Annotated in this window: 52 protein-coding genes and 2 tRNA genes (1 of these 54 running past the window's edge); 19 read left to right on the top strand and 35 right to left on the bottom strand. The window is 64.6% G+C overall.

All coding sequences use genetic code 11. From position 1 onward, the window contains the following. Both NJG22_RS14700 and cycA read left to right on the top strand, forming a co-directional pair. On the top strand, positions 1-388 hold the 3' portion of the coding sequence (locus NJG22_RS14700; protein WP_253095479.1) for a PepSY domain-containing protein. The gene continues 977 nt to the left of window position 1, outside the view; the window shows 388 of its 1365 coding nt (coding positions 978-1365); its start codon lies off the left edge, out of view; the stop codon is at positions 386-388. A 266-nt stretch (positions 389-654) separates the two neighbouring features. Then, complete coding sequence (gene cycA, locus NJG22_RS14695; protein ID WP_253095478.1) at positions 655-2070, top strand: D-serine/D-alanine/glycine transporter; 1416 nt, start codon at positions 655-657, stop codon at positions 2068-2070. Between the two features lie 132 nt (positions 2071-2202). Here the strand turns inward: cycA and NJG22_RS14690 are convergent, their stop codons facing one another. Next, the gene (locus NJG22_RS14690) at positions 2203-2502 is read right to left on the bottom strand and encodes a hypothetical protein (protein ID WP_253095477.1); all 300 of its coding nucleotides are present in this window, start codon (positions 2500-2502) and stop codon (positions 2203-2205) included. Positions 2503-3010: 508 nt separating this feature from the next. Here NJG22_RS14690 and NJG22_RS14685 point away from each other — a divergent pair. Beyond that, positions 3011-3535, top strand: a complete 525-nt coding sequence (locus NJG22_RS14685; RefSeq protein WP_253095476.1) for a GNAT family N-acetyltransferase — start codon at positions 3011-3013, stop codon at positions 3533-3535. Between the two features lie 5 nt (positions 3536-3540). Beyond that, positions 3541-4074, top strand: a complete 534-nt coding sequence (locus tag NJG22_RS14680; protein ID WP_253095475.1) for a GNAT family N-acetyltransferase — start codon at positions 3541-3543, stop codon at positions 4072-4074. Between the two features lie 130 nt (positions 4075-4204). On the opposite strand, the gene NJG22_RS14675 is transcribed toward NJG22_RS14680, so the two are convergent. Beyond that, positions 4205-4510 carry a chaperone modulator CbpM gene (locus tag NJG22_RS14675; protein WP_253095474.1) on the bottom strand — a complete coding sequence of 102 codons (306 nt, stop codon included), beginning with the start codon at positions 4508-4510 and terminating at the stop codon, positions 4205-4207. A 2-nt stretch (positions 4511-4512) separates the two neighbouring features. Continuing rightward, the gene (gene cbpA, locus NJG22_RS14670) at positions 4513-5469 is read right to left on the bottom strand and encodes a curved DNA-binding protein (RefSeq protein ID WP_253095473.1); all 957 of its coding nucleotides are present in this window, start codon (positions 5467-5469) and stop codon (positions 4513-4515) included. Between the two features lie 162 nt (positions 5470-5631). Between cbpA and NJG22_RS14665 the strand changes: the two genes are divergently transcribed. Next, positions 5632-6903, top strand: coding sequence for an Hsp70 family protein (locus tag NJG22_RS14665; RefSeq protein WP_253095471.1), 1272 nt, complete (start codon positions 5632-5634; stop codon positions 6901-6903). Between the two features lie 132 nt (positions 6904-7035). On the opposite strand, the gene NJG22_RS14660 is transcribed toward NJG22_RS14665, so the two are convergent. From NJG22_RS14660 to NJG22_RS14650, 3 genes are all read right to left on the bottom strand, one after another. Continuing rightward, positions 7036-8043, bottom strand: a complete 1008-nt coding sequence (locus NJG22_RS14660) for a hypothetical protein (RefSeq protein WP_253095469.1) — start codon at positions 8041-8043, stop codon at positions 7036-7038. Between the two features lie 70 nt (positions 8044-8113). Further along, entirely contained in the window at positions 8114-8398 is a 285-nt protein-coding gene (locus NJG22_RS14655) for a PsiF family protein (protein WP_217852414.1), read from the bottom strand. Positions 8399-8461: 63 nt separating this feature from the next. Next, positions 8462-9250: a helix-turn-helix transcriptional regulator gene (locus NJG22_RS14650; RefSeq protein WP_253095467.1), complete on the bottom strand. Its 789-nt coding sequence runs from the start codon at positions 9248-9250 to the stop codon at positions 8462-8464. Positions 9251-9465: 215 nt separating this feature from the next. On the opposite strand from NJG22_RS14650, the gene NJG22_RS14645 reads away from it, so the two are divergent. Beyond that, complete coding sequence (locus tag NJG22_RS14645; RefSeq protein WP_253095466.1) at positions 9466-10338, top strand: DMT family transporter; 873 nt, start codon at positions 9466-9468, stop codon at positions 10336-10338. A gap of 117 nt (positions 10339-10455) precedes the next feature. Here NJG22_RS14645 and NJG22_RS14640 read toward each other — a convergent pair whose 3' ends face one another. Continuing rightward, positions 10456-11346, bottom strand: a complete 891-nt coding sequence (locus NJG22_RS14640; protein WP_253095464.1) for a triacylglycerol lipase — start codon at positions 11344-11346, stop codon at positions 10456-10458. 123 nt (positions 11347-11469) lie between these two features. On the opposite strand from NJG22_RS14640, the gene osmE reads away from it, so the two are divergent. Together osmE and NJG22_RS14630 are read left to right on the top strand one after the other, a co-directional pair. Continuing rightward, positions 11470-11811 (top strand): osmotically-inducible lipoprotein OsmE, encoded by a 342-nt coding sequence (gene osmE / locus NJG22_RS14635; protein ID WP_217852406.1) that lies wholly within the window; start codon positions 11470-11472, stop codon positions 11809-11811. A 6-nt stretch (positions 11812-11817) separates the two neighbouring features. Continuing rightward, positions 11818-12375, top strand: coding sequence for a ferritin-like domain-containing protein (locus NJG22_RS14630; protein ID WP_253095463.1), 558 nt, complete (start codon positions 11818-11820; stop codon positions 12373-12375). Positions 12376-12439: 64 nt separating this feature from the next. Here the strand turns inward: NJG22_RS14630 and NJG22_RS14625 are convergent, their stop codons facing one another. Next, positions 12440-14506 carry an AsmA family protein gene (locus NJG22_RS14625; protein ID WP_253095462.1) on the bottom strand — a complete coding sequence of 689 codons (2067 nt, stop codon included), beginning with the start codon at positions 14504-14506 and terminating at the stop codon, positions 12440-12442. A gap of 338 nt (positions 14507-14844) precedes the next feature. Between NJG22_RS14625 and NJG22_RS14620 the strand changes: the two genes are divergently transcribed. From NJG22_RS14620 to NJG22_RS14610, 3 genes are all read left to right on the top strand, one after another. Then, a complete protein-coding gene (locus NJG22_RS14620; RefSeq protein WP_253095461.1) occupies positions 14845-15255 on the top strand; it encodes a phage infection protein in 411 nt (136 codons plus the stop codon). Between the two features lie 122 nt (positions 15256-15377). Further along, on the top strand, positions 15378-16010 hold the full coding sequence (locus NJG22_RS14615) for a TetR family transcriptional regulator (protein ID WP_253095460.1): 633 nt from the start codon (positions 15378-15380) through the stop codon (positions 16008-16010). Positions 16011-16096: 86 nt separating this feature from the next. Further along, positions 16097-17185: an AGE family epimerase/isomerase gene (locus NJG22_RS14610; protein ID WP_253095459.1), complete on the top strand. Its 1089-nt coding sequence runs from the start codon at positions 16097-16099 to the stop codon at positions 17183-17185. Positions 17186-17345: 160 nt separating this feature from the next. On the opposite strand, the gene NJG22_RS14605 is transcribed toward NJG22_RS14610, so the two are convergent. The 6 genes from NJG22_RS14605 to NJG22_RS14580 all read right to left on the bottom strand — a co-directional run bounded on the left by NJG22_RS14605 (position 17346) and on the right by NJG22_RS14580 (position 23920). Further along, a complete protein-coding gene (locus tag NJG22_RS14605) occupies positions 17346-18113 on the bottom strand; it encodes an SDR family oxidoreductase (RefSeq protein WP_253095458.1) in 768 nt (255 codons plus the stop codon). A gap of 710 nt (positions 18114-18823) precedes the next feature. Further along, on the bottom strand, positions 18824-19540 hold the full coding sequence (locus NJG22_RS14600) for an ABC transporter ATP-binding protein (RefSeq protein WP_134690268.1): 717 nt from the start codon (positions 19538-19540) through the stop codon (positions 18824-18826). Continuing rightward, the gene (locus NJG22_RS14595) at positions 19537-20412 is read right to left on the bottom strand and encodes an ATP-binding cassette domain-containing protein (RefSeq protein ID WP_253095457.1); all 876 of its coding nucleotides are present in this window, start codon (positions 20410-20412) and stop codon (positions 19537-19539) included. Before NJG22_RS14595 ends, NJG22_RS14600 begins: the two co-directional genes overlap by 4 nt. After that, positions 20409-21710: a high-affinity branched-chain amino acid ABC transporter permease LivM gene (gene livM / locus NJG22_RS14590; protein WP_253095456.1), complete on the bottom strand. Its 1302-nt coding sequence runs from the start codon at positions 21708-21710 to the stop codon at positions 20409-20411. Before livM ends, NJG22_RS14595 begins: the two co-directional genes overlap by 4 nt. A gap of 2 nt (positions 21711-21712) precedes the next feature. Beyond that, the gene (locus tag NJG22_RS14585; protein ID WP_134690271.1) at positions 21713-22627 is read right to left on the bottom strand and encodes a branched-chain amino acid ABC transporter permease LivH; all 915 of its coding nucleotides are present in this window, start codon (positions 22625-22627) and stop codon (positions 21713-21715) included. 156 nt (positions 22628-22783) lie between these two features. Then, positions 22784-23920: a branched-chain amino acid ABC transporter substrate-binding protein gene (locus NJG22_RS14580; protein WP_253095454.1), complete on the bottom strand. Its 1137-nt coding sequence runs from the start codon at positions 23918-23920 to the stop codon at positions 22784-22786. A 464-nt stretch (positions 23921-24384) separates the two neighbouring features. On the opposite strand from NJG22_RS14580, the gene pncB reads away from it, so the two are divergent. Further along, positions 24385-25590, top strand: a complete 1206-nt coding sequence (gene pncB / locus NJG22_RS14575; protein WP_253095452.1) for a nicotinate phosphoribosyltransferase — start codon at positions 24385-24387, stop codon at positions 25588-25590. Between the two features lie 3 nt (positions 25591-25593). Beyond that, positions 25594-26421 carry an ammonia-dependent NAD(+) synthetase gene (gene nadE / locus NJG22_RS14570; protein ID WP_253095450.1) on the top strand — a complete coding sequence of 276 codons (828 nt, stop codon included), beginning with the start codon at positions 25594-25596 and terminating at the stop codon, positions 26419-26421. 125 nt (positions 26422-26546) lie between these two features. Here nadE and azu read toward each other — a convergent pair whose 3' ends face one another. Beyond that, positions 26547-26993 carry an azurin gene (azu, locus tag NJG22_RS14565; protein WP_134690276.1) on the bottom strand — a complete coding sequence of 149 codons (447 nt, stop codon included), beginning with the start codon at positions 26991-26993 and terminating at the stop codon, positions 26547-26549. Between the two features lie 348 nt (positions 26994-27341). Between azu and NJG22_RS14560 the strand changes: the two genes are divergently transcribed. Further along, positions 27342-27929, top strand: coding sequence for a TIGR00730 family Rossman fold protein (locus NJG22_RS14560; RefSeq protein ID WP_253095448.1), 588 nt, complete (start codon positions 27342-27344; stop codon positions 27927-27929). Positions 27930-27973: 44 nt separating this feature from the next. On the opposite strand, the gene NJG22_RS14555 is transcribed toward NJG22_RS14560, so the two are convergent. The 8 genes from NJG22_RS14555 to rnr all read right to left on the bottom strand — a co-directional run bounded on the left by NJG22_RS14555 (position 27974) and on the right by rnr (position 37603). Then, positions 27974-30271 carry a YgiQ family radical SAM protein gene (locus tag NJG22_RS14555; protein WP_253095446.1) on the bottom strand — a complete coding sequence of 766 codons (2298 nt, stop codon included), beginning with the start codon at positions 30269-30271 and terminating at the stop codon, positions 27974-27976. 160 nt (positions 30272-30431) lie between these two features. Then, a complete protein-coding gene (dnaB, locus tag NJG22_RS14550; RefSeq protein ID WP_134690279.1) occupies positions 30432-31829 on the bottom strand; it encodes a replicative DNA helicase in 1398 nt (465 codons plus the stop codon). Between the two features lie 113 nt (positions 31830-31942). Beyond that, on the bottom strand, positions 31943-32389 hold the full coding sequence (gene rplI / locus NJG22_RS14545; protein WP_134690280.1) for a 50S ribosomal protein L9: 447 nt from the start codon (positions 32387-32389) through the stop codon (positions 31943-31945). A 20-nt stretch (positions 32390-32409) separates the two neighbouring features. Continuing rightward, positions 32410-33276, bottom strand: a complete 867-nt coding sequence (locus tag NJG22_RS14540; protein WP_217852381.1) for a hypothetical protein — start codon at positions 33274-33276, stop codon at positions 32410-32412. A gap of 34 nt (positions 33277-33310) precedes the next feature. Continuing rightward, on the bottom strand, positions 33311-33541 hold the full coding sequence (rpsR, locus tag NJG22_RS14535) for a 30S ribosomal protein S18 (protein ID WP_003249563.1): 231 nt from the start codon (positions 33539-33541) through the stop codon (positions 33311-33313). Between the two features lie 29 nt (positions 33542-33570). Further along, the gene (gene rpsF / locus NJG22_RS14530; RefSeq protein ID WP_134690282.1) at positions 33571-33996 is read right to left on the bottom strand and encodes a 30S ribosomal protein S6; all 426 of its coding nucleotides are present in this window, start codon (positions 33994-33996) and stop codon (positions 33571-33573) included. Positions 33997-34286: 290 nt separating this feature from the next. Next, entirely contained in the window at positions 34287-35030 is a 744-nt protein-coding gene (gene rlmB / locus NJG22_RS14525; protein ID WP_253095444.1) for a 23S rRNA (guanosine(2251)-2'-O)-methyltransferase RlmB, read from the bottom strand. Then, complete coding sequence (gene rnr, locus NJG22_RS14520; protein ID WP_253095442.1) at positions 35027-37603, bottom strand: ribonuclease R; 2577 nt, start codon at positions 37601-37603, stop codon at positions 35027-35029. Before rnr ends, rlmB begins: the two co-directional genes overlap by 4 nt. A gap of 269 nt (positions 37604-37872) precedes the next feature. Here rnr and NJG22_RS14515 point away from each other — a divergent pair. The 4 genes from NJG22_RS14515 to NJG22_RS14500 all read left to right on the top strand — a co-directional run bounded on the left by NJG22_RS14515 (position 37873) and on the right by NJG22_RS14500 (position 40991). After that, a tRNA-Leu gene (locus NJG22_RS14515) sits at positions 37873-37959 on the top strand. Between the two features lie 88 nt (positions 37960-38047). Beyond that, a tRNA-Leu gene (locus NJG22_RS14510) sits at positions 38048-38134 on the top strand. 278 nt (positions 38135-38412) lie between these two features. Next, a complete protein-coding gene (locus tag NJG22_RS14505; protein ID WP_217852374.1) occupies positions 38413-39426 on the top strand; it encodes an extracellular solute-binding protein in 1014 nt (337 codons plus the stop codon). Further along, a complete protein-coding gene (locus NJG22_RS14500) occupies positions 39426-40991 on the top strand; it encodes an iron ABC transporter permease (protein WP_253095440.1) in 1566 nt (521 codons plus the stop codon). The genes NJG22_RS14505 and NJG22_RS14500 overlap by 1 nt, the downstream gene beginning before the upstream one ends. 65 nt (positions 40992-41056) lie before the next feature. On the opposite strand, the gene NJG22_RS14495 is transcribed toward NJG22_RS14500, so the two are convergent. The 12 genes from NJG22_RS14495 to NJG22_RS14440 form a co-directional block, all read right to left on the bottom strand. Beyond that, a complete protein-coding gene (locus NJG22_RS14495; protein WP_217852370.1) occupies positions 41057-42991 on the bottom strand; it encodes a methyl-accepting chemotaxis protein in 1935 nt (644 codons plus the stop codon). Between the two features lie 203 nt (positions 42992-43194). After that, positions 43195-44487, bottom strand: coding sequence for an adenylosuccinate synthase (locus tag NJG22_RS14490; RefSeq protein ID WP_186660778.1), 1293 nt, complete (start codon positions 44485-44487; stop codon positions 43195-43197). A 56-nt stretch (positions 44488-44543) separates the two neighbouring features. Further along, complete coding sequence (locus NJG22_RS14485; RefSeq protein WP_253095438.1) at positions 44544-45731, bottom strand: ATP phosphoribosyltransferase regulatory subunit; 1188 nt, start codon at positions 45729-45731, stop codon at positions 44544-44546. Between the two features lie 292 nt (positions 45732-46023). After that, positions 46024-46893: a protease modulator HflC gene (gene hflC / locus NJG22_RS14480; RefSeq protein WP_134690290.1), complete on the bottom strand. Its 870-nt coding sequence runs from the start codon at positions 46891-46893 to the stop codon at positions 46024-46026. Then, a complete protein-coding gene (hflK, locus tag NJG22_RS14475) occupies positions 46893-48077 on the bottom strand; it encodes an FtsH protease activity modulator HflK (protein ID WP_253095436.1) in 1185 nt (394 codons plus the stop codon). Before hflK ends, hflC begins: the two co-directional genes overlap by 1 nt. Positions 48078-48173: 96 nt before the next feature. Next, complete coding sequence (hflX, locus tag NJG22_RS14470) at positions 48174-49475, bottom strand: ribosome rescue GTPase HflX (RefSeq protein WP_217852362.1); 1302 nt, start codon at positions 49473-49475, stop codon at positions 48174-48176. A gap of 15 nt (positions 49476-49490) precedes the next feature. Then, positions 49491-49751: an RNA chaperone Hfq gene (gene hfq, locus NJG22_RS14465; RefSeq protein WP_134690293.1), complete on the bottom strand. Its 261-nt coding sequence runs from the start codon at positions 49749-49751 to the stop codon at positions 49491-49493. A gap of 94 nt (positions 49752-49845) precedes the next feature. Next, positions 49846-50817: a tRNA (adenosine(37)-N6)-dimethylallyltransferase MiaA gene (miaA, locus tag NJG22_RS14460; protein WP_253095434.1), complete on the bottom strand. Its 972-nt coding sequence runs from the start codon at positions 50815-50817 to the stop codon at positions 49846-49848. 1 nt (position 50818) lies between these two features. Then, the gene (mutL, locus tag NJG22_RS14455; RefSeq protein WP_253095432.1) at positions 50819-52720 is read right to left on the bottom strand and encodes a DNA mismatch repair endonuclease MutL; all 1902 of its coding nucleotides are present in this window, start codon (positions 52718-52720) and stop codon (positions 50819-50821) included. Then, positions 52717-54147: an N-acetylmuramoyl-L-alanine amidase gene (locus tag NJG22_RS14450; protein WP_253095430.1), complete on the bottom strand. Its 1431-nt coding sequence runs from the start codon at positions 54145-54147 to the stop codon at positions 52717-52719. Before NJG22_RS14450 ends, mutL begins: the two co-directional genes overlap by 4 nt. Before the next feature lie 12 nt (positions 54148-54159). After that, entirely contained in the window at positions 54160-54633 is a 474-nt protein-coding gene (tsaE, locus tag NJG22_RS14445; protein ID WP_253095428.1) for a tRNA (adenosine(37)-N6)-threonylcarbamoyltransferase complex ATPase subunit type 1 TsaE, read from the bottom strand. Then, complete coding sequence (locus tag NJG22_RS14440; protein WP_253095426.1) at positions 54621-55481, bottom strand: NAD(P)H-hydrate dehydratase; 861 nt, start codon at positions 55479-55481, stop codon at positions 54621-54623. Before NJG22_RS14440 ends, tsaE begins: the two co-directional genes overlap by 13 nt. Before the next feature lie 64 nt (positions 55482-55545). On the opposite strand from NJG22_RS14440, the gene queG reads away from it, so the two are divergent. Next, complete coding sequence (gene queG, locus NJG22_RS14435) at positions 55546-56610, top strand: tRNA epoxyqueuosine(34) reductase QueG (protein ID WP_253095424.1); 1065 nt, start codon at positions 55546-55548, stop codon at positions 56608-56610. Positions 56611-56780: the final 170 nt, after the last annotated feature.

The following is a 56780-nucleotide window of genomic DNA, read 5'->3' as shown; positions in this document are numbered from 1 at the left end:
CGACGCCACCTTGCATGTGGACCAGTACACCGGCCAGGTGCTGGCCGACGTGCGCTGGCAGGACTACAGCCCGGTGGCCCGCGCCACGGAGCTTGGGGTGATGCTGCACGAGGGCAAGATGTTCGGGGCGTTGAACCAGCTCGTCATCCTGCTGGTGTGCCTGATGATCCTGCTGGGCTCGGTGAGCGGGCTGGTGATGTGGTGCAAGCGCAAGCCCACCGGTGGGCTGGGGGTGCCGCCGCTGCGCCATGACTTGCCGCGCTGGAAGATGGCGGTGGGGGTGATGGTGCTGCTGGGCATCGCCTTCCCGTTGGTGGGGATTTCGATGGTGGTGATGTGGGGAGTGGATAGCCTGGTGGTCAGGCGCCGGGGCATGGTTCGGGCTTGAGATTGCCGGGGGCGCTTTGCGCCCCTTTCGCGACACAAGGCCGCTCCTACAGGGGGACGCGGTCGCCGGTACGAGCGGCCTTGTGTCGCGAAAGGGCTGCGCAGCAGCCCCAGGATGTGTGCTCCATCCATTGACCGCGATCATGTCCCCGACCGCCCTGTACCGCCAAGATCGTGCCGATCTGCCACACCCGCGATTGGAACGCGACGTGATAGCCTACTTGGCTTTCGCTCACAAAAAGACTGACCCTCAATGGAATGCAGCCTATGACCCGGACCTCCCAGACACCCTCCGAAGAGCAGCACCTGCAACGCAACCTGACCAACCGTCACATCCAGCTCATCGCCATCGGCGGCGCCATCGGCACCGGCCTGTTCATGGGTTCGGGCAAGACCATCAGCCTGGCCGGGCCGTCGATCATCTTCGTCTACATGATCATCGGCTTCATGCTGTTCTTCGTCATGCGCGCCATGGGCGAGCTGCTGCTGTCGAACCTCAACTACAAGTCGTTCATCGATTTCTCCGCCGACCTGCTCGGCCCCTGGGCCGGCTACTTCACCGGCTGGACCTACTGGTTCTGCTGGGTGGTCACCGGCATCGCCGACGTGGTGGCGATCGCCGCCTACACGCAATTCTGGTTCCCGGAGCTGCCGCAGTGGATACCGGCGCTGAGCTGCGTGGCCCTGCTGTTGTCGCTGAACCTGGTGACGGTGAAGATGTTCGGCGAAATGGAGTTCTGGTTCGCCCTGATCAAGATCATCGCCATCATGGGCCTGGTCGCCACCGGCCTGTACATGGTCATCACCGGTTTCCAGTCGCCAAGCGGGCACACCGCGACCCTGGCCAACCTGTGGAATGACGGCGGCATGTTCCCCAACGGCCTGCTCGGCTTCTTCGCCGGCTTCCAGATCGCCGTGTTCGCCTTCGTCGGCATCGAGCTGGTGGGCACCACCGCGGCGGAAGCGAAGAACCCCGAGCGCACCCTGCCGCGGGCGATCAACTCGATCCCGGTGCGGATCATCGTGTTCTACGTGCTGGCACTGATCGCGATCATGGCGGTCACCCCATGGCGCGACGTGGTGCCGGGCAAGAGCCCGTTCGTCGAGCTGTTCGTGCTGGCCGGCCTGCCGGCGGCGGCGAGCATCATCAACTTCGTGGTGCTGACCTCGGCGGCCTCGTCGGCCAACAGCGGCGTGTTCTCCACCAGCCGCATGCTGTTCGGCCTGGCCCAGGAGGGCGATGCGCCCAAGGCGTTCGAGAAACTCTCGCGCCGCGCGGTGCCGGCCAACGGCCTGTACTTCTCCTGCACCTGCCTGCTGCTGGGCGCGGTGCTGATCTACCTGGTACCCAATGTGATCGAAGCCTTCACCCTGGTGACGACGGTATCGGCGGTGCTGTTCATGTTCGTCTGGACGCTGATCCTGCTGTCGTACCTGAGCTACCGCAAACAGCGCGCGGCGCTGCATGAGCAGTCCACCTACAAGATGCCCGGCGGGCGCTTCATGTGCTACGTGTGCCTGGTGTTCTTCGCCGGCATCCTGGTGCTGTTGAGCCTGGAGGCCGACACCCGCTCGGCGCTGGTGGTGACGCCGATCTGGTTCCTGATCCTGGCGGTGACCTATCAGTTCGTGCGTAGCAGGCGCCAGCCGCGTACCGCCGTGCGCGAGGCGTCGAACCGCTGATCGCGGGGGCTGCTGCGCAGCCCATTCGCCAGCAAGGCTGGCTCCTACAGGTACAGCGCACGCTCCGAAACCTGCGCGGGACCTGTAGGAGCCAGCCTTGCTGGCGAATGGGCGCGCAACGCCCCTACTGTCTCAACCCTGCTCCAACCCCTCGAGCACCGCCTCGGCCAACGCCAGGCCTTTCTCCAGCGAGTTCTCCGTCGCCGTCAGCAAACTGCGCAACGGCTCCCCCGCCTTTTCCAGCGCCGCGGCATTGCTCTCATACGCCGCCTTCAACGCCGCCACGGCGCACACCAGCGCATCCTCGCTATCGACCCCAGCCTGTACCGAAAGCATCGGGGCATGGGCGTGATTGCAGGTGCCGAAATGGGAACTGGCGGTGACAGGACGGGATTTGCCCGAGGTGAGGTTGACCAGCGATTCCTGGTTCATGGCTGCACCTCTCGATGAAAGGTGGCGAACCCAGCAAATGCGAACGGTGGATCTGGAACGATCTTCTTGAGCATGGTGCATCTCCTTGCAGCTCTCTCTTTTAGAAGCTTCGCGCCCATACGCCAGGATGGGTGGACGAAGCCGTGCGGGTTGGCGTGCCGGCAGAGAGAACCGGTGAGCCCGAAGGCTCCCACACACGGCTTCGCCCATAACGGGTGCAGCCATGCAGAACACCGCCGCAAGCTGCGTCAGTGCTCGATCTCTCTGAATACGGGACGCCAATCCCGAACCGCAGAATCTACTGCGGTGCGGCACGGTACTCAAGTAACTGGGGTGTGTCAAAATGTTCACCGTCAACGCCCACTAACAGTGCGCGAACTCAAACCCGCGCACCCAATCGGCGCACAAATTGCCCCGCCCCGGACAATTCCACGCCTACCCAGCCCGGCACGTGCCTTGCTTGAGCATCGAGCACAGTTTGCAGCCTTCCGCCTTGCGAGACCGCACCATGAATTATCAGCTGCGCGATGCCCTGCCCGACGACCTGCCGGGCATCCTCGACATCTACAACGACGCCGTGGCCAACACCACGGCGATCTGGAACGAAACCCCGGTGGACCTGGCCAACCGCCTGGCCTGGTTCGAGGCGCGTGCGCAACAGGGTTACCCGATCCTCGTCACAGTCGATGAATCCGGTGTGTTGGGCTATGCCTCGTTTGGCGACTGGCGGCCGTTCGAGGGCTTTCGCCATACCGTCGAGCATTCGGTGTACGTGCGGGGTGACCAGCGCGGCAAAGGCCTGGGCCCCGACCTGATGGAAGCGCTCATCGAGCGTGCACGCCATTGCAACAAGCATGTGATGGTCGCCGCCATCGAAAGCGGCAACGCCGCGTCGATCCGCCTGCACGAACGCCTGGGCTTCAACATCACCGGGCAAATGCCACAGGTGGGCGTGAAGTTCGGGCGCTGGCTGGACCTGACCTTCATGCAACTGTATCTGGATGACAGCCCCCTACCCCCTTCAAGGACCTGAAGCCCATGAAGAGCGCGCAACTGCACCGCGTGACCCACGAAGGCCTGGCGTATTACCGCGACAGCCTGGTGGCCCTTTTGCTGGATGCGGTGCGCCAGGGCGCTTCGGTGGGGTTTCTGGCCGATATCGACGAACAGCAGGCCAAGGCCTACTTCGATGAGGTGAAGGCAAAGCTGGCCAGTGGCGAGCAACTGCTCTGGGTCATCGCTCAGGGGCAGGAGGTGCTGGGTAGCGTGCAACTGGGGCTGTGCCTCAAGCCCAATGGACTGAACCGGGGCGAAGTGCAGAAATTGCTGGTGCACAGCGATGCCCGGCGGCGTGGGCTGGGGCAGCAACTGATGGGGGCGCTGGAGGCCGAGGCGCGACGGATCGGGCGGGGGATGCTGTTTCTCGATACCGAGGCAGGGTCTGGGGCGCAGGCGTTCTATCGGGCGCTGGGGTATAGCAAGGCGGGGGAGATTCCGGACTATGCCTGTGGGCCGGAAGGGGTTTATCGGGCTACGGCGTTGTACTTCAAGGTGATCGCGAAAGCGTCGTGAACCTGGGGGCGCTTTGCGCCCCTATCGCGACACAAGGCCGCTCCTACAGGGGAACGCGATCTCCTGTAGGAGCGGCCTTGTGTCGCGATAGGGCTGCGCAGCAGCCCCAGGATCTCACAGACCATACCCATCACATCTGGGTAAACCGCCCCAACCGCTGCTTCAACATGCTGTTCTCGCTGCGCAACTGCTGCACCTCTTCCAGCAACTCCAACGCCAGCGCCACCCCTTCCCACTCCAGCTCCAGTTGCTCATGCAGCTTCACCGCGCGCTTGAGCGTCACCGGCGCGCGGTCGTCGAACACCCATTCCTCAGGCGTTCGCCCCGACGGTTCGACAATGCCGTGCTCGACGATCTCGATCACGCAATCGGCCGTGAGATCGGCCTCCTGACACAGGGTACGCATGTCCAGTTGAACGATCAGGGTGCTGCTCATGATCACTTACTCCATTGAGTCCTCGGGTTGAACGCGGCTTTCTCGGAGAGCTGGGTCCACAGTGCGCGAGTTGCGTCATCGGATTGGGCGGGCATCACCACCTTGAGCTGGGCGTACAGGTCGCCGCGTTCGCCCTGCTTGTTCAACAGGCCCATGCCCTTGACCCGCAGGCGCTGGCCGCTCTGGCTGTCGGGGCGGATGGTCAGGTTGATCTTGCCGGTCAGGGTCGGCACGGCCACCTTGGCGCCGAGCGCCGCTTCCCACGGCGCCAGCGGCACGGTGATGATCAGGTCATGACCTTCGACATCGAACTGCGGGTGCGGTGCCATGCGAATGGTCAGGAACAAGTCGCCATTGGCGCCACCGCCGACGCCGGGCGCGCCCTGGCCCTTGAGGCGGATGCGCTCGCCGTCGGTCACCCCGGCGGGGATCTTCACGTTCAGCGTTTTCGTGGTGAAGCCGGTGCGCTGCCCGGCGGCATTGGTCTGCGGCACCTGGAAGCTGATCTGCTTGGATTCCTTGTTCAGGGTCTCTTCGAGGAACACCGCCAGTTCAAGCTCCACGTCCTGCCCCCGCCTGCCGGCACTGCGTTGTTGCCGGCCACCGCCGCCGAAAGGGTTGCCGCCCCGGGCGCCGAAGATCGAGCTGAAAAAGTCGGAGAAATCGCCGCCCTCGAAGCCGCCAGCAGCGCCGCCGCGCGACTCCCAGCCGGGTGGCGCCTGGAACGGCCGGCCATGCTGGCCGCCATACTTGCGGATCTCGTCGTACTCGGCGCGCTTGTCCTTGTCGCCCAGCACTTCGTAGGCCTCGTTGGCCTCCTTGAATTTGTCCTCGGCGTCACGCTCCTTGCTGACGTCGGGGTGATACTTGCGCGCAAGCTTGCGGTACGCGGCCTTGATCGCCTTGTCGTCCGCGCTCGCCTCGACGCCGAGTATCTTGTAGTAGTCTTTGAAGTCCATCTGGGGATCACCGATGTGAATGTGCGTATTGCTACTGAAGATTGGGGTCAAGCATAGCCTTTCAAGGTGCATCCGGGGTTGCGCTATCGCAGACGGCCGGTCTTGATTTAGCCGCAGAACGGCATAAACTGCGCGGCCGTTTTGCCTCCGGAAGCACTCCTCATGTCTGACGTATCCCCGGCCCGCGCCCTCGGCATCGACTTCGGCACCTCCAACTCCACGGTCGGCTGGCACCGCCCGGGCGTCGAATCGCTGATCGCCCTGGAAGACGGCAAGATCACCCTGCCCTCGGTGGTCTTCTTCAACATCGAGGAGCGTCGCCCGGTATATGGCCGCCTGGCCCTGCACGAGTACCTGGAGGGCTACGAAGGCCGCCTGATGCGCTCGCTCAAGAGCCTGCTGGGCTCCAAGCTGATCAAGCACGACACCAGCGTGCTGGGCAGTGCCCTGCCGTTCAAGGACCTGCTGGGCATGTTCATCGGCGAGCTGAAAAAACGCGCCGAAGCCGATGCCGGCCGTGAGTTCGAGCAGGTGGTGCTGGGCCGCCCGGTGTTCTTCGTCGACGAAGACCCCGCCGCCGACCAGGAGGCCGAGGACACCTTGGCCGACGTGGCGCGCAAGATCGGCTTCAAGGACGTGTCGTTCCAGTACGAGCCGATCGCCGCGGCGTTCGACTACGAGTCGGGCATCAGCCGCGAAGAGCTGGTGCTCATCGTCGATATCGGCGGTGGTACCTCGGACTTTACCCTGATCCGCCTGTCGCCCGAGCGCCACCAGGTGGCCGAGCGCCAGGACGACATCCTCGCCACCGGCGGCGTGCACATCGGCGGCACCGACTTCGACAAGCAACTGAGCCTGCAGGGCGTGATGCCGCTGTTCGGCTACGGCAGCCGGATGAAGAGCGGCGCGCTGATGCCCACCAGCTACCACCTCAACCTGGCCACCTGGCACACCATCAACGCCCTGTACTCGCAGAAATCGCAGTTGGCCCTGAGCAGCATGCGCTACGACATCGAGGACACCCTTGGCATCGACCGCCTGTTCAACCTGATCGAACAGCGCGCCGGGCATTGGTTGGCGATGGAGGTGGAGGCCAGCAAGATCGAACTGACCGAGCGCGACAGCCGGAGCATCGACTTTGGCCGGATCGAGCCGCAGCTGTCGGCCGAGCTGACCCGGGTGCTGTTCGAGGAGGCCATCGACGGGCTACTGGAGCGGGTGCGCGGCAGCGTCAGCGAGCTGCTGGCCAAGGCCGGCGTGAGCGAGGGGCAGGTGGACACGGTGTTCTTCACCGGTGGTTCCAGCGGCATTCCGGCGCTGCGCAACAGCGTGGCGGCGATGCTGCCCAATGCGCGGCATGTGGAAGGCAATATCTTCGGCAGCATCGGCAGCGGATTGGCCATCGAGGCGCGCAAGCGTTACGGCGCCGCCTGAGGCTCCCGTCCTGCAGGAGCCAGCTTGCTGGCGAACCAGGCGCCGCGGTGGATGGCACCGGCTACGCCGGTGTTCGCCGGCAAGCCGGCTCCTACACGTATAGCGTAGGAGCCGGCTTGCCGGCGAACAGGATCAAACCAGCTCCGCCCGCTTCAGCTCACTCTTCAGGTAGGCGTAATAGATCGGCCCCGCCACCACCCCCGGCAAGCCGAACGCCGCCTCGAACACCAGCATCGCCAGCAACAGCTCCCAGGCCTTGGCGCTGATCTGCCCACCGACGATCCGCGCGTTGAGGAAGTACTCGACCTTGTGGATCACGATCAGGTAGCCCAGCGCCGCCATCGCCACCCAGATCGACAGCGACAAGCCGACGATGGTGATCAGGGTGTTGGACATCAGGTTGCCGATCACCGGCAGCAGCCCGAGCAGGAAGGTCAGCACGATCAGGGTCTTGGTCAGCGGCAGGTGCACGCCGAACAGCGGCAGCACCACGGCCAGGAACACGCCGGTGAACAGGGTGTTGAGCAGCGAGATCTTGATCTGCGCGAAGACGATGTTGCGAAACGCCTGCACCAACAGGCTCAGGCGCTCGAACAGCGCCGCGGCCAGCGGCTTGCGCCGTGACACGTCGGGGATGCGCTGCAAGGCGACGATGGCGCCGAGGATCATGCCGATCAACAAGGTCACGAACATGTGCGCCATGCCCTTGCCCACCAGTTGCAGTTCGCTCAGGTGGCTCTTGAGCCAATCGCCGATGGCCACCTTGAACTCGGCGGCGCTGGCCGGCAGGTAGGCGTCGATGAACGGCGGCAACTGGCCACGGGCGCGCTCGACCAGGGCCATGAACTTGTCCAGCGAGGCCCCCGGGTTTTCGGCCTCGTGCAAAAGGAAACTGAAGGCGCCGGCGATCAGCAACGTCAGCGTGCTCACCACCAGGGTGCCGAGCAGCGCCACCGCCAGCCAGCGCGCGCGTTGCCCGGCGATCAGCGGCTGCAGGCGCGGAGTGAGCATGTTGACCAGCTCGAACACCAGCAGGCCGGCAAGCAGGCTCGGCAGCAGTTTCAGCGGCAGCGCCAGCAACAGCCCGGCGACGACGATGAGCAGGCTGGCAAGGGTGATCTGGCGGGGGGTGAAGGTCATACAGCCTCGACGGCAGACAGCGGAAAGACCCGCAGTCTGCCAGCCTTCCTGGCAGAGGCATAGGCGCAGGTCATTTCTTCTTCAGGCAGTCGCTCATGTAGGCCTTGCGCTCGTCGCCCTTGAGCGCCTTGGTGGTGGCGTCGGCGTTGCAGGTCTTCATCTTCTCCTGCTGGGTGGCCGGCTGGCTCTTCTTCAGGCAGGTGCTCATGAACGCCTTGCGCTCGTCGCCCTTGAGGGCCTTGGCGGTGGCGTCGGCGTTGCAGGTCTTCATCTTTTCCTGTTGCGCGGTGGCGGCGAATCCTTGCCCGGCGATCAACATGCCCAACACCAGCAGGGGTACGTGCAGCAGCTTCATGGAGTGGTCTCCTTGTTCCCGCGCCCGATGCGCGGTCGTCGAGCAGAGTGTAGACAACAATTCTTACATTTCTGTCCGCGCTTGCCGCCGGTACTGCTCCGGCGTGCAGTGGGCCTGGCGCTGGAACATGGCGATGAAGGCCGAGGCGCTGCTGTAGCCGAGGTCGAAGGCGATGGCCTGGATCGGCAAGCCTGCCTCCAGCGCCTCGATGGCTCGCAGGAAACGCAGGCGCAGGCGCCATTCGCCAAAGCTCATGCCCAGTTCGCGCAGGCAGTGGCGCGCCAAGGTGCGCTCGCTGACGTGCACCTGGGCGGCCCAGTCGGCCAGCGGGCGGTTGTCGCCGGGCTCGACATGCAACGCCTCGAGCACCTGGCGCAGGCCATCGCTGCGGGCGAACGGCAGGTAGCAGGTCTGGGTCGGGATCTGGTGCAACTGGTCGATGAGCACCTGTACCAGGCGCTGGTCGCGCGCGTCCTGGGCGACCTTGAGGTCGCGGCGGGCGAAGTCGCCGAGGATCGCCCTGAGGATATCGCTGGTCAGCAGGCTGCAGGCCTGGCGCGGCAGCTCGGCGCACAGGCTGCGGTCCAGGTACACCGAGCGGTAGACGATGGCCTGGGGGTTGTAGCTACCATGCTCGGCGTCCGGCGGCACCCACACCGCGTAGTGCGGCGGCGAGATGAAGCGCTGGCCTTCGACATCCAGGTGCATCAGGCCGTGTGAGGCATAGTTGAGCTGGCCCCAGGGATGGCGATGGGGGGCGCTGTGGGTGTCGGCGCCGAACTCGTCGTAGCGGAAGTACACCGGGGCCGGCAGTTGGTCGAAACGGGGGATGTCGAGGAATTTGCGGGCCATGCTGTCTGCTTCGCGGGGTAGGTTGTCTGGATGGAAGTATAGGCTTACTAACAGACAGACGATAATCATCGCCTGCCTGGGACCGCCTTGCGGTCCTTTCGCGACACAAGGCCGCTCCTACTGAAGAGCGCATCCCCTGTAGGACCGGCCTTGTGTCGCGAAAGGGCTGCAAAGCAGCCCCCAGGAACTCCCGCCTTACCGAGAACCTGTGCAACATGAACTACCTCTTTCCCCTTCTGGCCATCCTCATCTGGGCCGGCAACACCGTGGTCACCAAGATGTCCGCCGGTGCCATCTTCCCCGCCGAGATCGGCTTCTACCGCTGGCTGCTGGCCGGCCTGCTGTTCACCCCGTTCCTGCTGCCCAAGGTCTGGCGCAACCGCGCGGCGATCCGCCCGCACCTGGGCAAGGTGTTCGTCCTCGGCGTGCTGGGCATGGCCATCTACCAGAGCCTGGCCTACTTTGCTGCGGGCATCACCAGCGCCACCAACATGGGCATCATCCTTTCGCTGATGCCGCTGATGTCGCTGGCGCTGTCCATCGCCTGGCTCGGCCAGCGCCTGAGCTACGGCGCGCTGCTGGGTGCGCTGGTGTCGTTCATCGGCGTGCTCGAGGTGGTCTCGGCCGGGCAGCCGGCGACGCTGCTGCACCAGGGCTTGAACGGCGGCGACCTGCTGATGCTGGTGGCCACCCTGGCCTATGCGCTGTACAGCTTCCTGCTGAAGAAATGGCAACTGCGCCTGCCGCCGCTGCAACTGCTGTACCTGCAAGTGCTGGTGGCGATCCTGGTGCTGCTGCCGTTGTTCGTGCTGTCGCCCAAGACAGGCCTGAACGGCCAGAACCTGGGCCTGGTGCTGTATGCCTGCGTGCTCGCCTCGATGGTGGCGCCGTTGCTGTGGATGCAAGCCGTGCACCGCTTGGGGCCAAGCCGCACCACGCTGTTCTTCAACTTGCTGCCGGTGGTCACGGCGGTGATTGCTGCGGCAGTGCTGGATGAGCAGTTGGCCAGTTATCACCTGGTCGGCGGCCTGTTGACCTTGGTCGGGGTACTGCTGGCCGAGCGCTGGACCACGCCGGTACGGCGTTAGCACCCGGGGAGCGCTACGCGCTCCTTTCGCAACCCAAGGCCGCTCTCACAGACCAACGCAATCCCCTGTAGGAGCGGCCTCGTGTCGCGAAAGGGCCGCGAAGCAGCCCCAGGCTTCTCACAGCCCCGCAGCCTTGAGCCGCGCGGCGTGTTCGGTGAACAGCCGCACCGGCTCGGCGCCCTTGCCGACCGCGCCTAATGACTGGTTGACGATATCCAGGTGATCAAGCGGATAGTCGTCACCAATCACCTGGCCCAAGTGCGAGCTGAAGCGCCCGACCATGCCATCGCACTGCCCCTTCTCCCTGACAAAGCTGCGGGAGAACAAGCGGCAGAAGTAGTTGCTGCCGTCGAAGCGGTTCAGCCCCTGGTCGGTGCGCCCCGGCTGCAAGGTGCCTGACCAGGAGTAGTAGCGCACGCCGTTCACCTCGGCCGGCCCCTCACCGCCCCACACCTCGGGCAGCCCCTGTGGATAAGCCTGGTTGAACAGCGCCACCCCGGCGCGGGTCAGCGACTGGTGCGAGGCGTGCACGTCGATCGGCAGCGGATCCCGGCGCCAGCCGGTCTCCAGCCAGCCCAGCACTACCGCCAGGCCATGCAGAATCGCCTTGAGGATACGCCCCCGGGCCGAGTCCCCCGGTGCCGTGTGTTCGAGATGGTCGGCCAGCTCCGAGCCATGGTTGGGGCCAGCCACCGAGGTCACCGAGGCCACCCGGCCTGGCCGCTTCGCCGCCGCATAGCGGGCACTGAGCGCGCCCTGGCTGTGGCCGATCAGGTTGACCTTCTCGGCCCCTGTTCGGCGGCAGATGTCCTCGATGATGATCAAGAGCTGCTCGCCGCGCACCTCGCTGGAATGCAGCGGCGACACCTGCACCGGGAACACCTGCGCGCCGCCCCGGCGCAACGCCGGCACGATGCCGAACCAGTAGGGGTACAGCAGCGCCCGCACGAAGCCGAGCATGCCCGGCACCAGCACCAGTGGATAACGCGTGGCCAGCTCCTGACTCATCAGCCTTGCCCTCTTCCGTGGACGAGCGCCCCACACTACAGCGCGCCCCGGGTCATTCGCAATCGAACTCCCGGCGCGCCGTGCGGTTCCAAGCAGAACAGACCCTGAGCAAGGAGCGGGACCATGTACAAGCAGACCCTGGCCATCCTTCTGGCGAGCGCCACCCTGGCCGCCTGCGGCAGCCGCCCGGAAAACCCGGTGGACTACGTCACCTACCGCGACGAACCGCTGGTCAAGCAGGTCGAGCATGGCATGACCATGCAGAAGGTCATCGCCATCGGCGGCAGCCCGTCGAACGTGATCGACCTGCCCCACGGCGGCACCTGCAACGACTACATCCTCAACCGCGACGGCCACCAGCAGCCCTACTACGTACGCTTCGACGCCACCGGCCACGTCGATGCCAAGGGCTTCAAGACCTGCAAGCAACGCCAACAAGACAGCGACGCCGTGCACGGCGCATGACACCCCATGACCACCCTGATCGTTTCGGAGATGAACATGAGCGTTGAACTGACCGATGTGAAGACCCTGCGCGAACGCGCCCGCCAGCATGTCGAGCAAGGCGCGGTGACCGAGGGTTATCACGCCGACCGCGAGAAGATCCTGCGCCTGCTCAACGAATCGCTGGCCACCGAGCTGGTTTGCGTGCTGCGCTACAAGCGCCACTACTTCATGGCCAGCGGCATCAAGGCCAGCGTCGCCGCCGAGGAGTTCCTCGAGCATGCCAACCAGGAAGCCGAGCACGCCGACAAGCTGGCCGAGCGCATCGTGCAACTCGGCGGCGAGCCGGACTTCAACCCGGACAACCTGACAAAGAATTCCCACGCCCAGTACGTGGCGGGCAATTCGTTGAAGGAGATGGTGCTGGAGGACCTGGTGGCCGAGCGCATCGCCATCGACAGCTACCGCGAGATCATCCAGTACATCGGCGACAAGGACCCGACCACTCGGCGCATCTTCGAGGACATCCTGGCCCAGGAAGAAGAGCACGCCGACGATATGTCCGACCTGTTGCAGGGGTTGTGATTGCAAGGGATCGGGTAACTTGTGTGAGAGCGGCCTTGCGTCGCGAAAGGGCCGCAAAGCGGCCCTATTTCTTGCCCTTCACCGCCGCCGGCGCCTTGCCGGCGCGCATCTGCTGCAACAACGGCGTGCACTGGTTGGGCGCATCGCCGCTGCTCGGCGCGATCAGCGCCAGCAGCCCTGCCGCCGGCCCGGCCACCACGCCCAGGGCTACCATCCCGGCCCCGCGCAATGCCAGCGGCACGGCCTGCACCCCGGCGCTCGGCTTGGCGAACGGCCCGCGCACATACAACGGTGAACGCAGCGAGAACAAGCGCAGGCCTTTCGATTCCGGGGTGATCTTCAAATCCAACTGCTCGCTGGCGAAATTGGCCGTGCCGTTGATGTAGATGATCGCGTTCTCGGTATCGAACACGAACAAGCGGGTAGTGGCCAAGCCCTCCTTGATGCCGACATCGGCCGCCGCGCAATTGATCTTCACCTCTTCGTCACCGAACAACTTGCCGATCACGTAGTTGCCAACGTTGAGCCCGGCGATTTCCATCAGGCTGCGGCTGATCGCGCCATCGTTGATCAACAGGCGCAGGTCACCGTTGGCGGTGCCGAGCAACGCCGCCACCGAGTTGCCCCGGCCCGTGATGTCGGCGTCGCCATTGAGCTCGCCGAAACTGGTCTGCATGGGCGCGAAGCTGGGGAACAGCTGCTTGAGCTTGAAGCCGCGCGCGGTCAGCTGGGCCCGCCCCTGCATCGGCATGCTGCGCCCGTCCAGGCGGATGTTGGAGTCAAGATTGCCCCCGGCCACGCCGAAGCGCAGCGGCTCAAGACGCAGCAGGCCGTCCTCGAGGATCACATGGGCCGACAGGTCGTTGAATGGCAGCTTCTCGCTGTGCACGATGCGCTTGCCGGCAAAGGTCACGTCGGCATCCATCGCCCGCCAGCGCTCGGTGCGGAACGCCTCTACCGGCAACACCTTGTTGGCCGGCTGCTTGCTGGCCCCACCGCGGGCCTTCTGCTCGGCGTTGGAGTCGGCGCCGATCAGCGGTGCCAGGTCCTTGAACAGCAATTGATTGGAAACCAGGTTGCCGGACAGTTTCGGTCGGGGCTGGCTGGCGACGAAGGTCAGGTCGCCGTGGATATCACTGTCGCCGATCTTGCCGTTGAAGCCTTCATAGCGGAAATGCGCGCCCTCGGCGGCATGCAGGTTGGCGCTCAGGTGGCCGTCGGTGGCGTAGGGTGGGGTGTCGGGCAGGGTCACGCCGGTCAGCGGGTAGAGGTTGCCCAGGCTGCTGCCGGAGAGTTTCAGGCGCAGGTCGAGGGCACCCAGGTTGCGGGGGTCGGTCAGGGTACCGGCAAGGGCGACATGGGTATCGCCAATGCGCACGTCGGCCTGCAGCGGGAATGGCTGGCTGGCGTCCTGCAGCGCCAGCAGGCCGCCGATCTTGCCGGTGCCGGCCACCGCCTGGTCCTTGTAGCGACCCTGGGCCTTGAGGCCGAAGGCATAGTCCTGGGCCTTGCCGGCCTTTTCGGCGCGGGCCTTGCCGACGATGTCGCTGAACGGCACCGGTTTGCCCAAGGGGTCCACCTGGACCTTCATGCGGGTCTTGAGGGTCTGGTCGTCGAAGCTGATGTTGCCCTGGTCGAAACCGATGGCGCCGATATCCAGCTCCCAGCTGGAGGGTGCCTGGTTCTCGTCCTTGGGCCCGAAGTCGAACACCCAGTTGGCCCGGCCGTCGGCCAACCGGGTCAGGCTGGCAACGGGCTTGACCAGGTCGATCCGCGGAATGCTGATGCGCTGGACGATCAACGGCAGCGGCGCCAGGCGAAACTCCACCCGCTCCAGGCCCACCATGCGCGGTTCCTTGAGCCACTCGGGGTTGCCCAGGCTGAGGTCTTCGGCGGTGAAGTGCGGCCAGGGCACGAAGGCCCGCCAGCCGCCCTCCTCGGGCTCGGTGCGCCAATGCACGGCAAGGTTGCCGTTGATGGCGAAGGGGCGGTGCAGGGCCTGGGAAACTTTCTCGTTGAGCAGCGGCTTGACGCGGTTCCAGTCGAAGGTGGCGATGACCACCACCAGGATCGCCAGCAGGGTGACGAGGGTGGCGAAGGTCCAGACGAGGATTCTGGCAGGGCGCGTCATTGCGGGATTCTCCTGACTGCATGGCACAAGGGCGGCGCGATACTGGCACTCATTATGTCGGACTGATGAAAACCCGTCGGGTTTAATCCGCAGGCCATGATAACCAGGTTTTTCCTGACGTCTTTCTCAACTTTTGGTCGGTGGCGATCGCCTTTGTTACCGGGTCATTGGCGTGCCACTTTCTTGGGAAAGGCCTGTAAACATTGAACCAGAGCGCCTGCCATTCAGTATCAATCGCGTCGATTGTTACCATTATCCTGATGAACTTCTCTCTGCAGTTACCGAGCGTAGCATTGGCTCCGTACCCACTTTCCAGCCCCCGAGAGGAGCACCGAATCATGAAACGCCATCTGCTGCTGAGCCTGACCCTGTCTATCCTTGCTGCCAACGCTTTTGCCCTGCCGGCCGCCGACCAGCACCTGAACGCCGAATCGCGCTCCAGCGCAGCCACTGTCGCGCAACCGCTGAACACCTTGGCAGAAGGTGGCGCCGAACGCCTGCAAGAACGCGCAGGCCGCGTGGCCGAAGGGGGCTCGGACCGCCTGATCGAACGCAACAACCGTGTCGCCGAAGGGGGCTCCGATCGCCTGATCGAACGCAGCAACCGTGTCGCCGAAGGTGGCTCGGATCGCCTGATCGAACGCAGCAACCGTGTCGCCGAGGGTGGCGCAGAGCGCCTGAACGAACGTAACAACCGCGTGGCCGAAGGTGGCTCGGATCGTCTGCTCGAACACAGCCGCGTGAGCTGATCGCCATGGCCGAAAACAACAACCCGCCCCGCTGCGCCTGCTCCCCTCCCAGCCCGGTCCATTGACCGGGCTTCGTTTTTTTATCCACAATCGCAGGCCGTACAGTCAAAGAACCCTGCCCCATGCTGCCGCGCGCCGAACAGAAGCTGCAAACCCGCCAGGCCCTGCTGGATGCCGCCTGCCAGCTCATGGAGAGCGGCCGAGGCTTTGGCAGTATCAGCCTGCGTGAGGTGGCCAAGGCCGCTGGCATCGTGCCCACCGGTTTCTATCGCCACTTCCCCGACATGGACGCCTTGGGCCTGGCCCTGGTGGCCGAGGTCGACACCACCTTCCGCCAGACCATCCGCCTGGTGCGCCACAACGAATTCGAGCTGGGCGGCATCACCGACGCCTCGGTGCGCATCTTCCTCGATGTGGTCACCGCCCACCGCGCGCAGTTCCTGTTCCTCGCCCGCGAGCAATACGGCGGCTCGCAAGCGGTGCGCCAGGCCATCGCCCGCCTGCGCCAGGACATCAGCTCGGACCTGGCCACCGACCTTGCGCGCATGCCGCGCTGGCAGCACCTGGACGGCGCCGCCCTGACGGTAATGGCCGACCTGGTGGTCAAGACCGTGTTCGCCACCCTGCCGGAGCTGATCGACAGCAACGACCCGGCCGATCCACAGGCCATGAGCGCGCAGGAAAAGATCACCCAGCAGTTGCGCTTCATCTTCGTCGGCGCGCGGCACTGGCAGGGGCTGGGCAATCCAGGCTGACGCTGTTGCCCAACAGGATCGTGTGGAACGAACCGCTGGCCACTTCTGCTACCATGGCGCCCTGCCCGACCGTCACGAGCGTCACCATGTCCGACCCCTGCCCTGCATTGACCCGTTTCCGCCAGCATTTCGCCGAGCGCATCGTGCCGCTGTGGCAGGGGCCTGGCTGGAACGCCGACATGGCCCTGCCCTTCGAGGCCCTCGACGCCGAGCACCGGCCCCTGCCCGTGCAGCGCTACCGGGCCATGGCCTGCGCCCGCCAGCTGTACCTGTTCAGCAGCCGCATCGAGCAACCGGGCGCGGCGCAGCGCGCGGCAGCGCTGTTGCGCTCGCTGCAAAAGCATTTCCATGACGCCGAGCACGGCGGCTGGTTCTACAGCATCGACGCCCAGGGCAAGCCGCTGGACCGGCGCAAGGACCTCTACACCCACGCCTTCATCGTCTTCGCCTGCGCCCACTACTGGGGCAAGGTCGGCGACGGGTTGGTCGAAGCCACGCTCAATGGCGCGCTGGAAGTGATCGCCGGGCAGTTCGCCCGCGACGACGGCCTGTACGAGGCCAGCCTCGGCGAAGACTGGGCGGACCTGGGCAGCGGGCCGCTGCAGAACCCGCAGATGCACCTGGCCGAAGCCTTCTTGCAGGTGCTGGCCGTGCGTGAGGACGAGCCAGTGCGCCAGGCACTGCTGCAACTGTGCGACGCCTTGCAGGCGCAGTTCATCGACCCGGCCCACGGGCTGATGCTGGAGAAGCCACGCGGGGCTGTGGATAACTGGTTCGAGCCAGGCCACCAGTTCGAATGGTTCTACTTGCTGGACACCTCGCCGCTGCTGCGCGGCGGTGCGTTGCATGCCTCGATCAGCCGCGGCTTCGACTATGCCGAACAGGCTGGGGTGAAGGATTCGGCGGTGCTGGCGATGCTCGATGTGAACGGCAAGGTCATCGACGCGACCCAGCGGATCTGGGCGCAAGCCGAATACGTGCGGGCGCTGGCCTTGCGGCCGGACAGCGAAGCGAAGTTGCTGGCGCAGCTTCAGGCGCTGGCGTCGCGGTTCCTGCATGAAGGCGGCTGGCATGAGTGCCGGGATGGCGCCGGAGCAGTGAGCCGTCACGACATGCCTTCGACCACCCCTTATCACCTGGCGACCTGCCTGGAAGGCTTGCAGCGCCTGGCCTGAAGTAATCGCCTTGTAGGAGCGGCCTTGTGTCGCGAAAGGGCTGCAAAGCAGCCCCAGCAATGTGTGCGTTTGCGCTGTAATCCTGGGGCTGCTGCGCAGCCCTTTCGCGACACAAGGCCGCTCCTACAAGGGCGGGCGTGCCGGTACAGACGCCCTCGTATCAGCCCTTGGCCGACCGGTCGATGGAGAACCCAGCCCAGTCCTGGCTCACCGGCATCAGCTCGAGGCTGTTGATGTTGATGTGCGCCGGCTGGTTGAGGATCCAGAAGATGGTCTCGGCGATATCCTGCGGCTGGATCGGCTCGGCACCGGCATAAGTCGCATCGTACTTGGCCTGGTCGCCGCCGAAGCGCACCAGCGAGAACTCGCTTTCGCACAACCCAGGCTCGATGTTGCTCACCCGTACCCCGGTGCCGCGCAGGTCGCAGCGCAAGCTCAGCGAGAACTGGCCGACGAAGGCCTTGGTGCCGCCATAGACGTTGGCGCCCGGGTACGGATAGTTGCCCGCCACCGAACCGACGTTGAGGATCGACGCGCCGCGCCCATGGGCGATCAGCCGTGGCAGCAGCAGGCGGGTGGTGTACATCAGGCCCTTGATGTTGGTGTCGACCATGGTTTCCCAGTCGTCCAGGCTGCAGTTCTGCGCGGCATCGACGCCCAGCGCCAGGCCGGCGTTGTTGACCAGGCCCTGGAGCTTGTCGAAGCTTGGCGGCAGGCTGGCGATGGCGGCCTCCATCGCCTGGCGATCACGCACATCGACCACCAGGCCGTGCACTTCGGTCTTGGCCGAAAGCTCTTCGCACAGCGCATCCAGACGCTCCTTGCGTCGACCGGTGAGCACCAGTTTCCAGCCGGCGTCGGCGAACCGGCGGGCGGTGGCCTCACCGAAACCGGAAGTCGCGCCAGTGATGAATACGGTGGACGTCATGCTCTTCTCCTTTCCTTAGCGGTGGGTTGCCTTTTTGCAGGCCTCGCAGCATGCCCAACGCGCGGCTTGCCGACAACCGTTTCCCGCACTGAGCAAAAACTGAGCAGCTGTGCAGAACCCCCGCAATAGGCGGGTTTCACAAGGCTATGCGCATCTTATCCACAAGGCTTTCCCCATGGATTGGGGGCAACTCGTCGGGCCAGGGGAACCCAGGGCTGCAGCGCAGAACAGCGCATGATGGCCGAAGGCTTTCAAACATGCCGCCTGCGGCGCTCTGTCCAAGGTTTTTGCACAGAGTTATCCACAGGATTTGGCAAGGCTGTGCAGCAGTGCCGAATGGCCGAAAATAGCCCGTGCAACTAGCCCTGAAGGGCACCTGATCAAAAAACACACAGGTCACCACAGGCTTTGATAATCAAGGGATACAGAGAGATGCCACCATGTTTTCCACAGGCGGTTCCACATAATCGGTGGAAAGTTTTCCACCTGTGGAAACAAGGGTTTGCAGCGGGCTTGTGGAGTGTTTCAAGAAAGATATGCGACAAGTTGTCCACATGTTGCCAGGCGCCGCGATTCCCTGTAGGAGCGGCCTTGTGTCGCGATTGGGCCGCGAAGCGGCCCCAAGACGTCGGCATCATACAAAATCGCCGGGGCCGCTTCGCCGCCCAATCGCGACACACGGCCGCTCCTACAAAGGCCGTGCTTAATCCTCAGTGCCCGCCCAGATAGGCGCTGCGCACCTCCTCGTTGACCAGCAGCTCCTGCCCGGTACCGGTCATGCGGATCTGCCCGTTGACCATCACGTAGGCGCGGTCCGACAGCTTCAGCGCATGGTTGGCGTTCTGCTCGACCAGGAAGATGGTCATGCCGGTCTGCGCCAGCTCGCGCAGGGTCGCGAAGATCTGCTTGACCACGATCGGCGCCAGCCCCAGCGACGGCTCGTCGAGCAGCAGCAGCTTGGGCCGGCTCATCAACGCCCGGGCAATCGCCAGCATCTGCTGCTCACCGCCGGACATGGTCATCGCCCGCTGGTTACGCCGCTCCTTGAGCCGTGGGAACAGCTCGTACATGCGCTGCATGTCGGCATCGGCGTGCTTGTCGCCAATGGGAATGGTGCCCATCATCAGGTTTTCCTCGACGGTCATGTCGGGGAACACCCGGCGCCCTTCCGGGGACTGGGCGATGCCGTTGGAGGCGATGTAGTGCGACGACTTGCGGGTGATGTCGGTGCCGCGGTAGACGATCTGCCCGGACGCCGCCCGCGGCTGGCCGAAGATCGACATCAGCAGGGTCGACTTGCCCGCGCCGTTGGCGCCGATCAGGCTCACCGTCTCGCCCTCGTCGATGTGCATCGAGACCTTCTTCAGCGCCTGGATCGGCCCGTAGAACACGTCCAGGTCCTTCAGCTCGAGAATGGGTGCACTCATACCAGTTCCTCTTCGTCGGCACCCAGGTAGGCGGCGATCACCGTCGGGTTGTTGCGGATGTCCTGTGGCGCGCCCTCGGCGATCACGTTGCCGTGGTCGAGCACGACGATATGGTCCGAGATGCTCATGACCATGCCCATGTCGTGCTCGATCAGCACCACGGTGATGTCGTGCTCGTCGCGCAGCACGCGGATCATGCGGCTGAGCGCCTCGGTTTCCTGGGGGTTGAGGCCGGCGGCCGGCTCGTCCAGGCAGATGATCTTCGGCCGGGTGCACATGGCCCGGGCGATTTCCAGGCGCCGCTGCTGGCCATACGACAGCTCGCCGGCCAGGCGGTTGGCGCAGTCCACCAGGTCGACCACCTCCAGCCAGTAGAAGGCATGGTCCAGCGCGTCGCTCTCGGCCTTGCGGTAGCCGGGGGTATTGAGCACCCCGGCCAGCAGGTTGCGGTTGACCCACATGTGCTGGGCCACCAGCAGGTTCTCCACCACCGACATTTCCTTGAACAGGCGGATGTTCTGGAACGTCCGCGCAAGACCTGCGCGGTTCACCAGGTGGGTGCCGCCGAACATCTTGTAGTACAGGCGGTTGGCGAAGCGTGCCGGGGACACGAAGTCCACCGCCTGGAAGCGTTCGCCCAGCAGTTGGATGACATTGGTGGTGCTGCCGCGCACGTTCAGCTCGATGCGTCCGCCACTGGCCTTGTAGAAGCCGGTCAGGCAGTTGAACACGGTGGTCTTGCCGGCGCCGTTGGGGCCGATCAGGGCGAAGATCTGGTTGCGCTTCACTTTCAGGCTGACATCGCTGAGCGCCTTGATCCCACCGAACTGCATCATCAGGTTATCGACCGACAGAATGATTTCGTCGCTCATGGCGCCACTCCTTTACGCGGGACCACGCCGGTACGGCTGATGCGGATCAGCCCCCGTGGTCGCCAGATCATCATCAGCACCATCAGCACGCCGAACAGCAGCACCCGGTATTCCGAGAAGCTGCGCAGCAGCTCCGGCGCCACGGTCAGCACGAAGGCGGCGATCACCACACCCACGGTCGAACCCATGCCGCCGAGCACGACGATGGCCAGGATCAGCGCCGACTCGAAGAAGGTGAACGACGACGGGTTGACGAAGCCCTGGTAGGTGGCGAAGAACACCCCAGCCAGGCCCGCGGTGGAAGCCCCGAGGGTGAACGCCGAGAGCTTGACCAGCACATGGTTCAGGCCCATCGAACGGCAAGCGATCTCGTCTTCGCGCAGCGCTTCCCAGGCACGGCCCACCGGCATGCGGGTCAACCGGTGCTTGATGTACAGCACCGCCAGTACCACCAGGAACAGCACCGCGTAGATGAACACGAACTTGAGGTTGGCGTTGTATTCGAAGCCGAAGAACTCATGGATCGGCACCCCGCCGTCCTTGGCCCGGCGGCCGAACTCCAGGCCCAGGAAGGTCGGCGCCGGCGCCGGCATGCCATTGGGGCCGCCGGTGAACGACAGCCAGTTGTTCAGCACCAGGCGGATGATCTCGCCGAAGCCCAGGGTAACGATGGCCAGGTAGTCGCCATGCATCCGTAGCACCGGGAAGCCGAGTATGCATCCGGCCAGCGCCGCGGCGATGGCCGCCAGTGGCAGTACGCTCCAGAAGCCCAGGCCCAGGTACTGGTAGCCCAGCGCCAGGCCGTAGGCGCCGATGGCGTAGAACGCCACGTAGCCAAGGTCGAGCAGGCCGGCCAGGCCCACCACGATGTTCAGGCCCAGGCCCAGCAGCACGTAGATCAGGCCGAGGATGACCACCGTCAGCAGGTACTTGTTGGCGAAGATCGGGAACACGATGGCGATCACGATCAACGCCGGGATGATGTAGCGCAGCCGCGTCTTGTAGTTGGGCGCCAGCACATGCACGCCGGAGCCGCCGCTGTCGAAGCCTTGCTGGATGCGCTGGCCGGCGGCGGTCTGCAGGAACAGGCTGAGCACGAAGCGCCCCAGCATCACCGCGCCGACCAGCCAGGCCACGCGCGCGGGTTGGGCGTTGAAGCTGTAGCCGTCGAGCACCACGCCGACCACCGGGCCGAACACGATCAGCGCCAGCAGGCCGGCGACGACCGTTTCGATCAGGCTGCGCTTGAGGTCGAAACTCTTGGTTTGTGTAGCTTGGGCAGTATTGGCAACAGACATGTTCACACCTTAGCCACGAGTGGGCGGCCCAGCAGGCCTTGTGGACGGAAGATGAGGATGATCACCAGCAGCGAGAAGCTGAACACGTCCTTGTAGTCGGAGTTGATCATGCCCGAGAACAGCGACTCGGAGATCCCCAGGATGATCCCGCCGAGCATGGCCCCCGGCAGCGAGCCGATGCCGCCGAGCACCGCGGCGGTGAACGCCTTGATGCCGATGATGAAGCCGGCGTAGAAGTCGAAGGTGCCGTAGTTCATGGTGATCAGCACCCCAGCCAGGGCGGCCATCACCGCACCGATGACGAACACGTAGGAAATCACCCGGTCGGTGTTGATGCCCAGGATCGAGGCCATCTTGCGGTCTTGCTGGGTGGCCCGGCACATGCGTCCGAGCTTGGTGTACTTGATCACGTAGGTGAGCAGGCCCATGCCGACGAAGGCGGCCACGAGAATGAAGATCTTGGTGTAGGTCAGTTGCACGAAGCCTGTGCCCACCTCGACGCGCATGGCCCCTTCGAGCAGGGTCGGCACGCCTTGCTGGCGGGCGCCCTGGCTGATCTGCGCGTAGTTCTGCAGGATCAGCGAAATGCCGATGGCGCTGATCAAGGGCGCCAGGCGGGTGGAGTTGCGCAGGGGTTTGTAGGCGATGCGTTCGATGGTGAAGCCATAGACGCCGGTGACGACGACGGTGAACAACAGCGTGCCGAGCATCAGCAGCGGAAACGACTCGATGCCGAAATAGGCCAGCAATGCCAGGCTGATCGCCGCCAGGTACGCGGAGATCATGTACACCTCGCCGTGCGCGAAGTTGATCATGCCGATGATGCCATAGACCATTGTGTAGCCGATGGCGATCAGGCCGTAGACCGACCCGAGGGTCAGGCCGTTGACCAGTTGCTGCAGGAAAATACCATCCATAACGCAATCTCACCTGATTGAGATTGCACGAGCGCCGACCACGCAGGGCCCGGATGCAGCGGCCCTCGCAGCGCAGAACTGTGCACATCTACTGACAATGACAGGTACCGCGGGGCAGCGGCCCGGAGCGTCGCGCGCCCGGGCCGCGGGCCGTTGTTATTGTTGTTTTTCCAGCTGGTGGTACTTGCCGTTGGCATCCCACTGGTAGACCACGTAGTCGGAGACGGTCAGGTCGCCCTTGCTGTCCCACTTCTTCTCGCCCATGACCGTCTTGACCGGGTTGGCCTTGAGCCACTTGGCGGCGTCTTCGCCCTTGTTCGACTTGGCGCCGTTGAACGCGGCGGCCAGGGCCTGGACCGAGGCATAGGCGTACAGGGTGTAGCCTTCCGGCTCGGTGCCGTTCTTGCGGAACTCCTCGACCACCGCCTTGCTGTCGGGCAGCAGGCGCGGGTCGGCGCCGAAGGTCATGTACACGCCGTTGGTGTACTGGGCGCCGCCAGCGGTGGCCACCAGTTCGTCGGTGACGATGCCATCGTCGGACATGAACGCCACGTCCTTCAGGCCCTGTTCGCGCAGTTGGCGCACCAGCGGGCCGGCCTCGGGGTGCAGGCCGCCGAAGTAGACGACATCGGCACCGGCGGCGCGGATCTTGGTGACCACGGCGCTGAAGTCTTTCTCGCCGCGGGTCAGGCCTTCGTACAGCACCGGTTTGACGCCACGCTTCTCCAGCTGCGCCTTGGTCGCGTCGGCCAGGCCCTGGCCATAGGTGTCCTTGTCGTGCAGCACCACCACTTTCTTGCCCTTGAGCACGTCGACGATGTAGTTGCCGGCGACGATGCCCTGCTGGTCGTCACGGCCACACATGCGGAACATGGCGTTCAGGCCGCGCTCGGTGACCTGCGGGTTGGTCGAACCAGGGGTGATGGCGATCACGCCAGCCTCGTCGTAGACCTCGGAAGCGGGGATGGTGTTGGAGGAACAGAAGTGGCCGACCACGCCGCTCACCTTGTCCTGGTCGACCAGGCGGTTGGCCACGGCCACGGCCTGCTTGGGCTCGCAGGCGTCATCGCCCTTGACCAGGACGATCTTCTCGCCATTCACGCCACCGGCCTTGTTGATCACATCGGCCGCGGCCTGCGCACCTTTCATGTACTGCTCGCCAAACGCTGCGTTGGCCCCGGTCATCGGGCCCGCGACGCCGATCTTGATGTCGGCCTGAACATACGAAGAAACACCCAGGGCCGTGGCCACGGCCAGGGCCAGGAAACCTTTCTTGTAAAACGTCTGCGACATGAGGTGGTGCTCCTAGAGTATTTTTTTTGGTTGGCACTACAACTTCTCAGCCCTGTGCTCCGAGCAAGGGCCGTGCCATTGGATTTGTCTTCTGGGAAAACACACTGTGACGGGCGCGGGGATGCGACCGGCGGCCTTTTCTTTATTGAGCGTGCAACCGTCTGCCATGAGGCAAGCGCCACCGACACGCCTAGACAAGGAGCAACCGTCGAGTGCCATCATTGCAACCCTGGCAAGTGTTAACGTGCAACCACGCTGTAACAGCGGACGTCACCGAACTGCACACCACTGGTGCGCGACTGCTACAGGGAGCACTGTTTGAAGGCTAGCGGGTGCACGGAAAACTACCTGCTCGGCCACCTGCTGCAGGTTGCCTGTGGCGCCGGCTTGCCGGCGAAGAGGCACATCAAAGCCGCAAAGGCTGGCACAATACCCACCATTGCCCGCCCTGGAGCTTCCCCCTGATGAGCGAGAGCGCATTCGCCGAGCGCATCGTGCACAACCTGCTCGACACCGACTTCTACAAACTGACGATGATGCAGGCCGTGCTGCACAACTACCCGGACGCCGACGTCGAATGGGAGTTTCGCTGCCGCAACGGCGAGGACCTGCGCCCCTACCTGGGCGAGATCCGCCACCAGCTCGAGCGGCTCGCCGAGCTCACCCTGGATGACGGCCAGCTGGCCTTCCTCGAGCGCATCAGCTTCCTCAAGCCAGACTTCCTGCGCTTCCTGCGCCTGTTCCGCTTCAACCTGCGCTACGTGCGCATCGGCATCGACAACGACCAGCTGTTCCTGCGCCTGAAAGGCCCATGGCTGCATGTGATCCTGTTCGAGGTGCCGTTGCTGGCGATCATCAGCGAGGTGCGCAACCGCCAGCTGCATCCGCGCATGCGCCTGAGCGAAGCCCGCGACCAGCTGCACCGCAAGTTCGACTGGCTGCGCGCCCATGCCAGCGCCGACGAGCTGGCCGAGTTGCAAGTGGCTGACTTCGGCACCCGTCGGCGCTTCTCCAGCCGGGTCCAGGCCGAGGTGGTGCAGGTGTTGCGCGATGACTTCCCGGGGCGCTTCGTTGGCACCAGCAACGTCGACCTGGCCTGGAAGCTGGACATCAAGCCGCTGGGCACCATGGCCCACGAATGGATCATGGCCCACCAGCAACTCGGCCCACGGCTGATCGACAGCCAGATCGCCGCGCTGGACTGCTGGGTCCGCGAGTATCGCGGCCTGCTCGGCATCGCCCTGACAGACTGCATCACCATGGATGCCTTCCTGCGCGACTTCGACCTGTACTTCGCCAAGCTGTTCGACGGCCTGCGCCACGACTCGGGCGACCCGGTACAGTGGGCGGAAAAGGCCATCGCCCATTACCAGAAGCTCGGCATCGACCCGATGACCAAGACCCTGGTGTTCTCCGACGGCCTGAACCTGACCCGTTCGCTGGAAATCTTCCGCGCCCTGCGCGGTCGCATCAACGTCAGCTTCGGCATCGGCACCAACCTGACCTGCGATATCCCGGGCGTGGCGCCAATGAGCATCGTGCTGAAAATGACCGACTGCAACGGCTCGCCGGTGGCGAAGATCTCCGACGAAGCCGCCAAGACCCAGTGCCGCGACGCCAACTTCGTCGCCTACCTGCGTCACGTATTCAAAGTCCCCAGCAAGGAGTAACCCATGCAAGCCGTACAGCAAGAGATTGCCCAGGCCCTCAAGGTGCAGCCGCCGTTCGCCGATGCCGCCGCGCTGGAGACGGAAGTCGCCCGGCGTGTGGCCTTCATCAAGGACTGCCTGGCCAATGCCCGGCTCAAGACCCTGGTGCTGGGCATCAGCGGCGGTGTCGATTCGCTGACCGCCGCCCTGTTGGCCCAGCGCGCCATCAACGAGCTGCGCGCCGAGACCGGCGACAAGGCCTACACCTTCATCGCCGTGCGCCTGCCATACCACGTGCAGCACGACGAGCACGACGCCCAGGCCTGCCTGGAGGTGATCAAGGCCGACGAGGTGCATACCATCGACATCGCCCCGGCGGTAAAGGCCCTGGCGGCGGAAGTCGAGGAACTGAAGCACGGCTCGCCGAACCTGGTGGACTTCGTCGTCGGCAACGTCAAGGCGCGCATGCGCATGGTCGCCCAGTACACGGTCGCCGGCGCCCGCGCGGGCCTGGTGATCGGCACCGACCACGCCGCCGAGGCGGTGATGGGCTTCTTTACCAAGTTCGGTGATGGGGCCTGCGACCTGGCGCCGCTGAGCGGGCTGGTGAAAAATCAGGTGCGGGCTATTGCGCGCACTTTTGGCGCACCGGAATCGCTGGTGGAGAAAGTTCCGACCGCGGATCTGGAAGACCTCGAGCCGGGCAAGCCGGACGAGGCGTCACACGGCGTGACCTACCAGCAGATCGATGCGTTCCTGCATGGGCAGCCGGTGAGCCAGGAGGCGTTCGACATCATCGTCGCCACCTACCGCAAGACCCAGCACAAGCGCGAGTTGCCGTTCGCCCCTTGAGGCCAATGGGGCTGCTACGCAGCCCTTTCGCGACACAAGGCCGCTCCCACAGGGGATCACATTTCCCTGTGGGAGCGGCCTTGTGTCGCGAAAGGAGGGCAAAGCCCTCCCCTGCTCAGCCAATCTTACTTGACGACAACCTTGCCTTTCATCATCGAGATGTGGCCCGGGAAGGTGCAGAAGAAGCTGTAGTCACCACCGGCTTCCAGCTTGGCAGTGTCCAGCTTGATGGTGTCTTTCTCGCCGGCGCCGATCATCTTGGTGTGGCCGATGATCGCGGCGTTGTCGGCCTTGATGTAGTCCTTGTCCAGGCCCTGGGACATGCCTTCGGTGGCGATGGCCTGCATGTCGGCGGTCTTGCTGATCACCAGGTTATGGCCCATGACATTCTTCGGCAGGCTGCCACCGTGGGTCAGTTCGATCTCGACGGTCTTGCAGCTCTTGTCGATGGTGAATTCCTTGGTGTTGAACGACATCTGGTCGGTGGAGTCGACAGTCACCTTGCAGTCGGCAGCAAAGACCGAGGCGCTGGCGAGGGTCAGCAGGGATACCGCTACAGCTTTCGCAAACATCATGAATCTCCTTGGCAGGGTTTTATCAATTGCGAGACTGCCTGAAAACCGGACGCCCGTACCTGATGTGGGTCAAGGGGTGTCAAGTGGCCAGACAGTAGATTTGTTCAATGGATTGTATACAACCAATCAAAGTGCACATCATGCCCTCTTGATAGACGATGGGACAACCTCTCATTTAGGAGTTGAATGAAATGTCCCTTTCCAGCTTCATGAACAGCCTGCTTGCCGCCTACGCCCACGGCGCCAGTGGCGCCATCTGCGAGTTCGCCCGCCCCGAGTGATCTCCCCCTTGGAACCGACAGGCATGCGCCTTACCCTGTGCGCGCATGTAAAGGGAGATAAGCAATGCCTGTACGTTCCGTTTGTGTCTTCTGCGGCGCCAGCATCGGTGCCAACCCCGCCTATCGCGAAGCCGCCGTGGCCCTTGGCCAAGTCATCGCCCGCCGTGGCCTGACCCTGGTCTACGGCGGTGGCGCGGTCGGCCTGATGGGCACCGTCGCCGATGCCGCGCTGGCCGCTGGTGGCGAAGTCATCGGCATCATTCCGCAGAGCCTGATGAACGCCGAGATCGGCCACAAGGGCCTGACCCGCCTGGAAGTGGTGGACGGCATGCATGCGCGCAAGGCGCGCATGGCCGAGCTCAGCGACGCCTTCATCGCCCTGCCGGGTGGCCTGGGCACGCTGGAGGAACTGTTCGAGGTATGGACCTGGGGGCAACTGGGGTATCACGCCAAGCCGCTGGGGCTACTGGATGTGAATGGGTTCTATGAAAAGCTCGGCGGGTTCCTCGACCATATCGTCGAAGAGGGCTTCGTGCGGCCGCAGCACCGGGCGATGCTGTTGCTTGGGCAGCAGGCGGATGAGCTGCTGGAGGGGATGGATCGGTTCGAGTCGCCGGTGCTGCCGAAGTGGGTCGACAAGCAGCCTGATTGAACGCTGATATCCCGGGACCGCTTTGCGGTCCCGTGAAAGATCAATCAACGCGGAATGACAGGCTGGCGCGGCTTCTTGCCCTTGCCACCCTTGGCCGCCTCCTTGCGTTCCTTGGCCGCCTGCTGGTTGCGGGCGAATGCCTCGGCCTTGGCCTTCTCGCGCTTGTCCCACGGCTTGCTGCCATCGCTGGCGCGTGGCGGCAGGCCGGTGTGCTGGGTGAGGATCTTCTGGTCCTTGCCCACCTTGTGGCTACCGGCCGGGGTCGAGTTCTTGCGCCGGGCACTCTGGTAACTGTCGGTCGCAGGCTGGTGCAGCGGGATCAGCTGGTGCTTGCCCGGCCCGATCAGGTCGGCACGGCCCATGCGCTGCAGCGCCTCACGCAGCATCGGCCAGCCCTTCGGGTCGTGGTAGCGCAAGAACGCCTTGTGCAGGCGGCGCTGCTCCTCGCTCTTGACGATCTGAACCCCTTCGCTCTTGTAGGTGACCTTGCGCAGCGGGTTCTTGCCCGAGTGGTACATGGCCGTGGCCGAGGCCATGGGCGAAGGGTAGAACGCCTGCACCTGGTCGGCGCGGAAGCCGTTGCCCTTGAGCCACAGGGCCAGGTTCATCATGTCTTCGTCGGTGGTGCCCGGGTGGGCGGCGATGAAGTACGGGATCAGGTACTGCTCCTTGCCCGCCTCTTTCGAGAACTTCTCGAACATGCGCTTGAAGCGGTCGTAGGTGCCGATCCCCGGCTTCATCATCTTGTCCAGCGGACCACGCTCGGTGTGTTCCGGGGCAATCTTCAGGTAGCCACCGACGTGGTGGGTAACCAGCTCGCGCACGTACTCCGGCGATTCCACCGCCAGGTCGTAGCGCAGGCCCGAGGCGATCAGGATCTTCTTCACCCCCGGCAGGGCACGGGCCTTGCGGTACAGCTCGATCAGCGAGCTGTGGTCGGTGTTGAGGTTCTCGCAGATGCCCGGGAACACGCACGACGGCTTGCGGCAGTGCTTTTCGATGTCATGGCTCTTGCAGGCGATGCGGTACATGTTGGCGGTCGGCCCGCCAAGGTCGGAGACCACGCCGGTGAAGCCCGGCACCTTGTCGCGCATCTCCTCGATCTCGTGCAGGATCGACTCGTGCGAACGGTTCTGGATGATCCGCCCTTCGTGCTCGGTGATCGAGCAGAAGGTGCAGCCACCGAAGCAGCCACGCATGATGTTGACCGAGAAGCGGATCATCTCGTAGGCCGGGATGCGCTCCTTGCCATAGGCCGGGTGCGGGACGCGCGCGTACGGCATGCCGAAAACGTAGTCCATTTCCTCGGTGGTCATGGGAATGGGTGGCGGGTTGAACCACACATCCACCTCGCCATGCTTCTGCACCAGGGCGCGGGCGTTGCCCGGGTTGGTTTCCAGGTGCAGCACGCGGTTGGCGTGGGCATAGAGCACCGGGTCGTTGCGCACCTTCTCGAACGACGGCAGGCGGATGACCGATTTCTCGCGGGTCACGCTCGGGCTGTCGAGGATCTGCACCACCTTGGCTTCGTTGGGGTCTTGCTGGTCGCCCTTGGCCTGCTCGATGGCGCAGGCCTGGGTGTCCTGGGTGTTCACGTAGGGGTTGATGATCTTGTCGACCCGGCCCGGGCGGTCGATGCGGGTGGAGTCGATCTCGAACCAGCCTTCGGGGGTGTCACGGCGCACGAAGGCGGTGCCGCGAATATCGGTGATGCTTTCGATACGCTCGCCCTGGGACAGGCGCTGGGCCACCTCGACGATGGCGCGCTCGGCGTTGCCATACAGCAGGATGTCGGCGCTGGCATCGATCAGGATCGAGTGGCGGACCTTGTCCTGCCAGTAGTCATAGTGGGCGATGCGGCGCAGCGAGGCCTCGATGCCACCGAGCACGATCGGCACATGCTTGTAGGCTTCCTTGCAGCGCTGGCTGTACACCAGGCTGGCGCGATCCGGGCGTTTGCCGGCCAGGCCGCCGGGGGTGTAGGCGTCGTCGGAACGGATCTTCTTGTCCGCGGTGTAGCGGTTGATCATCGAGTCCATGTTGCCCGCCGCCACGCCGAAGAACAGGTTCGGCTCGCCGAGCTTCATGAAGTCGTCTTTGGACTGCCAGTTGGGCTGGGCGATGATGCCTACGCGAAAGCCCTGGGCTTCGAGCAGGCGGCCGATGATGGCCATGCCGAACGAGGCATGGTCGACGTAGGCATCCCCGGTCACGATGATGATGTCGCAGGAATCCCAGCCGAGCTGATCCATCTCCTCCCTGCTCATGGGCAGGAAAGGCGCTGGCCCGAAGCATTCGGCCCAGTACTTGGGATAGTCGTAGAGTGGTTTGGCTGCTTGCATGTCAGTGACCGGTTCTGGTGTGCAGGAAAATCGCGGGCGCGGAATATAGCACAAATTTTGACCAAATCCGACGATAGTGGTCGGATTCATGGGCGAGCGATACCAGCCGGCTCCTGCATCCACCCATAGGAGCCGGCTTGCCGGCGAAGCGGCCAGTGGCTTATTCGTCGTCGTCGAAGTTGTACATGCCCGGCGCGAGGTTCTCGAAGCGGGTGTACTTGCCGATGAACGCCAGGCGGATAAAGCCGATGGGGCCGTTACGCTGCTTGCCGATGATGATCTCGGCCACGCCCTTGTGCTCGGTCTCGGGGTGATACACCTCGTCGCGGTAGACGAACATGATCACGTCGGCGTCCTGCTCGATCGCTCCGGATTCACGCAAGTCGGAGTTCACCGGGCGTTTGTTCGGGCGTTGCTCCAGGGAGCGGTTGAGCTGCGACAGGGCGATCACCGGGCAGTTGAACTCCTTGGCCAGGGCTTTCAACGAGCGGGAGATCTCGGAAATCTCGTTGGTGCGGTTGTCACCGGCAGAGCCTGGAATCTGCATCAACTGCAGGTAGTCGACCATGATCATGGCGATCTCGCCGTGCTCACGGGCCAGGCGCCGGGTACGCGCGCGCATTTCCGACGGGCTGATGCCGGCGGTATCGTCGATGAACAACTTGCGGTCGTTGAGCAGGTTCACCGCCGAGGTCAGGCGCGGCCAGTCGTCGTCGTCCAGCTGGCCGGAACGCACCTTGGTCTGGTCGATGCGCCCGAGCGAGGAGAGCATACGCATGACCAGCGACTCACCTGGCATCTCGAGGGAGAACACCAGCACCACCTTGTCGCTGCGCAGCACGGCGTTTTCCACCAGGTTCATGGCGAAGGTGGTCTTGCCCATCGACGGACGGCCGGCCACGATGATCAGGTCGGCCGGCTGCAGGCCGCTGGTCTTCTCGTCCAGGTCGGTGTAGCCGGTGGAGATGCCGGTGATGTCGCTGTCGGAATTGAACAGCGTATCGATGCGGTCGATGGCCATGGTCAACAGCTCGTTGACCCCCACCGGGCCGCCGGTCTTCGGCCGCGCTTCGGCGATCTGGAAGATCTGCCGCTCGGCGTCGTCGAGGATCTCCTCGGCATTGCGCCCTTGCGGGTTGAAGGCGTTGTCGGCGATGTCGGTGCTGATGCTGATCAGTTGGCGCAGCGTGGCCCGCTCGCGAATGATCGCGGCGTAGGCCTTGATGTTGGCCACCGATGGGGTGTTCTTGGCCAGCTCGGCCAGGTAGGCCAAGCCGCCGACCTGGGTCGACAGGCCTTCCTTGTCCAACTGCTCGTGCAACGTGACCACGTCGAACGGCTGGTTCTGGTCCGCCAGCTTGTGGATGGCGCGGAAGATCAGGCGGTGGTCATGCCGATAGAAGTCACCGTCCGAAACCTGGTCCAGCACCCGCTCCCAGGCGCTGTTCTCCAGCATCAGGCCACCGAGCACGGCCTGTTCGGCCTCGATGGAATGCGGCGGCACCTTCAGGGCAGCGGTTTGCAGGTCGAGCTGTTCGGAGGTAGTGATCTCGTTCATGGCCACGAAAGAATTCTGGAAGATGAAAAAGACAAAGGGCACGGCCTGTAGGAAACAGGACCGTGCCCGATGTTAACCGCCTGACCCACCAGGGGCCAGTCGATTAAAGCCGCTTAGGCAGCTACGACGACCACGCGTACGGTGGCTTCGACGTCGCTGTGCAGGTGCACGGCTACGTCGTATTCGCCAACCTGACGGATGGTGCCGTTCGGCAGACGAACTTCAGCCTTGGCCACTTCAACGCCGGAGGCGGTCAGGGCGTCAGCGATGTCGTGGGTGCCGATCGAGCCGAACAGCTTGCCTTCGTCGCCAGCGGTGGCAGTGATGGTCACTTCCAGCTCGGCCAGTTGGGCAGCGCGGCTTTCAGCCGAAGCTTTCTTGTCTGCTGCAGCTTTTTCCAGCTCGGCGCGGCGCTCTTCGAACGCAGCCAGGTTGGCGGCGTTGGCAACGGTGGCCTTGCCGAACGGCAGCAGGTAGTTACGGCCGTAACCAGCCTTAACGTTTACTTTGTCGCCCAGGTTGCCCAGGTTGGCGACTTTTTCCAGCAGGATCAGTTCCATTTGGTAAAACCTCTTAACTTTTAACCTTCACCGTTCGCGGAGTCGTCACCCTGTGAAGGGGACTTGCGACCGCGAAAATCAATCAGGCTGTCGACAATGGCCAGAACCACGAGCAACGGATAAATCAGCTGCATGAGCAGCGGTAGCGTCACGTACAGCCCCACCAGCCAGAAGCCGGCGAGTCGCCCCTGCGCCACCAGCCCATGAACCAGGGCGATGGCTGCCAGCAGCAGCACCAGGCTGGAGGCCGATGCCAGCACGATGAACTGCGGCCCGAGGAACGGACCCAGCACCATCAGCGACACCAGTGCCAGCATGGGCACTTTCGGCAACCGCAGTTCGCGAAATTCGCGACCGAAGCCACCGGGGTTGTACAACGCCGCTTGCCAGTAACGCGCCAGCATCAACGCCAGCACACTGAACAACTGCAGCATTACCGCACTGGAGGCGATCAGCAACGGACTGATCAGCTCACCGGGCAGCACCGGCTTGCCTTCGAACTGCGGCAGGGCTTTTTCAAGCGCCTGGGCCAGCACCTCGAAGGTGTCACGCAGCACCACATCAAGGACCAGGCCATACAGCAGCGCCAGCACGATGCTTGACAGCAGTATCCGGGCCCAACTGTGCTCGGCGCGCAATAGCGCGGCCAGCCCCAGCGTCCCCAGAAACACCAGCAAGGTGCTTGGCTCGCCGAACACCCACATCGCCACGCCGGGCAAAAGGCCCCAGGCGATGACCGATGATGCATCCTTGAACCCGCGCCGCAGGAACACCAGGCTCCCGGCGGCGGCACTCAACCAGAACAGCAGCGGCAGTACCGCGCTGATGACCACCACGAGGGTGGCCTGCACACGACCGCGCATGATGAAACTAGCTAACGCTCGCATGCGTATCCCTTGCTACCTAGTCGACGACCCGGTCTCAGCGGCCGTGGCTGTCGGTGTAGGGCAGCAGGGCCAGGAAGCGGGCGCGCTTGATAGCGGTAGCCAGCTGACGCTGATAACGAGCTTTGGTACCGGTGATGCGGCTTGGAACGATCTTGCCGGTTTCGGATACGTAAGCTTTCAGGGTGTTGAGATCTTTGAAGTCGATCTCTTTCACGTCTTCAGCAGTGAAGCGGCAGAATTTACGACGACGGAAGAAACGTGCCATGTGATTGGCTCCTCAAGAAGGTCCGTGGATTACTCGTCAGCGTTGTCGCTGTTGTCGCTGTCATTGCTGTCGTCGCCATCGGCGCCATCAGCATTTTCAGGACGTTCACGACGCTCACGGCGCTCGCTGCGGTTCTCTTCGGCCTTGAGCATCTCGGACGGGCCGGTAACGGCTTCGTCGCGACGGATGACCAGGTTACGGATCACGGCATCGTTGTAGCGGAAGTTGTCTTCCAGCTCGGCCAGGGCCTTGCCGGTGCACTCAACGTTCAGCATCACGTAGTGAGCCTTGTGAACATTGTTGATTGCGTAGGCCAGCTGACGGCGGCCCCAGTCTTCCAGGCGGTGGATCTTGCCACCATCTTCTTCGATCAGCTTGGTGTAACGCTCAACCATGCCGCCGACTTGCTCGCTCTGGTCCGGGTGAACCAGGAAGATGATTTCGTAATGACGCATGAATGCTCCTTACGGGTTAGTAGTCTGCCAGCAATCTGGTCAGACAAGGAGTGAATGACACTGTATGTCTTGCCCTGAGCGAAGGCGCATGCGCGCCTGCCAACTCGGCAAGGGGCGCAATTGTAGAGAAGGCCGCGGGGACAAGCAAGGTAATTGGCGATTATTTGAACAACCCGGCATCGGCCGTTCTGGTAGGAGCCATTGCTGGCGAAACAGGCAGCACAGGGCATGGCACCGGCTACGCCGGTGCTCGCCGGCAAGGCCGGCTCCTACAGAGATAACGCCCGCTTTCAGGTTTTCTGACGCTGACGCACGGCCTCGAACAGGCACACCCCGGTGGCCACCGAGACGTTCAGGCTGCTGACGCTGCCGGCCATCGGCAGCTTGACCAGGAAGTCGCAGTGCTCGCGGGTCAGGCGACGCATGCCCTTGCCTTCGGCGCCCATGATCATCACCAGCGGGCCCGTCAGGTCCTGCTGGTAGATTTCCTGCTCAGCCTCGCCGGCGGTGCCGACCACCCACAGCCCGCGCTGCTGGAGTTTCTCCAGGGTGCGGGACAGGTTGGTCACGGCCACCAGCGGCATCACCTCGGCGGCGCCGCAGGCGACCTTGCGCACCACGCCGGTGAGCGTGGCCGACTTGTCCTTGGGGATCACCACGGCGGTGGCGCCGGCAGCATCGGCGGTGCGCAGGCAGGCGCCGAGGTTGTGCGGGTCGGTGACGCCATCGAGCACCAGGATCAGCGGCGGGGTCTCGGTGCGCTCGAGCAACTCGTCGAGCATCGCTTCGCCCCACACCTGGCTCGGACTCACCTCGGCGACCACGCCCTGGTGCACGCCCTCGACCCAGGCGTCGAGCTCGCGACGTTCGGCCTGGCCGACCTGCACGCGATTCTGCGCGGCCAGCTCCAGCAGTGCCTGGATACGCGGCTCGCTACGCCCCTCGGAGAGCCAGATCTGCTTGACCCGCTTGGGGTGGTGTTGCAGCAGTGCCTGGACGGCATGCACGCCGTAGATCTTTTCCAGCTGACTCATGGCTTGCTCTTGCCTTTACGTGGCGCGCCGGACTTCGACGGCCCCTTGCGATGCTTGGTCTTGCCCGACGCCTTGGCGCCCTTCTCCGGCTTGCTGCCGGCATGGCGCGCTTCGCCCATCAGGGCTTTTTTCATCTCGCGGCTCTTGCGCACTTCGGCGTTGCGCTGCACGGCGTCTTTCGGGAAGTACGCCTCGGCAGCCTCGCTCTTGCGGCTGCGCGGCTTGGGCGAGATCTTCGCCTCGGGCGCCGGGGCTGCTTCAGGCGCGGCCTTGCCGGCCACGGCCTTACCTGCGGCGGCAGGCTTGCGGCCGACCGGCGCGTTGACCGTGGCTTCGGACATTTCGAAGTCGATCTTGCGCTGCTCGAGGTCGACGCGCATGACCTTGACTTCCACGGTGTCGCCCAGGCGGAAGCTGCGGCCGCTGCGCTCACCCGACAGGCGGTGGTGCACCGGGTCGAAGTGGTAGTAGTCACCCGGCAAGGCGCTGACGTGCACCAGGCCCTCGACATAGATATCGGTCAGCTCGATGAACAGGCCAAAACCGGTCACCGCAGTGATCACGCCAGGGAAGGTTTCGCCCACGCGGTCGCGCATGTACTCGCACTTGAGCCAGTTGACCACGTCGCGGGTGGCCTCGTCGGCGCGGCGCTCGGTCATCGAGCACTGCTCGCCCATCTGCTCCAGGCTGTTCTCGTCGTACGGGTAGATACGCGCCTTGGGGATGCTCATGGCACCGGCACGCTTGACGTGCGGGGTGTCGACCTTGGAGCGGATCACGCTGCGAATGGCGCGGTGCACCAGCAGGTCCGGGTAACGACGGATCGGCGAGGTGAAGTGGGTGTAGGCCTCGTAGTTCAGGCCGAAGTGGCCGTTGTTCTCGACGCTGTACACCGCCTGGCTCAGCGAGCGCAGCATGACGGTCTGGATCAGGTGGAAGTCCGGGCGCCCGGCAATGCTCGCCAGCAGGGCCTGGTAATCCTTGGGCGACGGGTCCTTGCCCTTGTGCAGGGTCAGGCCCAGCTCGCCGAGGAAGGCGCGCAGTTTCTCCAGGCGTTCCGGCGGCGGGCCGTCGTGCACGCGGTACAGCGAGGGGACGTTGTGCTTTTGCAGGAATTCGGCGGTGGCGACGTTGGCCGCCAGCATGCATTCCTCGATCAGCTTGTGGGCGTCGTTGCGCACGGCCGGGCGAATTTCGTCGATCTTGCGGTCATCGCCGAAGATTATGCGGGTTTCCTGCGTTTCGAAATCGATGGCGCCACGGGTGTGACGGGCATCGACCAGCACCTTGTACAGGTTGTACAGGTTCTTCAGGTCCGGCAGGACCTCCTTGTACTCCTCGCGCAGCGCCTTGCCCTCGCGGGTGCGGGCATGCTCGAGCATGCTGCTGACCTTGTTGTAGGTCAGGCGAGCATGGGAGTGGATGACGCCTTCGTAGAACTGGTAGTCGACCATCTGGCCGGCCTTGTTCATGGTCATTTCGCACACCATGGCCAGGCGATCGACGTGCGGGTTCAGCGAGCACAGGCCGTTGGACAGTTCCTCGGGCAGCATCGGGATCACCCGCTCGGGGAAGTACACCGAGTTGCCGCGCTGCTGGGCCTCGACGTCCAGGGCCGAGCCCAGGCGCACGTAGCTGGACACGTCGGCGATCGCCACGTACAGGCGCCAGCCGCCGGAGAACAGGCGCAGCTTGCCCAGGGGTTCGCAGTAGACGGCGTCGTCGAAGTCGCGGGCGTCCTCGCCGTCGATGGTGACGAACGGCAGGTGGCGCAGGTCGATGCGCTTCTCCTTGTCCTTCTCCTCGACTTCCGAGCGGAACTTGCGCGCTTCCTTGATCACGTCCTTGGGCCAGACATGCGGGATGTCGTAGCTGCGCAGGGCGATGTCGATCTCCATGCCCGGGGCCATGTAGTTGCCGATCACCTCGACCACGTCACCCTGGGGCTGGAAGCGCGGAGTGGGCCAGTGGGTGATCTTGATCGACACGAACTGGCCGATCTTCGCTCCGCCGTTGCGCCCGGCGGTGACCAGCACTTCCTGCTGGATCTTCGGGTTGTCCGGGGTCACGTAGCCAATGCCGCCTTCTTCGAAGTAGCGGCCGACCACGCTTTCATGGGCGCGGGAGATGACTTCCACCAGCACGCCTTCGCGGCGACCACGGCGATCGACACCGGAAACCCGGGCCAGGCCACGGTCGCCGTCGAACACCAGGCGCATCTGCGCCGGGCTGAGGAACAGGTCCTCGCTGCCGTCGTCGGGGATCAGGAAGCCGAAGCCATCGCGGTGGCCGGAGACACGGCCGCAGATCAGGTCGAGCTTGTCCACCGGGGCATAGGTGCCGCGCCGGGTGTAGATAAGCTGACCGTCACGCTCCATGGCGCGCAGGCGGCGGCGCAGGGCTTCGATCTGGTCTTCTTCGTAAAGACCGAATTCTTCAGCCAGCTGTTCGCGGGCAGCCGGTTCGCCACGGTCGGCGAGGCGCTGCAGGATCAGCTCACGGCTAGGAATAGGATTGTCGTATTTTTCCGCTTCGCGAGCGGCCTCGGGATCGAGGGATTGCCAATCGGCCATCAGAAGGGGTTCACCTTGGGGTATATAGATAGGAATTCTGGCATAGGCGTATTGAAACCGGAAATCTCAGCCTTGGACAGCCCCGCCACGGTGTTCGGTGAGCGACAATCGGCCTGCGGAATCAACAAGTTGAATTTTTTGAGATTTTTTTCGACCGGGGGCTTTACAGGCATCAGGAGCGTCCGTATAGTGCGCACCACAACGACGGACAACCCCGAAGTTGTAGTAGAGATGAACGACGCTGTAAAGCCTCTTTATCTCGAAGGTGTGCCCAGGTGGCGGAATTGGTAGACGCGCTGGTTTCAGGTATCAGTGGCTTAACGGCCGTGGAAGTTCGAGTCTTCTCCTGGGCACCAAATATTTTCAAGTGACAGATGACCAAGGATCTGTTGCTACTGTGCGAAAGCGTACGATAGTCGCCTTCGACAGATGATGCAAAGCTTTGCCCAGGTGGCGGAATTGGTAGACGCGCTGGTTTCAGGTATCAGTGACTTAACGGTCGTGGAAGTTCGAGTCTTCTCCTGGGCACCATACAAAAACCCACTAGCTTGCTAGTGGGTTTTTTCTTGCCTGCGATTTTTGCAAGCAACCAACGCCCCCCTGTAGGAGCGGCCTTGTGTTGCGAAAGGGTCGCGCAGCGGCCCCCGGTTTCTGCGTGCACACCAAATCGCCGGGGTCGCCGTGCGCCCCTTTCGCGACACAAGGCCGCTCCTACATTGCCCATGAATTTCCCGTCATGCGCCCATTTGAGAAACGATTTCGTTTACCATTGTTTCCAAATATGTAGCCGTAAGCGAGGAAGTACCCGCATGACGATCCGCCCGCAACCGCTGATGCGCACCCTGGCCGCTGCAGTTCTGAGCCTGGTGATCGGCGCTCCGGCCGCCCTGGCAGACGAGCCCGTCACGTTGACGATGTACAACGGCCAGCACAAGGAAATCGGCGAAGCCATCGCCAAGGCCTACGAGGCCAAGACCGGTATCCACATCAATATCCGCAAGGGCAGCAGCAACCAGCTGGCCAGCCAGATCATCGAGGAAGGCGCGCGCTCGCCGGCCGACATCATCTACACCGAAGAATCGCCACCGCTGAACAACCTCGGCGAGCTGGGCCTGCTGGCCAAGATCGACGACGCCACCGCGAACATGATGCCCAAGGAATATGTAGGCGCCAACGGCACCTGGATGGGCATCACCGCCCGCACCCGCATCGTGGTGTTCAACCCGAAGAAGATCGACGAGAAAGACCTGCCGACCACGGTGATGGATTTCGCCAACCCCGAATGGGACGGACGCGTCGGCTATGTCCCCACCAGCGGCGCCTTCCAGGAACAGGCCGTGGCCATCCTGAAGATGCACGGACGCGAAGCCACCGAGGAATGGCTGACCGGCCTGAAGGCGTTCGGCAAGACCTACACCAACAACATGGTTGCCCTCAAAGCCGTGGAAAAAGGTGAAGTGGCCGCAGTGCTGGTGAACAACTACTACTGGTATGCCCTTGAGCGCGAGCGCGGCAAGCTGGATTCCAAGCTGTACTACCTGGCCGATGGCGATGCCGGCAACCTGGTCACCGTTTCCGGCGCCGCGGTGGTCAAGGCCAGCAAGCACCCCAAGCAAGCCCAGGCCCTGCTCAACTGGATGGCCAGTGAAGAGGGCCAGCGCGTGATCACCCAGACCACCGCCGAGTACCCACTGCACAAAGGCATGGTCTCCGATCGCGGCCTGAAGCCGTTCAACGAACTGCGCCCGCCGCAGATCTCGCCAGCCGACCTGGGCAATGCCGAGGAGGCCATCGAGCTCGAACGTGAGGTTGGCCTGCTCTGATGACCGCCGCCCTGCCCTCGCCCGCCCTGGCTCGCTTCGTTGCGCGGCGCAAACGCCCATCCGTCTGGGTAGTGCTGCCCGTGCTGTTCCTGGTGGCCATGAGCGTGCTGCCCTTGCTGTATGTCGGGCTCAAGGCCTGGGACGCCGGCTGGCATGAAGCGCTGCGCCTGCTCTGGCGCCCGTTCGTCTGGGGCTTGCTGCGCAACACCCTGCTGCTGATGGTCGGCGTCACCCTGCTGTGCCTGGTCGTCGGCGTGGCCCTGGCCTGGCTCCTGGAGCGCAGCGACCTGCCAGGCCGGCGCCTGTGGGGCGTGCTGCTGTGCCTGCCGTTCGCCGTGCCGTCGTTTGTCAGCAGCTTCACCTGGGTGTCGCTGAGCTCGGACTTCGAAGGCCTCGGCGGGGCGATCCTGGTGATGGCGCTGTCCAAGTACCCACTGGTGTTCCTGCCGGTGGCCGCCACCCTGCGCAACCTCGACACCGCGCTCGAGGAGTCGGCACGCACCCTGGGCTGCAGTCGCTGGGGGGTGTTCCGCAAGATCACCCTGCCGCTGCTGTGGCCATCGATGCTCGGCGGCGCGCTGCTGATCGCCCTGCACATGCTGGTGGAGTTCGGCGCGCTGTCGATCCTCGGCTTGCAGACCTTCACCACGGCGATCTACCAGCAGTTCGAGCTGGAGTTCAGCAACGCCAATGCCGCGATGCTTTCGGCCGTGCTGCTGGCGCTGTGCCTGGCGATGCTGTGGCTGGAACTGCGGGTGCGCGGCAAGGCCCGCCACGTGCGCATCGGCCAAGGTGTGGCGCGCCGCGCCCAGCCGCTGCGCCTGGGCGGCTGGATGCCCCTGGGGCAGCTGTTCTGCCTGGCACTGGCGGTGCTGGGCAGCGGCATTCCGCTGGCGATGCTCGGCTACTGGCTGAGCGTCGGCTCGTCGGCGGCGTTCCCGGTTGCAGCCATCGGCAAGGCACTGGTCACTTCGCTGTCGGTGTCGCTGGGCGGCGCCGGCTTCTGCGTGCTGCTGGCGTTGCCGATCAGCTTCCTGGTGGTGCGCTACAAGGGGCGCCTGGCGATCTGGGCCGAACGCCTGCCATACCTGCTGCACGCCCTGCCCGGCCTGGTGATCGCGCTGACCCTGGTGTTCTTCGCCTTGCACTACGTGCCGGCGCTGTACCAGACCACTGCCTTGCTGATCCTGGCCTACGCCCTGCTGTTCCTGCCGCTGGCCCAGTCGCCGGTGCGCACGGCGCTGAACAAGGCCTCGCCAACCCTGGAAGAGGCGGCGCGAACCCTGGGCGCGAGCAGCTTCGCGGCGTTCTGTCGGGTCACCCTGCCGATCATCTTCCCGGCGATGGCGGCGGCCTTCGCCCTGGTGTTCCTGGATGCGATGAAGGAGCTGACCGCGACCTTGCTGCTCAGCCCCACCGGCATGACCACCCTGGCCACCGAGGTATGGGCGCACACCGCCAATGTCGAGTTCGCCGCGGCGGCGCCGTATGCGGCGTTGCTGATCCTGGTCTCGGGGCTGCCGGTGTATCTGCTGACCACGCGGATGTATCTGAACAAGGCGTGACACCCCTGTTCGCCGGCAAGCCGGCTCCTACGGGTTTCGTGCAGGAGCCGGCTTGCCGGCGAACCTCAGGCCCTGAACTGCCCCAGGCTGGCGCGCAACTGCGCGGCCAGGTCATCGAGCACCTTGCTGCTGGCGGTGGTCTGCATCACCACCTCGGCCGAACGCTCGGCCTGGGTGTGGATGGTTTCCACTCGCCCGCGCACCGCCTGCGCGCCATTGGCCTGCTGCTCCGCCGCCCGGGTGGCCAGGCCGATCGCCGCATGCACCTGCTCCACCGCTGCCTGTACCGACTGCTGACGCCGCTCGTTGTCACGCAGCACCAGCAAGCCTTCGCTGGCCTGGCGCCCAGCCTGGCTGATGGTCGCCACCGCCTCCTTGGCCCCTTGCTGCAGCGCAGCGATGTGCGACTGGATATCCCCAGTCGAGCTCTGCGTCTTGCTCGCCAGCGCCCGCACCTCGTCGGCCACCACGGCAAAGCCACGCCCGGTCTCCCCCGCCCGCGCCGCCTCGATGGCCGCATTGAGCGCCAGCAAGTTGGTCTGCTCGGCGATGCCATGGATCACCGTCAGTACCACCTCGATCTGCTCGCTCTGCTGGGCCAGGCGCTCGATCACCTGGGAGCCGGTCTGCACCTCGCCGGCCAGGTTCTCGATCAGCCGCGCCAACTGCGTGGTGGCCTGGCTGTTCTCATCGGTGGCCTGGCGAATATCGACCACCTGCTGCAACGCCGCCTGCATCGCCTGGCTCTCGGCCTGGGCCTCGTCCGCCATGCTCGACAGGTCACGCAGGCTGGCCGCCACCTCGTCGCGCTGCAACGCGGCGGCGGCATCGGCGCCGGCGTTGCGCTGGGCCATGGCGCCGATTTCCACGCCAGTGCGCTGGGCCACCTCGCCCGCCTCGCGGACGATAGGCTGCAGCTTGTCGACGAAGCGGTTCACCGCCGAGGCCATGTCGCCAATCTCGTCGCGGCTGTCCAGGGTCACGCGCTTGGTCAGGTCGCCTTCGCCTGCCGCCAGGTCGTTGAGCGCAGCGATCAACAGGCGCAGCTTGCTGAGCACCCGCCGACCCAGCACCACGGCCACCACCAGCAGCACGCCCAGGCCCACCAGCACCAGGCCCAGGCCAATCCGCCAGCGCAGCTCGGCGGCAGCATCGCGCACGGTCTGCGCGGTATTGGCCTGCATCGCCGTGGCGCTGTTCTGCGCGGTCTCCAGGCGCGCGCGCAGGGCCTTGCCACTGTCGGCAGCGGCGGCCACCAGGCTGTCGCCGACCAGTTGCTCACCGCTGGCGATCAGCGCGTTGAAGCGCAGGTCCAGGGCCTGCAGTTCCTTGTCGACTCCAGCCGTGGAGACCCCCATCAGCACTTTGCCGATCTCGGCGCCATTGGGGTTGATCGACGCCTCGATGAAGTACACCGACGGGTCTTTGCGCGCCGCATCGAGCACCTTGTCCAGCGCCCGCTCGCCCTGGCCCTTGTCGATCAACGCCTGGTTGATCGGGTTCTGCCGGTTGAGGTAGCGCGTCAGGTGCTGGCCCTGGGCATCGTCGTAGATCACGAACAACACGTTGGGATTGCGCTGGGCGCGGCGGGCGAAGTCCGACAGCATCGGCACGTCGTTGTCCCAGATCGCCCGCGGCGCGACCGAGGCCAGCAGCTCGGCCATGTCGTTGGCCGAGTCCTTGAGGTTCTGTTCAAGGGTGGCGCGCAATTGCTGCTGCTCGTCGTGCAGGCGGCTGGACAGGCCCGCGCTCAGGCGCTGACGCGTACTGGCCGAGAGGCTGTCGAGGCCGGCGCGCACATCCTGCCCGGCCTGCTCCAACTCGGCGGCCAATTGCCGGCTGTCGTTACCCAGGCGCTCGCCCAGGTCGGCCTCCAGGGCGGTGACCGTGCTCCGTGTCAGTGCGACGGCAACCAGCACCTGCACCAGAAGAGCGATACCAAGCGCAACAAACACAGGCCGCAACAGGCGGCTTCGTAACAGTGAAAGGATGGCGGACACGTTGTAACCCTCGTGTTTCTGGGGCCATTACTTTGATGGCATCTACAGAAACTTCTTACAGCAAGGGTTGTGCCGAAGGCAGCAGGCATAAACGCCAAAGGAAAGCGCGAGGCAAGGCATTTGTGCGCACGTGGGCTGCGCACATGAAAACGCCGCGCCTCCTTGCGGGGGCGCGGCGTTCAGTCAGCTAGCGGGGTAGCTGATCAGGCGAACGGATGACGCAGCACGATGGTCTCGTTGCGGTCCGGGCCGGTCGAGATGATATCGATCGGCGCACCTACCAGCTCCTCGATGCGCTTGATGTAAGCGCGCGCGGCGGCTGGCAGTTCTTCCAGGGTTTTCACGCCCAGGGTCGACTCGCTCCAGCCTGGCATTTCTTCGTACACCGGCTCCAGGCCGATGTAGCTGTCGGCGTCGGAAGGCGCATCGATGACGGCGCCGTTCTCGTTCTTGTAGCCCACGCAGATGTTGATGGTCTCCAGGCCGTCCAGCACGTCCAGCTTGGTCAGGCAGATGCCCGAGATGCTGTTGACGTCGATGGCGCGACGCAGGATCACGGCATCGAACCAGCCGCAGCGACGAGCACGACCGGTGGTCGAACCGAACTCGTGGCCACGCTTGGCCAGGGTGGCGCCGGTCTCGTCGAACAGTTCGGTCGGGAACGGACCGGAACCGACGCGGGTGGTGTAGGCCTTGGTGATGCCGAGGATGTAGTCCAGGTACATCGGGCCAACGCCGGAACCGGTGGAGATGCCGCCGGCGGTGGTGTTGGAGCTGGTGACGTACGGGTAGGTACCGTGGTCGATGTCCAGCAGCGAGCCCTGGGCGCCTTCGAACATGATGTCCTTGCCGGCGCGGCGCAGGTTGTGCAGCTCGGCGGTGACGTCGAGCATCATCGGCTTGAGCTGCTCGGCGTAGGCCATGCACTCGTCCAGGGTCTGCTGGAAGTCGATGGCCGGCTCTTTGTAGTAATTGACCAGCTGGAAGTTGTGGTAGTCCAGCAGCTCACCGAGCTTGGCGGCGAAACGCTCGCGGTGGAACAGATCGCCGACGCGCAGGCCACGGCGGGCGACCTTGTCTTCGTAGGCGGGGCCGATGCCACGGCCGGTGGTGCCGATCTTGGCTTCGCCACGGGCCTTCTCACGGGCCTGGTCCAGCGCCACGTGGTAGGACAGGATCAGCGGCGCGGCCGGGCTGATGCGCAGGCGCTCGCGCACCGGCACGCCCTTCTCTTCCAGCTTGGTGATTTCACGCATCAGGGCGTCCGGCGCAACGACCACGCCGTTGCCGATCAGGCACTGTACGCCTTCACGCAGGATGCCCGAAGGAATCAGGTGCAGAACGGTCTTCTCACCGTTGATCACCAGGGTGTGACCCGCGTTGTGGCCACCTTGGTAGCGCACTACGGCGGCAGCATGTTCGGTCAGCAGATCGACGATCTTGCCTTTGCCCTCATCACCCCACTGGGTGCCCAGGACGACGACATTCTTACCCATAACACTTGTCCTCATTCACGCAAACTTGGTTGCCGGCCCATTGCCGGCACAGAATCTCAATGGGTCAGCGGCAGAACCTGCCAGCGCCCGTCTTGCTGAATCAATTGCCGATCACAATCCGCCTCGAGAGCAGCACTCAGCGGCTGGCCAGGCAGGGCCTGGACCACACGCTGGCCCTCGTTGCGCAACTGGCAGACCATCTGCCAGAGGGCCGCATCGCTGCTGTCGGGCATCCAGATGCCGCCAGCTGGCAATACGACCTCCGCTCGCCCCAGTGTGACCAGGGTCTTCAAATCCGTGGAGAAACCGGTGGCCGGGCGGGCCCGGCCGAAATCGGCGCCGATGTCGTCGTAGCGCCCGCCCTGGGCGATCGATTGCCCCTCGCCCGGGACGAACACGGCGAACACCACGCCGGTGTGGTAGTGGTAACCGCGCAGCTCGCCGAGGTCGAAGTACAGCGGCAGTTGCGGGTAGCGCGCGGCCAGGCGGTCGGCGATCGCCAACAGGTCGTCCAGCGCCGCCAGCACGCTGGCAGGGGCACGGCCCAGGCGCACGCGGGCCTCGGCCAGCACTTCACGGCCACCGCACAGCTCGCACAGGGCACGCAGCATGTTGCCCAGGTCCTTTGGCAGGTCGGCGGTGAGCGCCTGTACTTCATCGACGGCCTTGCGCTGCAGGGCGTCGAACAACTGCTGCTCGACCGCGCCGGACAGGTTGGCGGCACGGGCCAGGCCACGGTAGATACCGACGTGGCCGAGGTCCATGTGCACATCCGCCACGTCGGTCAGCTGCAGCGTGGCGAGCATCAGGCTGATGACCTCGACATCGCTGGTCGGGCTGGCGTCGCCGTACAGCTCGGCGCCCAGCTGGATCGGGCTGCGCGAGGTGGACAGGGCACGTGGCTGGGCGTGCAGCACGCTGCCGGCGTAGCACAGGCGGCTCGGCCCTTCACGGCGCAGGGTGTGGGCGTCGATACGCGCCACCTGCGGCGTGAAGTCGGCGCGGAAGCCCATCAGGCGGCCCGACTGCGGGTCGACCACCTTGAAGGTGCGCTGGTCCAGGTCCTGGCCGGCGCCGGTCAGCAGCGACTCCAGGTACTCGATATGCGGCGTGACGACCAGTTCGTAACCCCAACTCTGGAACAGGTCCAACACCTGGCGACGCGCGATTTCGATGCGCGCGGCTTCAGGTGGCAGTACTTCCTCGATGCCATCTGGCAGCAGCCAGCGGTCTACCGTTGCCATTACGCCATTTCCCCTCTGGTCCGGGCGGCCTGCCAGCTGGCGAGCCGTGAGTAAAGCAGGCATTGGCGCACAATAGCGGGCAGCACCGATCCCAGCGCAACCACCGTAGCCAATACCCTCGAATTGCCTTGCGTCCTGACCAAACCGTCAACAAGCCAGCGGCCAATCAACCTTGCAGACGCAAAAAAGCCGGGAATTTCCCGGCTGCCGCATCATACACCCCTTTTCATTCAGGATGCACCCCGCCTGGCATTTTAGCTGCCAGACGGGGCGTTCCCTCATGCGGGTGCCATCAGGGCTTGCTCTTGTCCAGGTAGCGGAAGAACTCGTTCTTCGCGTCCAGGACCAGCACGTCGCTCTTGCTGGAGAAGCTTTCGCGATAGGCCTTGAGGCTACGGTAGAACGCGTAGAAATCGGCGTCCTGGGTGTAGGCCTTGGCATAGATGGCCGCCGCCTGGGCGTCGCCATCACCGCGGGTCTCTTCCGCTTCACGATACGCTTCGGCCAGCAGCACGCGGCGCTGACGGTCGGCGTCGGCACGAATACCTTCGGCCAGTTCGTTACCCTTGGCGCGGTGCTCGCGGGCCTCACGCTCACGCTCGGTGCTCATGCGGTCGAACACGCTGCGGTTGACTTCCTTCGGCAGGTCGATGGCCTTGACGCGCACGTCGACCACCTCGATGCCCAGCTCCTTGCTGGCCATGCGGTTCAGCGAAGCGGTGATGTCGGCCATCAGCGCGTCACGTTCACCGGAAACCACTTCGTGCAGGGTGCGTTTACCGAACTGGTCACGCAGGCCGCTTTCCAGACGACGCGACAGGCGCTCGTCGGCGATCTGCTTCATGCCCGAGGTCGCGGTGTAGAAACGCTCGGCGTCCTTCACCCGCCACTTGGCATAGGCATCGACCATCACGGCTTTCTTCTCCAGCGTCAGGAAACGCTGGGTCGGGGCGTCGAGGGTCATCAGGCGGGCGTCGAACTTGCGCACCTGGTTCACGTACGGCACCTTCACATGCAGGCCAGGCTGGACATCGGCCTTGACCACGCGACCGAACTGCAGCAGTACCGCGCGTTCAGTTTGCGAGACGATGTAGAAGCAGTTCCAGGCGACGATCGCCAGCACCACGGCGCCAATCAGGGCGAACAGCGATTTATTGCTCATCAGCGGCTCTCCCTGGAACGCAGCGGCGGTTGTGGTTGCAGGTCCTGGGCAGCGCGCGCGGCGGCGTCATTGACCGACGGCGACACGCTGCCGACCGGCGCTGCCGGGTTGCTGCGGCTGCCTTCGACCATCTTGTCCAGCGGCAGGTAGAGCAGGTTGTTCTGCCCGTCCTTGGCCGTGACCAGGACCTTGCTGGCGTTGCTGTAAACCTCCTGCATGGTGTCCAGGTACAGGCGCTGACGCGTGACTTCCGGCGCCTTGCGGTACTCGGTGACCAGCTTGCTGAAGCGATCGGCCTCACCCTTGGCGCGGGCGATGACTTCGTCGCGGTAGCCGTTGGCGTCCTCGATGATGCGCTGCGCCTGGCCACGGGCCTCCGGCACCACGCCATTGGCGTAGGATTCGGCCTGGTTGCGCGCCCGCTGCTCGTCTTCACGGGCACGGATCACGTCGTCGAAGGCTTCCTGCACTTCACGCGGAGCTGCCGCGCTCTGTACGTTGACCTGGGTGACGGTGATACCGGTGCGGTAGGTGTCGAGGAAGCGCTGCAGGCGCTCGCGGATGTCCACGGCCATCTGCTCGCGGCCTTCGGTCAGCACCTGGTCCATCGAGGTGGAACCCACCACGTGGCGCAGGGCACTGTCGGTCGCATGCTGCAGGCTGACTTCCGGCTGGTCGACGTTGAGCACGAAGTCCTGCAGGTTGCTGATGCGGTACTGCACGGTCAGCGGCACTTCGACGATGTTCTCGTCTTCGGTGAGCATCTGCCCCTGCTTGGTGTACGCCCGCTCGCGGGTCACGTTCTCCATGTACTTGCGGTCGATCGGCGGGAAATAGATATTCAGGCCGGGACCGACGGTCTCGTAGTACTTGCCGAAGCGCAGCACCACGGCCTGCTCCTGCTCGTCCACCACGTACACGGCGTTGTACAGCCAGATCGCCGCCAGCACCGCCAGGCCGATGCCCAGCAAGCCGAAGCTGCCACCCTTGCCGATGTTGCGGTCACCACCGCCACCGCGTTTCTTGCCACTGCCGAACATGCCGTTCAGGCTGTCCTGCAGCTTGCGGAAGGCCTCGTCCAGATCCGGTGGACCTTTCTTGTCGCCACCACCGCCGCCACCATTACGGCGGCCGCCCCAGGGATCCTGATTGTTCGAGTTGCCACCCGGCTCGTTCCAAGCCATAGCGCTCTCCATCTGATAAAGCAAAGACGCGCCCACGGCGCGCCGTCCAATGCTACAGAATGCCTGTCACCGCTGCCCGCCGACCTCGACGGGCATTTATTGCAAAGTGTGTTGCTCGACAAACACTTGCGGCTCCATGCCTTCGCGGCTGACCAGGCGATTCAGCTCGACCCTGGGCAGTCGCACGCTCAGCAGGCTGCGCCCTTCTTCATCATGCTCTTCACTCTGCACGGCACCCAGGGCAAAGAATTGCGCGCGCAAGCGGGCAAATCGCTGCTCCAGGCGCAGGGTGCCGACATACAGGTCGTCCCCCAGCAACTCGGCCACCGCCTGGCCCACCAGCTCCAGGCCGCGTCCGTCGCGTGCCGATACCCAGACCCGTTGCGGCTTGCCATCGGCATCGCGCTGGATCTGCGGCTCGACATCCTCGAGCAGGTCGAGTTTGTTATACACCTCGAGGATCGGCAAGCTCTCGGCGCCGATCTCGCCCAGCACCGCCAGTACCTGTTCGATCTGCTCCATGCGCTCGGGCTCATGGGCGTCGATCACGTGCAGCAGCAGGTCGGAGTTGCTCGACTCTTCGAGCGTAGCCCGAAATGCCTCGACCAGCTTGTGCGGCAGGTGGCGAATGAAGCCCACGGTGTCGGCCAGCACGATTGGCCCCAGGTCGGCCAGTTCGAGCCGGCGCAGGGTCGGGTCGAGGGTGGCGAACAGCTGGTCGGCGGCATACACCTCGGACTGGGTAAGGGCGTTGAACAGGGTCGACTTGCCGGCGTTGGTGTAGCCCACCAGCGACACCGACGGGATGTCCGCGCGCTTGCGCCCGCGACGGGCCTGCTCGCGCTGGCTGCGCACCTTCTCCAGGCGTGCCTTGATCTGGCGCAGGCGCACCCGCAGCAGTCGGCGGTCGGTTTCCAGCTGGGTCTCGCCCGGGCCGCGCAAGCCGATACCGCCCTTCTGCCGCTCAAGGTGGGTCCAGCCGCGCACCAGCCGCGTGCTCATGTGCTCGAGCTGGGCCAGTTCGACCTGCAGCTTGCCTTCGTGAGTACGCGCCCGCTGGGCGAAGATATCGAGAATCAGCCCGGTACGGTCCAGCACGCGGCACTCGAAGACACGTTCGAGGTTGCGTTCCTGGCTGGGCGTGAGGGTGTGATTGAAAATCACCAGGTCGGCTTCGGCCGAATGGACCAGGTCGCGTAGCTCCTCGACCTTGCCACTGCCGATCAGAAACTTGGCGGTGGGCTGATGCCGCGCCACTGTTACCAGCGAGACGATATCGGCTCCGGCCGACAGCGCCAGCTCCTGAAACTCCTGCGGGTCTTCGCGCGCCTCAGGGTTCTGACCTTCCAAGTGAACGAGCAGCGCTCGCTCACCACCACCGTGGCGCTCAAAGAACAATGCAGGCTCCTACTTTCAAGCGTTGCCTGGCTCGCTATCGCCGTGATCGGCATCAGTCGGGCTTGGCAGGCGAACCGGACGGGCAGGGACGACGGTCGAAATGGCGTGCTTGTAGACCATCTGGCTGACGGTGTTCTTCAGCAGCACAACGAACTGGTCGAAGGATTCGATCTGGCCCTGCAGCTTGATCCCGTTGACCAGATAGATCGAAACCGGGACTTTTTCTTTTCTCAAGGTGTTCAAGTAAGGGTCTTGTAGCGAATGCCCTTTTGACATATGCCGCACTCCTGTAAGGATCAATAGTAGAAAATCAAGAAAATCGATAAATTATGCCGTCCCTTCGCAAGAATAGACGGCATTTGGCAGGGACTCAGCTCAATATGGAGACGGTCCCCAGGTATTTCAAGGTGCGGGACAGATTGTCGCAGGCCAGGCTATCCAGCCAGTGGACGTCGTGCCAGCCGCGCAACCAGGTGAACTGGCGCTTGGCCAACTGGCGCGTGGCAATGATACCGCGTTCACGCATCTCATTCTCAGACAGCTTGCCGTCGAGATAGTCCCAGACCTGCCGATATCCCACTGCCCGTATAGACGGCAGCTCCGCGTGCAAGTCACTTCTGTCTCGCAGCGTTCGGACCTCGTCGATGAAGCCCTGTTCCAGCATCTGCGAAAATCGTAACGCAATTCGCTCATGCAAAATGTGACGATCTGTAGGCGCTATCGCCAGGCTGGCGACAGTATAGGGCAAATGCCCGTCCGCGCCTGCGTCTGCGCCGCGACTTTCCGCGAATTGACGCTGCCGGTGGGCGGTCATGCTTTCGCCGCTGACACGGTACACCTCAAGCGCGCGAATCAGCCGCTGCGGGTCATTCGGATGGATACGCGCGGCCGATTCCGGGTCCACTTCGGCCAGCTGGCGGTGCAGCTCGGCCAGGCCCAGGGTACTGGCCTGGGCCTCGAGCTCGGCGCGCACCGCAGGGTCGGCGGCCGGCATGTCGGCCAGGCCCTCGACCAGCGCCTTGTAATAAAGCATGGTGCCGCCGACCAGCAGCGGGATCTTGCCGCGCGCGGTGATCTCGGCCATGGCTTCGAGGGCATCGGTGCAGAAGCGCTTGGCCGAATAGCTTTCGGCCGGGTCGATGATGTCGATCAGCCGGTGCGGGTGGGCGGCCAGCACCGCCTTGGAAGGTTTCGCGGTACCGATGTCCATGCCGCGGTAGACCAGGGCCGAGTCAACGCTGATCAGCTCGCAGGGCAGCACCTTGGTCAGCTCGATGGCCAGGTCGGTCTTGCCGGCCGCGGTCGGGCCCATCAGGAATATCGCCGGGGGTTTCGCGCTCATCTTATCGGCCCCGCAGGAACAGCTTGTCCAGGTCGTCCAGGCCCATCTGGGTCCAGGTCGGCCGACCATGGTTGCACTGGCCGCTGCGCTCGGTGTTTTCCATGTCGCGCAGCAGCGCGTTCATTTCCGCGATGGCCAGACGCCGGTTGGCACGCACCGCGCCGTGGCAGGCCATGGTCCCGAGCAGCTCGTTGAGGTGCGCCTGGATACGGTCGCTGGTGCCGTACTCCATGAGGTCGGCGAGCACGTCCTGGACCAGGCGGTTGGCCTCGGCCTGCTTGAGCAGCGCAGGAATCTGGCGGATCGCCAGGGTCTCGGGGCCCAGGCGCTGCAGCTCGAAGCCCAGGCGCTGGAACCACTGGGCGTGCTCCTCGGCGCAGTCGGCCTCGCGCTGGCTCAGCGCCAGCGACTCCGGCACCAGCAGCGGCTGGCCGCTCAGGCCTTCGCTGGCCATGGCCACCTTGAGGCGCTCGTACATGATGCGTTCATGGGCCGCGTGCATGTCCACCAGCACCAGGCCGACGGCGTTCTCGGCCAGGATGTAGATACCCTTGAGCTGGGCCAGGGCGTAGCCCAACGGCGGAATGTCGCCCTGGCTTTGCGGCAGGCTGCTGGGCGCGGCGCTGGCATTGTCCAGCGGCGCGTAGAATTCGCGATAGGCCGCCTGGGCCTCGCCGACGTTCAATGGCTGCGAAGGTCGCGGCGTGTACTGGTACTGATAGCCCGCACCCGAGCCGCCAGCGGAGAACGTCGAGCGTTGCTCGCCCTGGGGCTGCTCGAGCACCGGCGAGGCCAGGCGCATCTCGCCCTGGGGGCCGAACTCGCCGGCCTGCTGGCCGCTGGGGCGGACCATTTCGCTCGCCGCCGCAGGGGCCGCGAGCTGGTCTTCCGGGCGCACATCGGCCAGGGCCCGGTGCAAGGTGCCATAGAGGAAGTCGTGGACCATGCGCCCTTCACGAAAGCGCACTTCGTGCTTGGTGGGGTGGACGTTGACGTCCACGCCGGTCGGGTCGCACTCGAGGAACAGCACGAAGGTCGGGTGGCGGCCATTGAACAGCACGTCGCGATAGGCCTGGCGCACGGCGTGGGCTACCAGTTTGTCGCGCACGGCGCGGCCGTTGACGAAGAAGTACTGCAGGTCGGCCTGGCTGCGCGAGAAAGTCGGCAGGCCAACCCAGCCCCACAGGCGCAAGCCGTTGCGCTCGACGTCGAGCGGCAGCGCCTGCTCGAGGAAACCCGGGCCGCAAATGGTACCGACGCGCCGCGCCCGGGCCATCTCGTCGGCGGCCTCGTGCAGGCTGAAGATGGTCTTGCCGTTGTGCCGCAGGTGGAAACCGACGTCGAAACGCGCCAGCGCCAGGCGCCGGATCACTTCCTGCAGGTGATCGAATTCGGTCTTCTCGGCCTTGAGGAACTTGCGTCGGGCCGGGGTGTTGAAGAACAGGTCGCGCACCTCCACCGAGGTGCCGACCGGGTGCGCCGCGGGCTGTACCCGCGGGAGCATGTCGCGGCCTTCGGTCTCCACCTGCCAGGCTTCACTGGCCTCGGCGGTGCGCGAGGTCAGGGTCAGGCGGGCCACCGAGCTGATCGATGCCAGCGCCTCACCGCGAAAGCCCAGGCTGAGCACGCCTTCGAGGTCCTCGAGCTCGCGGATCTTGCTGGTGGCGTGGCGCGCCAAGGCCAGCGGCAGGTCATCGGGGGCGATGCCACTGCCGTTGTCGCGCACCCGCAGCAGTTTCACGCCGCCCTGCTCCACCTCGACCTCGATGCGCCGGGCACCGGAGTCCAGGCTGTTCTCCAGCAGCTCCTTGGCCACCGAGGCGGGGCGCTCGACCACCTCGCCGGCGGCGATCTGGTTGGCCAGCCGCGGGCTGAGCAGCTGGATGCGCGAACCGCCACTCATTGCTGCGACGCCAGGGCGGTGGTGGGGATATCGAGGTGCTGGCCGACTTTCAGCTCGTCGCTCTTGAGGTTGTTGCTGCTACGCAGGGCGGCGACGCTCACCTGATAGCGCACGGCGATCATCGCCAGCGTCTCACCGGGACGCACGCTGTGCTCGCGCGGGCCCTGGGCGATCCTGCCGCTGTCACGCAGCCAGGCGATGTAGGTGCCTGGCGGCGGGTTCTGCTGGAAGAACTGCCGAACCCCGGTGTGGATCGAGCGAGCCAGGGCTTGCTGGTGGCCACGGGTGGCCAGCTTGGCGGCCTCGTTGGCATTGGAGATGAACCCGGTTTCGACCAGGATCGACGGGATGTCCGGCGACTTCAGCACCATGAATCCGGCTTGTTCCACGCGCTGCTTGTGCAGCGGCGTGACCCGGCCCATGTTGCCCAGCACCTTCTGCCCGACGTTGAGGCTGGAGCTCAAGGTGGCGGTCATCGACAGGTCGAGCAGCACGCCGGCGAGCATGCGGTCCTTGTCGTCGAGGCTGACGTTGCCGGCACCGCCGATCAGGTCGGAGCGGTTTTCCGTGTCGGCCAGCCAGCGCGCGGTCTCGGAGGTGGCGCCACGGTCGGACAGGGCGAACACCGAGGCGCCGAAGGCGGCCTTGGATGGCGCGGCGTCGGCGTGGATCGAGACGAACAGGTCGGCGCCCTTCTTGCGGGCGATCTCGGTGCGTTTGCGCAGCGGGATGAAGTAGTCGCCGGTACGGGTCAGCTCGGCGCGATAGCCCTTCTCGGTGTTGATCTGGCGCTGCAGCTCCTTGGCGATCTGCAGCACGATGTCTTTTTCATGCTGGCCGCGCGAGCCTGACGCGCCCGGGTCCTCGCCGCCATGACCGGCGTCGATGGCCACCACGATATCGCGCTTGCCGGCCGGCGCCGGCGGCAGCTTGATCGCCGGCTGCGCCGGGGTCACCGGCACGGCCGGGGTGGTCGCCGGCGTTTGTGGCGCCGGTGGCGGGGTTGGGTTGCTGGCGGCAATGGCGTCGGCTTCCTGGTCGTACAGGTCGACCACCAGGCGGTTGCCGTACTGGGCGTTTGGCGCCAGGGTGAAGCTCTTCGGCGACACGGCTTTTTTCAGGTCGACCACCACCCGCAGGTCGGTGGGCGTGCGCTGCGCCGAGCGCACGCTGGTGATCGGCGTGTTCGAAGTGGAGACGTTCAGCGGCGCACCGAGGGTGGCGCCGTTGATGTCGATCACCAGGCGATCGGGTGCGGTCAGGGTGAAGACGCTGTGCTGCACAGGCCCGGACAGGTCGAAGACCAGCCGCGTGTTGTCCGGAGCGCGCCACAGGCGCATGCTCTTGACTTGAGTGACGGCCAGAGCGTCAACGGTCACCGCGGTCAGCAGCAGCCCAACGACAGCGACCAGTGCGCGTATGCGCATACCTTTCCCCACTTACTGTTTGAATTCTTCGGCCAGAACGGCACACCAGGATTCGCCGCGTGCCCCCTGCGGCGACAGGTCAAGCGAACGTCCGCCCGCTTGCGGGCTTATGGTAATGGTCAGGTCGGGCTTTGGCAAAACGCCTGCGCCCTTATCGGGCCACTCGAACAGGCACAGCGCATCGCCGTCGAAATAGTCGCGGATGCCCATGAACTCGAGTTCTTCCGGGTCGACCAGGCGATACAGGTCGAAGTGGAAGGCACGGATATCGCCGATTTCGTAGGGTTCGACCACGGTAAAGGTCGGGCTTTTCACCGGCCCCTGGTGGCCCAGGCCACGGATCAGGCCACGTGACAATGTGGTCTTGCCGGCGCCCAGGTCGCCTTCGAGAAAAATCACGCCGTGACCGCCGGTCACTTCGGCCAGCTTCGCGCCAAAGGCGACGGTGGCTGGCTCGTCGGCCAGAAACAGGGTTACACCTGACACGCTGAATGCTCCTCCAATAACGCTCTAATGACCGGCACCAGATCACTGGCTGCCAGGCCTCTACCTTTAACGCCCAGGCGCTCGCCGGCGCAGGCATGCAGCCATACGCCCAGGCACGCCGCCTGCCAGGCTTGCAGCCCTTGCGCCAGCAGCGCGGCCAACACCCCGGTCAGCACATCGCCGAGCCCGGCACCGGCCATGGCCGGATGCCCCCGCTCGCACAGCGCCAGCTGGCCAGTGGGGTCGGCCACCAGGGTGCCGGCGCCCTTGAGCACGCACACGCTGGCATATTTGCGCGCCAGCTTGCGCGCGGCCCCTGCCCGGTCAACCTGCACCGCCTCGGTGGAGATGCCCAGCAGCCGCGCCGCCTCCCCGGGGTGCGGGGTGAGGATGCTGGCACTGGGCAACGCCAACGGCATGCGCGCCAGCAGGTTGAGCGCATCGGCGTCCCACACCTGCGGTTGCTGCGCGTTGGCCACCGCCGACAGCAGGCTGCGGCCCCAGGCCGCCTGGCCAAGCCCGGGGCCGACCACCAGTACCGTGGCGCGCTCGAGCGTGGCCATCAGTTGGTTGGCCGAGCTTGCGCCCAGCCACATGGTCTCGGGCAGGCGGGCGAGGCCAGCGGCCACGTGCTCGGGGCGGGTTGCCACGCTGACCAGCCCGGCACCGCAACGCAGCGCCGCCTCGGCGCTGAGCATCACCGCGCCGCCCGTGCCGAGGTCACCGCCGACCACCAGCACATGGCCGAAGTCGCCCTTGTGGGCGTTCGCCGGGCGCGCCGCCAGGCCCGGCAGCGTGAGGCTGCTGAGGATGTGCGGGGTGTTCTGTGGGTGTTTGGTCTGAGGCATGGGGTCAAAGGCTCCGATGTCTGGCAGAATTATACGCACCTCCGCCTGTAATGCCTGCACATCCATGTCCGCCGACCTCCCAGATATCGCCACACTGGCCCAATCGATCAAGGATTGGGGCCGCGAACTCGGTTTTGCCCATGTCGGCATTGCCGGCGTCGAGCTTGGCGAGCACGAACAGCACCTGCAGCGTTGGCTGGCGGCGGGCTACAACGGCGAAATGGAATACATGGGTGACCATGGCACCAAGCGTTCGCGCCCAGCCGAGTTGATTCCGGGCACTGTGCGGGTGATTTCGCTGCGCATGGACTACCTGCCTGGCGACACGCAGATGGCCCAGCGCCTGGCGCAGCCGGAGAAGGCCTATATCTCGCGCTACGCCTTGGGCCGCGACTACCACAAGCTGGTGCGCAAGCGCGTGCAGCACTTCGCCGATCGCATCCAGGAGGCCATTGGCCCGTTCGGCTACCGCGCCTTCGTCGACAGCGCGCCGGTGCTGGAGAAGGCCTTGGCGCAGGAGGCGGGTCTTGGCTGGATCGGCAAGAACACGTTGTTGCTCAACCGCAAGGCGGGTAGCTACTTCTTTCTTGCCGAGCTGTTCGTCGACCTGCCGCTGCCGATCGATGGCATCCAGGGCAGCGACCACTGCGGCCGCTGCCAGGCATGCCTGGACATCTGCCCGACCCAGGCCTTTGTCGGGCCTTACCAGCTCGATGCGCGGCGTTGCATCTCGTACCTGACGATCGAGCTGCGCGGTGCCATTCCACTGGAACTGCGACCTTTGATCGGCAACCGGGTGTTCGGTTGCGACGATTGCCAGATCGTCTGCCCGTGGAACCGTTTCGCCAAGACCACTGCCGAAGATGACTTCATTCCCCGCCGGGGGCTGGACAATATCGAGCTGGCCGAGCTGTTCCTGTGGGATGAAAAGCGCTTTCTCGGCTGCACCGAGGGCTCGCCCTTGCGCCGGGCGGGGTATGAACGTTTCCTGCGCAACCTTGCGGTGGGGCTTGGCAACGCGCCGTCGACCATTGCCGTGGTGGAGGCGCTGAAGGCGCGGCGGGATGATCCGTCGGTGCTAGTACGCGAGCATGTAGAGTGGGCGCTGGCCCGCCACAACGCCCTTTAACGCCACCCGCAGCCCCTGCAGCCCCCCCACTCCCCCGCTTTGGCTTTGGCTTTGGCTTTGTCGATCAAGAGGCTAACGCCAACCCCAGCGCGCGACAGCTGCGCCAGCCCAGGCGCCGCCCGTAACTTCGCGACTTCAGGAGGCCGAACGCAGGCCTTGCGTAGGGAGGT

It is taken from the genome of Pseudomonas sp. VA159-2, from assembly GCF_024126635.1.
Taxonomy (GTDB): Bacteria; Pseudomonadota; Gammaproteobacteria; order Pseudomonadales; family Pseudomonadaceae; genus Aquipseudomonas; species Aquipseudomonas muyukensis.
The sequence above is the reverse complement of the archived record's forward strand: the minus strand, read 5'-3'. Positions and strand labels throughout refer to the sequence as shown.

Coding starts and splice junctions, on each gene's coding strand:
- hflC (WP_134690290.1), bottom strand. CDS start 46,893: ATGAGCAATAAATCGCTGTTCGCCCTGATTGGCGCCGTGGTGCTGGCG.
- NJG22_RS14665 (WP_253095471.1), top strand. CDS start 5,632: ATGTCTGACGTATCCCCGGCCCGCGCCCTCGGCATCGACTTCGGCACC.
- NJG22_RS14675 (WP_253095474.1), bottom strand. CDS start 4,510: ATGAGCAGCACCCTGATCGTTCAACTGGACATGCGTACCCTGTGTCAG.
- NJG22_RS14485 (WP_253095438.1), bottom strand. CDS start 45,731: ATGGCAACGGTAGACCGCTGGCTGCTGCCAGATGGCATCGAGGAAGTA.
- cycA (WP_253095478.1), top strand. CDS start 655: ATGACCCGGACCTCCCAGACACCCTCCGAAGAGCAGCACCTGCAACGC.
- mutL (WP_253095432.1), bottom strand. CDS start 52,720: ATGAGTGGCGGTTCGCGCATCCAGCTGCTCAGCCCGCGGCTGGCCAAC.
- NJG22_RS14595 (WP_253095457.1), bottom strand. CDS start 20,412: ATGAGCGACGAAATCATTCTGTCGGTCGATAACCTGATGATGCAGTTC.
- livM (WP_253095456.1), bottom strand. CDS start 21,710: ATGTCTGTTGCCAATACTGCCCAAGCTACACAAACCAAGAGTTTCGAC.
- NJG22_RS14540 (WP_217852381.1), bottom strand. CDS start 33,276: ATGCGAGCGTTAGCTAGTTTCATCATGCGCGGTCGTGTGCAGGCCACC.
- NJG22_RS14680 (WP_253095475.1), top strand. CDS start 3,541: ATGAAGAGCGCGCAACTGCACCGCGTGACCCACGAAGGCCTGGCGTAT.
- NJG22_RS14620 (WP_253095461.1), top strand. CDS start 14,845: ATGAAACGCCATCTGCTGCTGAGCCTGACCCTGTCTATCCTTGCTGCC.
- miaA (WP_253095434.1), bottom strand. CDS start 50,817: ATGAGCGCGAAACCCCCGGCGATATTCCTGATGGGCCCGACCGCGGCC.
- NJG22_RS14450 (WP_253095430.1), bottom strand. CDS start 54,147: ATGCGCATACGCGCACTGGTCGCTGTCGTTGGGCTGCTGCTGACCGCG.
- NJG22_RS14560 (WP_253095448.1), top strand. CDS start 27,342: ATGCCTGTACGTTCCGTTTGTGTCTTCTGCGGCGCCAGCATCGGTGCC.
- rnr (WP_253095442.1), bottom strand. CDS start 37,603: ATGGCCGATTGGCAATCCCTCGATCCCGAGGCCGCTCGCGAAGCGGAA.
- NJG22_RS14490 (WP_186660778.1), bottom strand. CDS start 44,487: ATGGGTAAGAATGTCGTCGTCCTGGGCACCCAGTGGGGTGATGAGGGC.
- NJG22_RS14615 (WP_253095460.1), top strand. CDS start 15,378: ATGCTGCCGCGCGCCGAACAGAAGCTGCAAACCCGCCAGGCCCTGCTG.
- NJG22_RS14690 (WP_253095477.1), bottom strand. CDS start 2,502: ATGAACCAGGAATCGCTGGTCAACCTCACCTCGGGCAAATCCCGTCCT.
- rlmB (WP_253095444.1), bottom strand. CDS start 35,030: ATGAGTCAGCTGGAAAAGATCTACGGCGTGCATGCCGTCCAGGCACTG.
- nadE (WP_253095450.1), top strand. CDS start 25,594: ATGCAAGCCGTACAGCAAGAGATTGCCCAGGCCCTCAAGGTGCAGCCG.
- queG (WP_253095424.1), top strand. CDS start 55,546: ATGTCCGCCGACCTCCCAGATATCGCCACACTGGCCCAATCGATCAAG.
- cbpA (WP_253095473.1), bottom strand. CDS start 5,469: ATGGACTTCAAAGACTACTACAAGATACTCGGCGTCGAGGCGAGCGCG.
- hflK (WP_253095436.1), bottom strand. CDS start 48,077: ATGGCTTGGAACGAGCCGGGTGGCAACTCGAACAATCAGGATCCCTGG.
- NJG22_RS14500 (WP_253095440.1), top strand. CDS start 39,426: ATGACCGCCGCCCTGCCCTCGCCCGCCCTGGCTCGCTTCGTTGCGCGG.
- NJG22_RS14655 (WP_217852414.1), bottom strand. CDS start 8,398: ATGAAGCTGCTGCACGTACCCCTGCTGGTGTTGGGCATGTTGATCGCC.
- NJG22_RS14600 (WP_134690268.1), bottom strand. CDS start 19,540: ATGAGTGCACCCATTCTCGAGCTGAAGGACCTGGACGTGTTCTACGGG.
- NJG22_RS14625 (WP_253095462.1), bottom strand. CDS start 14,506: ATGACGCGCCCTGCCAGAATCCTCGTCTGGACCTTCGCCACCCTCGTC.
- NJG22_RS14610 (WP_253095459.1), top strand. CDS start 16,097: ATGTCCGACCCCTGCCCTGCATTGACCCGTTTCCGCCAGCATTTCGCC.
- NJG22_RS14580 (WP_253095454.1), bottom strand. CDS start 23,920: ATGTCGCAGACGTTTTACAAGAAAGGTTTCCTGGCCCTGGCCGTGGCC.
- rpsR (WP_003249563.1), bottom strand. CDS start 33,541: ATGGCACGTTTCTTCCGTCGTCGTAAATTCTGCCGCTTCACTGCTGAA.
- dnaB (WP_134690279.1), bottom strand. CDS start 31,829: ATGAACGAGATCACTACCTCCGAACAGCTCGACCTGCAAACCGCTGCC.
- NJG22_RS14650 (WP_253095467.1), bottom strand. CDS start 9,250: ATGGCCCGCAAATTCCTCGACATCCCCCGTTTCGACCAACTGCCGGCC.
- NJG22_RS14630 (WP_253095463.1), top strand. CDS start 11,818: ATGACCACCCTGATCGTTTCGGAGATGAACATGAGCGTTGAACTGACC.
- NJG22_RS14660 (WP_253095469.1), bottom strand. CDS start 8,043: ATGACCTTCACCCCCCGCCAGATCACCCTTGCCAGCCTGCTCATCGTC.
- NJG22_RS14505 (WP_217852374.1), top strand. CDS start 38,413: ATGACGATCCGCCCGCAACCGCTGATGCGCACCCTGGCCGCTGCAGTT.
- rpsF (WP_134690282.1), bottom strand. CDS start 33,996: ATGCGTCATTACGAAATCATCTTCCTGGTTCACCCGGACCAGAGCGAG.
- azu (WP_134690276.1), bottom strand. CDS start 26,993: ATGTTTGCGAAAGCTGTAGCGGTATCCCTGCTGACCCTCGCCAGCGCC.
- NJG22_RS14640 (WP_253095464.1), bottom strand. CDS start 11,346: ATGAGTCAGGAGCTGGCCACGCGTTATCCACTGGTGCTGGTGCCGGGC.
- NJG22_RS14585 (WP_134690271.1), bottom strand. CDS start 22,627: ATGGATGGTATTTTCCTGCAGCAACTGGTCAACGGCCTGACCCTCGGG.
- NJG22_RS14605 (WP_253095458.1), bottom strand. CDS start 18,113: ATGACGTCCACCGTATTCATCACTGGCGCGACTTCCGGTTTCGGTGAG.
- NJG22_RS14555 (WP_253095446.1), bottom strand. CDS start 30,271: ATGCAAGCAGCCAAACCACTCTACGACTATCCCAAGTACTGGGCCGAA.
- NJG22_RS14685 (WP_253095476.1), top strand. CDS start 3,011: ATGAATTATCAGCTGCGCGATGCCCTGCCCGACGACCTGCCGGGCATC.
- rplI (WP_134690280.1), bottom strand. CDS start 32,389: ATGGAACTGATCCTGCTGGAAAAAGTCGCCAACCTGGGCAACCTGGGC.
- hfq (WP_134690293.1), bottom strand. CDS start 49,751: ATGTCAAAAGGGCATTCGCTACAAGACCCTTACTTGAACACCTTGAGA.
- pncB (WP_253095452.1), top strand. CDS start 24,385: ATGAGCGAGAGCGCATTCGCCGAGCGCATCGTGCACAACCTGCTCGAC.
- osmE (WP_217852406.1), top strand. CDS start 11,470: ATGTACAAGCAGACCCTGGCCATCCTTCTGGCGAGCGCCACCCTGGCC.
- NJG22_RS14645 (WP_253095466.1), top strand. CDS start 9,466: ATGAACTACCTCTTTCCCCTTCTGGCCATCCTCATCTGGGCCGGCAAC.
- NJG22_RS14440 (WP_253095426.1), bottom strand. CDS start 55,481: ATGCCTCAGACCAAACACCCACAGAACACCCCGCACATCCTCAGCAGC.